The following is a 56,670-nucleotide window of genomic DNA, read 5'->3' on the forward strand; positions in this document are numbered from 1 at the left end:
ACGAAAAGTTTGCTTAAGGGATGGTGCTATGGATGTGCTGCTGCGGCGGTTGGATTTGGAGGGCTGGCGAAGCCACAGTAGGGTGGGGCGGCTCTTGGGCTTGCTTCAAGGGTGGCGGGAGAGGAGTTGGCTGGGGCGATGGCTGCCATCCTTTGGGGGGCTGTTGGTGGGATTGGTGCTGGTACTGGCGCCGCTGATGCCGTCAGGGATGACTGGGATGCTGCTGGCGGCAGGGGGGGGATGTTGGTTGCTGTGGACGCTGGCAGGGGAACGGGAGGGCCGCTGGTCGGGGGTACACTTGCTGGTGCTGCTGTATTGGGGAATTGCGCTGTTGGCAACGGTGTTGTCGCCGGTTCCTCGGGCAGCAATGGTGGGGTTGGGGAAGCTAACGTTGTACCTGCTGTTTTTTGCGCTGGCGGAGCGAGTGATGCGCAATCAGCGGTGGCGATCGTGGGTGGTGACGGTCTATCTGCTGATGGCGTTAATGGTGAGTGTGGAGGGGGTACGGCAGTGGATTTTTGGGGCGGAGCCGTTGGCGACGTGGACGGATCCAGAGTCGGCCTTGGCAAATGTGACACGGGTTTATAGCTTTTTGGGAAATCCAAATTTATTGGCGGGTTATTTGTTGCCGAGTGTGCCGTTGAGTGCGGCGGCGATCGCGGTGTGGCAAGGCTGGCTGCCAAAGCTGTTGGCGGCGGTGATGCTGGGGATGAATACAGCGAGCTTGATTTTGACGTTTAGCCGTGGTGGCTGGCTGGGGTTGGTTGCGGCAACGATCGCTGGGGTGGTGTTGCTGGGGATTTGGTTTTGGCCAAGGTTACCGCTGAAATGGCGTCGTTGGGGAGTGCCGACTATGGGGGGGCTGGCGATCGCCCTCTGTATTGGCACGATTGTGAGTGTGCCGCCGCTGCGGGAGCGTGCCGCGAGTATTTTTGTTGCCAGAGGTGACAGTAGCAATAATTTCCGCATTAACGTTTGGATGGCAGTGCAGCAGATGATTTGGGCACGGCCTTGGCTGGGAATTGGTCCCGGCAATGTGGCGTTCAACCAAATCTATCCCCTGTATCAAGTGAACGTCCGCTTCACAGCCTTGGGAGCCTATTCAATTTTTCTGGAAATTCTTGTGGAAGTTGGTTTCATTGGCTTTGGTGTCTTTCTCTGGTTATTGGCGGTGCTAGGCGATCGCGCCCGCCGTTGCTTTAAGGAGTTACAGGCAACAGCAAGCCCTCAGGGATTCTGGTTGATGGGCGCGATAGCAGCAATGATTGGCATGCTGACCCATGGGCTGGTGGATACGATTTGGTTCCGCCCAGAGGTGGCAACCCTGTGGTGGCTGATGGTGGCGATTGTGGCTAGCTTTACACCCTTAGAGAGCGGTACAGCAAACGGAACTTTTAACAATCGCGATCCTGAGCCATCAAGGTAGGTATGGACTGGCGATCGCTAGGGTGATCCTGCCAGCCACAGTGGGAACAGTAACATTGACCTATCTTGAGCTGGGAGTGATGGATGGGTTGCCGGCAGGCGGGGCAACGGCCGGTGAAGTAGGGGTGGCGCATCAGCATCCGAATCTGCTCAACAGGGGAAAGATGACCAATCAGTTGCTCAAGACTGTTGGCAGGACTCTCTAGGGAAAACATCAGGGAATCCTAAAGAAACGTTCGTGCGGGTTGACAAAATCTCTTTTTTTCCAGTCTGAGGGCGATCGCTGGCAAGGGGAACCGTAGAAATACGGAGATCTCCCCCCTCCAGCCTGTGGAAAACTCCGAAAAGCCTGTGGAAAATTCTGGGGAAAACCTGTGGAAAACCTCGGAAAAACTTTGAGAAACTGTGGAAATCTTTTTATTCTTTTTCCACCAAGATAATAGCCTGTGGAAAAACCCCCTACTTTTTCCACAAGTTTTCCACAGAGGGTAAGTGGCTCAAACCCGCTTGTAGAGAGCATTTCCGAAAAGTTTTCCACATTTCCACAGGCCCTACTACTACTATAAGAATTATTTAAATAATTTAGTAGTAGTAGATCTTAGATCCTAGATCTTAAACGGAATAAAATTTCCACAGAGAAAAATAAAGATGTGATGGAGGTAACTTGGGGTTAGTTTGAAGGCGGGTTAGAGTTTGAGGAAATCATTGGTTGAGAGGATGGGGGGAGACTGAGAAACATGAGAAAACCAAGAGCGAGTAGTTGAGATGGCTAGAGGATCGGAACTTGTCAGCACTTGGGGAAAACGTTGGGGAATTTGGGGAAAACCTCAAAAAACTCTCACTTTAGGTTCAAAACGCCCTAATGAGGATCTGTTTGCGCCGCGAAAAAATTTTTTGGCCTGAGAATGGTCCAGAAGCCCCTAGAAGGGGGGCGATCGCCCCCGTGAGTAGGTTTCATCGTTGAACACATTCGACTGCCCATAGAGGCGATTTTAGGAGGGGTTGTTGAGAAAACCTTGGGGCAGCCGTTTACCGATAGGATAGTCCAAGCAGCTATCGTCCTCAAACTTGCCATGACACGCATTGTTACCCTCCTAGGAGGAACCCCAGAACAACAAACAGCGCTGGGTCTGGCCATTGCCCAGTGGTTTGCTGGTCAACAGCAGCAAACGTTACTAGCGGTGCCGAGTCCAGCCACTTCCTTGCAATTCCTGATCGGCAGTTCAGAGCAGGTAATTGGTTGGCAACCCAAATTGCTATCCGAGAGATTGGCGATCGCGGAGCTGCTGGCCACTGAAAGTCTTAACGCGGCATGGCAAGAACTCAACCGTTTAGTAGAACCCTATTTGCCCCAAGAGCTGGTGGGTAAAGTTTATGCGGCGGAATTGGTGATCTTGCCGGGGATGGACACCTTACTCACATTGAATGCCCTGCGTGTGCACTACAGCAGCGGCGAGTACGATGTGATCGTCTATGCTGGGGGCAACAGTCAGGATACACTGCGGCTGATTGGTTTGCCCCAAGGGTTAGCGTGGTACTATCGACGATTTCAACGTTTGTTGGATCAACTGGATCTGAACGCGATCGCGAACGCTATTGGCGGACCGATCGCCAGCGCAATTATGGCTGCCAACATTGACACGCAAAAAGTTCGAGAGCGCTTTGCTGAGGCGAAAGAGTGGGTCGATCGCGGGGTGAAAATTGCCGCAGATCCTCAGCGCCTATCCGTGTATCTGCTCACGGATACCACAGCGATCTCAACCGCACAAACCCAATGGTTATGGGGCAGTGCCCAACAGGTGAATGTGCCTATTTCTGAGGTCTTTTGCATGGGGGAACCCACACCAGAAGTCAGCCGCACGTTTGCACCGCTACGCATTTCAGCTCTTCCTAAAGACTGGAGCAACTGGCAACGTCTTGTTTCCTATCTTCCGGACTTGAATCAGCTAGGAGTGGCACCGGCTCCCCATGAGTTTGATGAGACGCAGCAACAGGTACGCATTTTCCTACCAGGATTTCGCAAAGAGCAGGTGAAACTTAGCGAGTTTAGTGGGGAACTGACGGTGGAAGCTGGCGATCAGCGACGCCACATTGAACTGCCCCCTAGCCTCAAGGGCAAACCCGTTCGCGGGGGTAAATTTGAAGCCCCCTACTTGATCGTCAGTTTCTAAGGCTTGCTAAGGTTCAAGGCGCAGACGCACGGAGTCGCGGTGGGAAATCAGGCCTTCCGTTTCAGCGAGAGTCATGACTGCTCCCCCCTGTTTGCGTAAGGCAGCAGGGGTGTATTGAATAATACTGGAGTGTTTCAAGAAGGTTTCTACGCCCAAGGCAGAAGCATAGCGGGCAGCACCAGAAGTAGGCAGAGTGTGATTCGGGCCCGCCAGATAGTCGCCAACCGCTTCAGGGGTAGAATAGCCCAGGAAAATGGCACCAGCATGGCGCACCTGATCGACAAGGCTCCAAGGGTCTTCAACTTCCAGTTCTAGATGCTCTGGAGCAAAGCTATTGGACAGCTCGATTGCCTGTTCGAGGGTTTCAACAATACCAATGAGGCCGTAGTGGGCGATCGCCTTCTCAGTGAGGACACGGCGGGGATGGTCAGCCAACTGTTCATTCACGGCTGTTACAACTGCATTGGCAAGGGAAAGACTCGGTGTAAGCAAAATGGCCGCTGCAAGGGGATCATGTTCCGCTTGAGCCAGCAGATCAGCCGCAATCTGAGTAGGATGGGCTGCCTCATCAGCAATGATTAAGACCTCTGAGGGCCCTGCAAGGGAGTCAATGCCAACGCGGCCATAGACCTGCTTTTTGGCAAGCATCACATACAGGTTTCCCGGCCCAGTGATGACGTCCACCCGGGGAATTGTTTCTGTGCCATAGGCAAGGGCGGCAATGGCTTGGGCGCCACCCACGCGATAAATCTCTTGAATTCCGGCTTCTTGGGCGGCAACAAGAACCGCAGGGTTAATGCCTTTGCCTTGACCGGGGGGCGTGACCATGACAATCCGCTGCACACCGGCCACCTGAGCGGGAATGGCATTCATTAAAACCGTACTCGGATAGGCCGCCCGTCCTCCCGGCACATAAAGTCCGGCAGCATCAACGGCAGTGTAGCGTTTGCCTAGGATAACGCCATCCTCGCCAAATTGCACCCAACTTTTAGGCACTCGCTGGCGGTGAAAGGCTTCAATTTGTTGCTTGGCGAGGCGAATTGCATCTAGGAGTTCTTTGGACACCTGTTGGTAAGCGGCATCCAGTTCATCCCCTTTCACCCGTAATGTTTCGGGGGTGAGGTCAATGTGATCAAACTGGGCGGTGTACTCAATCAGGGCGCGATCGCCTTCCTTGGCCACACGGCGCAAAATTGCCTCAACGGTAGCCTGTTGTTCGCTCATCTCCCCGCTATCGGTGCGATCGCAAATGCGGCGTAGTTCAGCGCGTAGGTCTGTTAACTGGGTAATGATCCGCAACATGGTCGTTCACGTAGGCGAGGCAGAGAGTAGGGTCAAGGTTAAAAAACCTTAATCAACCCTATCAATAGCTTACAGTGATTTTCCAATTACGGGGGCGGGCTTAGGCTGACCAACAACGGCTGCTTGGAGCAAGATCACGATTCACAATACTGCCCCTTCAGAGTTCGCACCAGGTGGCCGAGGCAGCTAATTCTCATCCAGGGCTTGTTCAAGGGTAAATTCGGGGGCTTCAGGAATCGAATGGGGATTCATCCCAGGGGTGCTGAGAAAGAGTTTTCTGCCATTGCGATATTGTTTGATGAAAACTTCCGGCAAAAAAGATATCAGGATAGAGCTGGCTTTGAGTATTTCCTGAATGAGCAATCCAAAATTCAATTCGTCTCAATTCGTCACTTCTGGTTGCCAACCTCGCAGCCAGTATTCCCGTTTTGTATCCCAGTATAGAATTTTGAGGGGTGCTCACAAAGTTGCATGAAATAGCTAGCGTCGCCGATTTTGCACTGCCTAAGCTCTCAATCTCTTCAATTCAATTTTCCACATCATATCTCTTTTCTTTAGTTGATTAGTTTTTAGTTGATTAGTTCAGCAACGGTTTCATTGAGCCCAAGACAATCGTCGGTCCCATAAAGAAGTTGAGTCTTAAGACGAGGTGTCATAGGGACTAGATAACAATGGCAACTGGTTTTCTGGTGCAGTATAGCCTAGATGTTGCCAAGCGCGGGGAGTGGCGACTCGACCTCGGGGTGTCCGCTGCAGATAGCCCATCTGGAGAAGGTAGGGTTCGTAGACCTCTTCGATGGTTTGCACATCCTCGCCTGTGGTGGCGGCAAGGGTTTCAATTCCCACTGGCCCCCCTTGATAGGACTCAATCATCACCCTGAGGAGGCGGCGATCGCTCCCATCCAACCCTGCTGGATCCACATGCAGCAGTTCCAGGGCAGCCCTAGCCACATCCAGCGTAATCCTGCCATCGTGCTTCACAGCCGCATAGTCCCGTACCCGCTTGAGAAGCCGCAGGGCAATGCGGGGCGTACCGCGACTGCGCCGGCCAATTTCTAGAGCCGCTTCAGGAGTAATGGGGGTTTGCAAGAGGCCTGCCCCCCGCTGGACAATCTGCTGGAGTTCTTCGGGATAATAAAAGCGTAACCGCTGCACCAAGCCAAAGCGATCGCGCAAGGGCGAGGTCAAAGCCCCAGCACGGGTGGTTGCTCCCACAAGGGTAAAGCGATTGAGTTTGAGTCGTCGTGTGCGTGCCGTTTGCTGTTTTCCCACCGTCAGATCAAGGTAAAAATCTTCCATAGCTGGATAGAGGAGTTCCTCGGTCATGCGGGAGAGGCGGTGAATCTCATCAATAAAGAGGATATCCCCCGCTTGCAGGTTCACCAGCAGACCCACAATGTCGCGGGGGCGTTCCAACGCTGGGGCACTGGTCACTTTACAGTTGACCCCCATTTCTGCCGCCAAGATCAAGGCAATGGTGGTTTTGCCTAAGCCCGGCGGGCCATAAAGCAGCAGGTGATCAAGGGGTTCTTGGCGTGTCTTTGCTGCCTGGACGGCAATGTGCAGGATATCCTTTAGTTCCTGCTGGCCAATGTAGTCCTGTAAAGAGTGAGGACGTAAGGAGTCCTCAGCCAGGGAGTACTGTTCCTCTGGGGTGGGTTGATTGGAGAGCACGGAAGGGGGGCGCGATCGCTCTGGCGGTGAATTTTGCGACGAAATAATCGCCATCGTTGCCCCCCAGGGCAAAGCTTAAGCCCGTTTTAACCAGCTAAACATAGAGCGCAGTTCTTGACCCACCTGCTCAATAGGGTGTTCTGCCTCCCGTCGCCGCATTGCAGTAAAGCCCGGTTTACCCGCCATATTTTCCAGCACAAACTCGCGGGCAAATTGACCCGTTTGAATTTCGTGGAGAATTTTGCGCATTTCTGCGCGGGTTGCATCGGTAATAATCCGTGGGCCACGGGTGAGGTCGCCGTATTCTGCGGTGTTGGAGATGCTGTCGCGCATTTTGGCAAGCCCCCCTTCAACAATCAAATCCACAATCAGCTTCACTTCATGAAGACACTCAAAATAGGCCAGCTCTGGCTGATAGCCCGCCTGCACCAATGTTTCAAAGCCGGCTTTGATCAGGGCACTGAGGCCACCACACAGCACCACTTGCTCACCAAAGAGATCGGTTTCTGTTTCTTCACGGAAGGTGGTTTCAAGAATCCCGGCACGGGTGCCACCAATCCCCTTGGCGTAGGCCATGGCTAAATCGCGGGCTTGACCACTGGCATCTTGATAGACCGCAAACAGGCAGGGGACCCCTTCCCCTTGGGCATAGGTGCGGCGAACAAGATGACCCGGACCTTTCGGAGCCACCATCACCACATCCACATTGGCGGGGGGCACAATCTGGCCAAAGTGAATATTAAAGCCATGGGCAAAGGAGAGGACATTTCCCGGTTGCAGGTGGGGGGCAATCTCCTGTTCATAAACAACCCGCTGAACTTCATCGGGCAAAAGAATCATAATCCAGTCGGCCATTTTCGTAGCTTCCGCCACGGGGTGCACCGCTAGACCATCGGCACGGGCGCGCTCTGCAGAACGACTGCCGGCGTAAAGACCCACCACCACATTGAGACCGCTATCCCGCAGGTTGAGGGCATGGGCGTGGCCTTGGGAGCCATAGCCAATAATGGCGATCGTTTTGTCCTTGAGGAGCTCTAGTTGGGCATCTGCGTCGTAATACATGCGCGCCATAGGGATGATGTTCCTTTCCAATTGCATTCAGCAGGTCGTTATTATTTCTCTACCATATTGGCAGAACAAATAAAGCCCTCCCCACAGGAATAGGGTGGAATAGGCCCTATCAAAGGTTTGTGAAAAGGGCGAAGTACCGCCTCGGGAGTTAGCGATTACGGGAATAACGATTGTTGCCACCGCCCATGGCTTCGCGGGGACGTGCTTTGTTGACTTTGAGTTGCCGTCCCATCCACTCGGCACCGTCGAGATCGGCGATCGCCGCGTCTTCTTCAGCATCGCTGGACATTTCTACAAAACCAAACCCCCGCTTACGGCCTGTTTCCCGATCTACGGGTAAATAGACTTGTTTGACGGAACCGTACTCGGCAAAAACGGCCTCTAGGTCTTCCTGGGTAGCCGTGTAGGAAAGGTTGCCGACATAAATAGACATAATCTGATCTGCTCCAAAGCAAAAATTGAACCCTGTGTTGACGTTGACTTCGGAGAGACGACTGTCACGTAACCAACCTTCCCTAAAACCGAACTCAAGAATCGCTCTACTTAAGAAACTCAAGCGGCGATTACTCGCCAACCTTGTCTCCTGATTATAGCTGATTGCGATGGCCTGTGTTGCGAAAGTAGGAATGCTACCCTAAAAGAGGTGGATTTTTTGTGAATCTTAACAATGTCCGACTTACCGGCGGTTGTTGTCGGCCTTTCCGGCGGTGTGGATAGTTCCGTTGCCATTGCCAGCCTCAAAGCGCAAGGGTACCCCGTTGTGGGTCTGACGCTCTGGCTGATGAAGGGGAAGGGGCAGTGCTGCTCTGAGGGGCTAGTGGATGCGGCGCGCCTTTGTGAGGAGCTGGGAGTCCCTCACCACATCGTGGATAGCCGCGAACTTTTTGAGAAATATATTGTGAACTATCTGATCAGTGGTTATGCCAGTGGGGTTACACCGCTACCCTGTTCCCAATGCAACCGTTTGGTGAAGTTTGGACCGATGCTGGCCTATAGCCGGGAGCAACTGGGGATTGACTACATTGCTACGGGTCACTATGCCCAAGTGAAATACAATCCCACCAGCGATCGCTATGAACTGTGGCGAGCTGTGGATCGTCATAAGGATCAAAGTTACTTTCTCTATGATCTGCCCCAAGAGATTCTAGCTCATGTGCTTTTCCCCCTCGGTCAGCAAACCAAGGCCGAGACCCGTTCCCTTGCGGCGCAGTATGGTCTGCACACGGCCAGTAAGCCGGAAAGCCAAGATCTCTGCCTGATTGAAGCCCATGGATCCATGCGCCAATTCTTGGATCGGTATCTGCCCAGTCAGCGGGGGGAGATTGTGGATGTCCATGGACGGGTGCTGGGGTACCATCAGGGGATTCACCACTATACGATTGGCCAGCGCAAAGGCTTGGGAATCGCCGCACCTGAGCCCCTGTATGTGGTGGCTGTGGATCGGGAACACAATCGTGTTATTGTGGGCGATCGCACCACCGCCGTCCGGCGTGAGTGTACCGTGGCACAGGTGAACTGGGTCTCGATACCACCTCCTAAAGAACCGATGACAGCCACAGTGCAAATTCGCTATCGCACCCCCCCTGTGCCGGTGACTATCATTCCCGACGCCAATGCTGAACAGGTACAATTGGAGTTTGCTGAACCGCAATTTGGGGTAACGCCGGGGCAAGCGGCGGTTTGGTATGCGGGCGATCGCCTGTTGGGGGGCGGTATTATCCAGCCCTTTGCAACACCGACACCGCACCCCCTAGAAGCAACAGCCACCCACGTTTGAGGAAAGGACCAACCATGCAAAAGCGCCTTCATTACTCCTCTTTGGAAATTAACCGTCGGGCGGAAGAGTTGATTAAGCACTCCGCCAATCGCTATCGGATTACCGTGCAAATTGCCAACCGGGCTAAACAGCGGCGGGGGCTAGAGGCCAGTGAAGATTTGGATGATCTGCCCCTAAAGCCGGTGATCCGTGCCATTATTGAAATGTCTGATGAAATTGCCCAGCCGGAGTTGCTGGCAGATTCCTAGCCATGGGCAGACGACGAGGTTGGACGTTTTTGGGCTGGGTGATGTGGGGGTGCTTGCTGGCACTCCTATGGTTACCCCTGAGTAGTGCTTGGAGCGTGGGGCGATCGCAGTCTGACCCCAATTTGCCCAATGCTACGGGTCAAATTCTCATTAATCCCCGTTTGGTGGCAGAAACCCTCTATCCGAAGTTACCCGGTTTCCCGAAGGAAAACCACTACATCCGCCAAGAAAATCGCCAGCCAGCCCCGGAGAGTACACTCCTAGAGCGATTCATTGTCTATCACACTACTGTCAAAGGGCGATCGCCCCTCTACCGTTTTGACTGGAAAATTTCCCTGGCCGACTATTTGGGACTGAATGAATTCCTGCGTCCAGAAACCTATCCGGGACGTTCTTACCTAACAGTGAACCCAATGGAAGGGGATATGGCCGCCATTCGCCAACTTAATCGTCAACAACGGGACGCCTTGGTCAGCACACTGGCCACCTTCTACGCCCAACAGGCGGGGTTGCCCCCTACCCCACCCCAACCCCAGACAACGCTGCCAGAACCGACACCAAGACCCCCCCTCCCCCCGATTCCCCAACCCGGCAGTGCAGGTCTTTTGGCGCCTCCCAAACCCCCACGACCAATGCCCACGGGGGAATCTCGCTTTTTACTGCCCTAAATGTTTGCAATTGAGTTCAATTGAGTTCCTGGGCCATGGCTGTTCCGATTACTGAGTTGCTCACCCCTGAGATCCTCAAACCCGCTCGCTATTTGGGCAATGAGCGCGGTGCGGTTCATAAACCCTGGGAAGCTGCAACGGTGCGCTGGGTGCTCAGCTATCCAGAAATCTATGAGGTGGGTGCTTCAAACTTGGGGCACATTATTCTCTACAACATTCTCAATACCCTCCCCGCTCAGCTGTGCGATCGCGCCTACCTACCGGCAGCGGATTTAGCCGCCAAATTGCGAGCCACCCAAACGCCTCTCTTTGCTGTGGAATCGCGCCGTGCCCTACGGGAGTTTGACATCATCGGCTTTAGCCTCAGCTATGAGCTGGGTGCTACCAACATTCTGGAAATGCTCGACTTGGCGGGGCTACCCCTGACTTGGCGGGAGCGACAACAGGCATCCCTAGAAGATATTCCCCTCATCTTTGCCGGAGGACAGACAGCGACATCGAACCCTGAACCTTACGCTGACTTCTTTGACTTTTTTGCCCTTGGGGATGGCGAAGAACTCTTGCCTGAAATTGGCCTTGTGGTGGCGGAAGGCAAACGAGCCGGCTTGAGTCGTCAAGATTTGCTATTGGATTTGGCACAGGTGCCGGGGGTCTATGTGCCCCAGTTTTATGATCGCCAGGGAGATGGCTCTGTTAAGCCCAACCGCCCCGCCGTGCCGGAGCGAATTTTGCGGCGGGTGGCTACTCCAATGCCCCACTATGCTATTGGCTTGGTGCCCTATGTGGAAACCGTTCACGATCGCCTGACGGTGGAAATTCGGCGCGGCTGTACGCGCGGCTGTCGCTTTTGCCAACCGGGGATGCTGACTCGCCCTGCCCGTGATGTTGCCCCTGAGGAGGTGATTGCTGCCATTGAAACGGGGATGCGTGCCACCGGCTATAACGAGTTTTCCCTACTCTCTCTGAGTTGCTCCGACTATTTGGCTTTGCCCGCTGTGGGGGTGGAAATTAAAAACCGTCTCCAAAACGAGAATATCTCTCTGTCGCTCCCCAGTCAGCGGGTGGATCGCTTTGATGAAAACATTGCCCACATTGTGGGTGGTACTCGCCAAGGAGGGCTCACCTTTGCCCCGGAAGCGGGAACGCAACGACTGCGGGACATTATCAACAAGGGTTTAACCAATGAGGAACTGCTGCGGGGAGTAAAAACGGCCTATGAGCAGGGCTGGGATAAGATCAAGCTCTACTTTATGATTGGCCTGCCGGGGGAAACTGATGCCGATGTCTTGGGGATTGCGGAAACCATCCGTTGGCTGAGGCGGGAGTGCTGGATCAAAGGACGCAAACCCCTGAGCTTTAACCTGACCATCTCCAACTTTACCCCCAAGCCCCACACCCCCTTCCAGTGGCATGCTGTCTCCACCAGTGAGTTTCTGCGCAAACAGGAGCTGCTCAAGGCAGAATTTCGGACTATTAAGGGTCTGAAGGCCAACTTTACCGATGTGCGCATCTCGGCAATGGAGGACTTTGTGGGTCGGGGCGATCGCCAACTCGGCCCTGTCATCCGCCGCGCTTGGGAATTGGGAGCCCGCGAAGACTCTTGGTGGGAAAACCTGGATCGCGCCTATGCCGCCTGGACTCAGGCGATTCAAGAAGCGGGTTTGGACTGGAAATACCGCCAACTGGAAGCGGGCGAGTGGAATGTCTTTAGCGGTGGCAGCCACAACCTCGATGCCCCCCTACCCTGGGATCACATTGATACGGGCGTTAGTAAAGCCTGGCTCAAGGAAGACTTACACCGCGCCCTGGCAGCGGTTGTGGTGCCCGACTGTTCCTTTGACGGTTGTTCCCACTGCGGCGTCTGTGGTATTGATTTTGGCCATAACGTGGTCGTGCCGCCCCCGCCGATTCCGCCCATTCAAGGTCAGCCCCAAGTTCCCCAAGAACGCGTTCAACGTCTGCGGCTCACCTTTGGTAAAACGGGCGAGATGACCCTCCTCAGCCATTTGGACCTGCTGCGCCTCTTTGAGCGGGCCGTCCGCCGTGCCCACTTGCCCATTGCCTTTAGCGGCGGATTTCACCCCTCGCCGCGCATCTCTATCGCCAGTGCCTTGCCCCTTGGCGTGACCAGCTATGGGGAAATTGTGGACCTGGAGTTTTACCGTGAGGTCGATGCGCAGACGGTGCTGGCCCAATTGCGGCAGCAGCTTCCTCAGGAGATACCCCTCTATGGCTGTGAGGTGGTGCCCCTCAGTGAACCTGCTGCTAGTCAAGCCCTGCAAGCCGCCACCTATGAACTGCTCATCCGTGCACCTGAACCCCTAGAGCGGCAGACTTGGGAACAGTGGTTAGGGACCTTGCGAGCCACGCCTGAAATTCTCTATGAGCTAGCCACCAAGTCAGGGAAAACCCAAGTGGTTAATTTGCGCGATCGCCTCCTGGAGATTCGCCTCAATGAGTACCAAGATCACTGGCCAACGGTGAGCCTGATCTACACAGGGGTCTGTCGCAACGATGGCACGTTCCTGCGGCCAGAGCATTGTCTCTACTTGCTAGAGAAAGTCAGTGGCCACTCCTTAGAACTGGGGGCGATCGCCCGTCAGAAACTGCACCTCGAAACACCATGAACCTAGCAACGCAAATTCACGGCGGTCTGATTGTCTCCTGCCAAGCCCCGCCAGATTCCCCTTTGGCCGCACCAGACATCATTGCCGCTATGGCAAGGGCAGCAGTTTTGCGGGGGGCAGTGGCCGTGCGCATCAATACCCCAGCCCATATTCAGGCAGTGCGCCAAGCGGTGAATGTGCCCATCATTGGCCTCTGGAAGCAGACCTTGCCAGCGTACCCTGTGTATATTACGCCTCGCTTTGCCGATGCGGTAGCTGTTGCAACAGCAGGCGCCGATATCATTGCCCTCGATGCCACAGCGCGATCGCGTCCTGAACCTCTACAGGATTTGATTCAGCGAATTCACGATGAACTGGGCAAGCCTGTGATGGCTGATATTGACTCCCTGGAAAATGCCGAAGCCGCGGTTGCTGCCGGAGCTGATTGGGTAGGCACCACCCTCTTTGGCTACACCGAAACCACGGCGCATACCCCGCCCCCCAGTTGGTCGCTTCTGAGTCAGCTTGTCAAGCAGCTCAGCGTACCTATTCTTTGTGAAGGGGGAATTGCCAGTCCAACCATGGCTGCAAAGGCCTTGGGTTTAGGGGCTTGGGCAGTCGTTGTCGGCACCGACATTACCGGTATTGATCTTAAGGTGCAGCGGTATGTCGCGGCTCTCAAGGCTAATACAGCCCTTTCTTAGGGGAGTGGCTGTAACTCTGGCTCCAGCGACTGAGACCTACTCCTGATCTCAATGAAGCTTAGGGAAGGGGAAAGCTTTGTTGAGGGCACTGCGCCATTGAAAACTTTTATTCTAGTTTATTCTAGGCCTGTCGAAGTTGAGGGGTTTGTATATTTTCCTCTCTATTCCGACCGATAAACGAGAGTTTGTGGCAAAATAGAACCTATAGCGACTAATACACCTGTTAGCCTAGGAGCCACTATCTATGAGCCTAAAACTTGGGGATGTCGTACCCAACTTTACCCAAGCCTCCTCCATGGGAGACATCAACTTCTACGAGTGGGCAGGGGATAGTTGGGTTGTCCTGTTCTCCCATCCAGCGGATTACACCCCCGTTTGCACGACAGAACTGGGGGAAGTGGCACGGTTACGCCCAGAATTTGAGAAGCGCAATGTCAAAGTCTTGGCTCTGAGTGTCGATAGTGTGGAGTCCCACCTCGGCTGGATCAAAGACATCGAAGAAGTGAACAACGTCAAGGTGGATTACCCGATTTTGGCCGACGAGGACAAAAAAGTCTCCAACCTCTACGACATGATCCACCCCAACTCCCTGAACAACCTGACAGTGCGCACAGTCTTTATCATTGACCCCCAAAAACGCCTGCGCCTGACCATGACCTATCCTGCCAGCACAGGCCGCAACTTTGCTGAGATTCTGCGGGTCATTGATTCGCTGCAACTGACGGACAACTACAGTGTGGCAACTCCGGCCAACTGGCAAGAGGGTCAAGAGTGCGTGATTGTGCCTTCCCTCAGCGATGAAGAAGCGAAGCAGAAGTTTCCCAAGGGCTTCAATGCTGTTAAACCCTATCTGCGCTTGACACCTCAACCCAACAAATAGCCTAGATTAGCCTAGACAAGTCATGGCCACACCCTGAGCTGTTCGGGGTGTTTTTTTGTGCCTCGGCAGCATCCCAAGATAGGATAATTTTGCATGGCAAAACTCAGGAAAGGAATAGAGGCGCAATGCAGCGTTGGATACTTTGGCTTTTGATACCCCTTTTCGTCTGTTTGAGTGGATGCGTCCAAGCAGATATGGTCATCCAGCATCAGGGACAAACGGGGGGGAGCCTAACCTACAGGCTAACGCTGCCTCAGCCCGATCCTCTTTTTACTGAGCAAGTCATCCAGCAGGCGCACCGCTTGGGGGGAGCGGTCAAGCAGCGCGATAAAACCCATCTTCAGGTGACGATTCCCTTTGACACCAGCCAGCAATTGGCCACCGTCCTCAATCGCATTGGTCGTGTGCCCTATCTTTCCCAAGTCACTGCTAAGGCGGATATTTTTGACCAGAACCTGTTGCTCTTTGTCCGGGAACGCTTTCGCTATGACATTGACCTGCGACCCTTGGGTATTGAGTCCCGTGATCAAGCCGTTCTGGTGGCACCGCGGTCACTGCTGAATTTTCAGCTTGCCCTAGAAACCCCTTGGGGGGGACACCCGATTGAACGCCCAGCCATGGCGAAGGACACAGTTGTGAACCCCCATGTTCAGCGGGGGGGCGATCGCCTGACTTGGACATTGATACCTGGTTATCTCAATCACCTAGAGGCAGTCTATTGGTATCCCAGTCCCTTGGGGTGGGGTACCTTGGTCATTGTTGGCCTACTGATGTTGGGCAGTTGGCTGCGCACCCGTCTTAGCGGTTCTGCCTAAGATTCCCATGCGATGGTCTGGTCCCCCGGGGAGTTGGCAACGGTATCTTGCCTATTTAATTACAGGACCTCTGACTGTCCTCAACCTCTGGGTGGCGGAGCAAGTTTACCTCTATTTTGAATATCCGATTAATATTCTTGTCATTGCCGCCATCTTGGCTTTTTTGCTCAATCAAGTGGTGATTCGTCTTTGTGCTCGCGGTCTGCAGCGACGGCAGGCGATCGCCCTTGTGTTACTGATTACTCTTTTGGTGGTCAGTGTATTGATGCTGTTGCTGCTCCCCCTTGCGATTCAACAGGCGGAAGAACTCCTGAATCAACTGCCAGAGTTGGCAGATACCAGCAATCAAAATTTGCGCCATCTGGATCAACTCCTGCGCCGCTACCAATTCCCCGTGGGGGTGAATGACTTGATGGAAGAGCTGACGATTCAGGTCAAAGGAATTGCTGCCCTGTTACCCAGTGTTGCCATTACAACTGTAACTAGGTTTTTTGATACTCTCTTGGTGTTGATTCTAACAGTGTATATGCTCTTTTATGGGAGTGGGATTTGGCGCGGGCTAATGCAACTGGTACCCAAGCCTTGGCGGCAGGTGGTGGATGACGCTTTGCGCCTGAATATTCGCAGTTTTTTTTCAGCGCAACTGTTTCTGGGGCTGTTTATGTTTCTTGCCCTCATTCCCTTTATGGTTGCCCTGCAGGTTAATTTTGGCTTTCTTTTTGCCCTTATCATTGGAGTTGCCCAGTTAATTCCTGTGGTAGGGGCAACGCTGGGGATTGGCTTTGTCACCCTGCTCATTCTCTTTCAGGATGCGTGGCTGGCTTTGAATATTTTCCTGATTGCCGTGGTTTTGCAACAGATTAAGGACAATGTGCTTGCCCCCAAGTTACTAGGGAATTTGATGGGACTCAACCCTCTCTGGCAGTTTATTGCCCTGCTCATTGGCGCGCGGGTGGCAGGCTTCTTGGGAATTTTGCTGGCGATTCCCCTGGCAGCAACGGTGAAAGTGGTTCTAGAGTCCCCTCCTGCCCCAGAGGGGTAGCTGACGGCGCGGATCGGAAAGTTTTGATCAACGCACACACCCCATGGCCAAAAACAGTCATAGTAATGGCGTTTGTGCCACCACCAATGACCCCACCAATCAAGGGCAGGGCCCGAACCATCACACTTCTGCCAGCAATTCTGCCAACAATTCGTTGAGCCAGGGGCCGCGGTAGCTGTTGGATGACTTTTTGCAGCAATTGGGGTAATTTTTTTTCCACCGACCGTCTGACGACGGTGTTGAAAACTTGCCGACACAATTCGGTGCCAAAGTACTCTGCTAGCTGATTAGCGGTAACTCCAGAAGCAACGGAAATCAGTATCATTAGCACATTTTCATCTTCGACATCTAGGCCATAGATAGTAAAGAGGGCTGCTGTTAGCTTCGTTTGAGAATAGACAAAGGAGCCAATGTCCAGCACCAGGCCAAGCCAACCCATCAGGCCAGTGACTACACCAGTGCCAAAGGACCAGAAAGTGGCCTCGTAAATGGCATGGTTGGCCATGCGATCGCGATCGCCCTGCCACTGAGGATCGCAGAGAAACTGGTGTCCCCATTCTTGCCCCTCCTGTACGGCGCCGAGCAGACCGGCCCAAGAGAAGTCAGCTGGCTGGGGCATAGGCACACTCCTGATGGGGGATGGTTCACTGATTTATCTATTGATTATCCATCGATCAGTTGCTAAGTATGCACGCCAAGCCAATAATTTTCGGAATGACTATTTGGGCACCGCTGCCGTGAGTACCTCGTGTCCGTCAGCCGTGACGAGGACATCGTCTTCAATGCGCACCCCAATGCCGCGCCAGCGATCGCCAATCTCGGGCTGACCCTCGGCGGGGGTTGCTTCAGGATGAATATAAATCCCTGGCTCAACCGTCAACACTTGCCCCGGCTGGAGGGTCACCCATGTCTCCTTGTTGTGCTTGTAAAGACCGACATCGTGGACATCGAGTCCCAGCCAGTGACCGGTGCCATGCATAAAGAAGGTGCGGTACTTCTGGGTCTGATTCTCTTTCCCTTCATTGATGAGGGTCTCAATTTCCCCGCGCAGCAGGCCAAGGTCAACCAAGCCTTCAACAATCACCTGCACCGCTGCATCGTGGATTTGGTTGTAGGTATTCCCCGGTCGCACCTGCTCAATTGCCGCTTTTTGGGCAGCGAGGACAATATCATAAATCGCCTTTTGTTCGCCGGTAAACTGGCCACTTACAGGAAAGGTGCGGGTAATATCGGCGTTGTAGTAACGATAGGCACAGCCCGCATCAATCAGGAGCAAGTCTCCTGCTGCCATTTGCCGTTGGTTTTCGGTGTAGTGGAGCACACAGGCATTCGGACCTGAGGCAACAATTGAAGGATAAGCAGGGCCATCGCCTCCCCGTAGGCGAAACACATGCTCTATCTCTGCTTGGATCTCGTATTCCCAGCGCCCCGGAGCAGCCAGTTCGCGGGCACACTGATGGGCTTCGACAGTGATGGCGATCGCCCGGCGGATCAAGGCCAGTTCCGCTGCTGATTTAATTTGCCGCATGGGTGCCAAGAGAATACTGGGATCCGCGATCGCCCGCGGACCTGTGCCCCGTTTTGGTAGCGTCGCCAGCAGCCGCTGGTAGTGCTTGAGAATCAGTTGATTAAAACGCTCGTTGTGACCAAAGTGGTAGTACAGCGGATCCCCCGTCTCCAAATAGCGGGGCAGGTGCTCCTCTAGCTCACCAATGGGATATACAGCATCGGCGCCTAACTCCTCCTTGGCCGCGTCTACGCCAAGGCGTGCTCCTGTCCAAATTTCTTGGCTGAGATCCTTGGGTTGCACAAAGAGCACATAGCGATGCTCGCTGTGGTTGGGCGCAAAAACAGCAACCGCCTCTGGCTCATTAAAGCCCGTGAGATAGTAAAAATTACTGTCTTGGCGAAAGTTGTAGTCCACATCATTGTGCATGATGGCGCGCGGGGCACTACAGAAAACAGCCACACCTGTGCCCAATTTCTCTAAAAACTGCTGCTGTCGTTGCTGGTACTCTGCTTTCATCGCGCCCTGAAAAACGGGTTAACCCTTGGGAATGATCACCCTGAAATGGTTTGGTGGGGGCGGAGGGACTTGAACCCTCACGACTTGTTTAAGGTCAACGGATTTTCATCCTCCTGCCGCTTTCGCGACCACCCCTTGGGTGTTGAGGATTGGACTCTCCCTTTACCCGCGTAGAGGATCTACGGTAGGGTAGCTCCCGTCGAGTCTCTGCACCTTCCGTTTCCGTGGGTATGCTCCTGGGAAACGGCTTGGCTCAGGATTGCCATATTTGCCCTGGGGACAAACGTAGGTTTCCCTGAATTTGAGAGCATTCACTTAATAGATTTCTCTACTAAGGCTCAATTGCTTAAGTCCGCAGCGTCTACCATTCCGCCACGCCCCCTTAAGTACCGCTACTATACCACCTTGGCTTTGGGGGATGCAATTCCTACTGGCATTGGTAATAAGCCCGCAAAGCCTCCAGAAGACCCTGGTTTTCGCTGTCACGGCGCACCGCTACCCGGAAGTAAGAGGCGCCCAATTCGGGAAAGCTGCAACAATCGCGAATCAAGATGCGATGTTGCTGCAGGAGGTAGGTTTGCAGGGGCAAAATGGAGCCGGTTGCTTGAATGAGTAAAAAGTTTGCCTTGCTCTTGGTCACCACCTTTAGTTTGGGCAAAGCGTTCAGCGCAGCGGCAAAGGCATGGCGTGTGGGTGGCAGCCACTGCCATGTGTGCTCCTGAAAGGGGCGATCCCCTAAAGCCGTAACGCCAGCGATGATGGCCAGACTATTCACACTCCAGGGATCTCGCCATGCTCGCCAGCGCTGCCAACGTTCGGGCGAGGAGAGGGCATACCCTAGACGCAGACCCGCTAGACCATAGAACTTTGTCAGCGATCGCAGAACAATTAAATTGGGGTACTCAGGCACAGCCGCTATTAGAGACTCGTTTGCCGGCGGCGGCAAAAAGTCCATAAAGGCCTCATCCACCACCACTAAGGCACCTGTCTCTAACAGGGGTTGGAGATGATTCCGCGACCAGAGATGCCCACTGGGGTTATGGGGGTTGTTGACAATGATGGCATCTCTCTGTGTCAGTTCTGGTAGGACCTCTGAGAAATTGTTTTGTACCTGTGGCAAAGGAAGGGGAACCAGTGTGCTGTCAAAGGCTGCCACTGCCCGCCGATAGTCGGCAAAGGCAGGAACAACGACAAAGACGCGCTGCCGCTGCCCACATTCACGCCCCACCCATGTCAACAACTCTGCTGCACCATTGCCCACCAAAAAATAATCCTTTGGCAGCCGATGAAGAGTAGTCAGCGCCGCTACCAAGGGACGGCAATCGGGATCGGGATAGTCGCGAATTGTGGCAAGAGACGCCTGCAGGGCAGCAATCACTGACTTTGGAGGACCCCAAGGGTTGAGACTAGCAGAGAAGTCCAAAATCTCATTGGGGGCACACCTAGCGATCGCTGCCGCCCAAGCTAAATTGCCACCGTGGCGCGGGGGATGCAAACTATTTTTTCTTGCCCTTGGCCGCTGGTTCCGCAGCCGCAGGAGGTGCAACTTTTTCTTTGAAGAGTTTCCCTGCTGAAAAGGCGGGCACGGTAGTTGCTGGGATTTGCATTTTTTCCTTGGTTTTGGGGTTGCGCCCTTCACGGGCTTTGCGCTCCCGAGGTTCAAAGGCACCAAAGCCCACCAGTGTTACTTTTTCTCCCTTGGCCACAGCCTCCATGATTTCCTCCACGGTGGCAGAGATAATAGCCTCAACTTGCTTTTTGGTGACGTTGTTGGCGCTATGGGCACGATTAAACACAGCATCCACGAGCTCAGCTTTATTCATGGGGATAACTCCACAGAAACATTAAAGATTGTTTAATTAGAAGATAATGGGTAAAAGGCACGAAACCCTTGCCCCTGCTTGCTTTCAAGCCTCATTCTAGAATAGCCAGACCTCAAGTGTAACCCTGAAACCTTTAAGATAGGTGCTTTTCCAGTACTTTTATCCATCAGAAATCCCTCAAACCCTTGATTTATCAGTCCTTTAGCAGGTTTCCCCTACCTTTGAGACGGGTTTTAGGTCAGTGACAGTTGTTAGAAAAATTAACAAATTGCAGCAACCTGAGATTTGAACATGGCTCCCACAGCACAAAAAAGCCCCCTGAAGGGGGGATGGAAAATTCACAAATTTGATGATTGGATTCAGAAGAGTTGATCAAGGTTGATCGCGAAGAGGATGCCTGATTGACCGCCTAGGCATCATCAAGGGCAGCAATACCCGGCAGTTCTTTGCCTTCGAGGAGTTCGAGGCTTGCCCCGCCACCGGTGGAAATGTGGCTCATGCGATCGGCCAGGCCAACTTTTTCCACAGCAGCCACAGAATCGCCGCCGCCGATAATTGTGGAGACCCCCTGACTGGTGAGCTCAGCCAAACAGCGGGCGATCGCCTCTGTCCCCTTGGCAAATTGATCAAACTCAAACACCCCCATTGGGCCATTCCAGATCACTGTTTTGCAATCTTGGAGTGCCTCTTGGAAGCGCTTGACGGAAGCAGGCCCAATATCTAGCCCCATCCAGTTGTCAGGAATCGCTGCGATACTGACCACTTGGCTATGAGCATCGTTGGCAAAGTTATCCGCCACCACTACATCTGTTGGCAAGAGCAACTCCACCCCTTTTTCTTGGGCCTTGGCTTCCAGGTGCTTGGCTAGCTCCAACTTGTCTTCTTCCACCAGAGACTTGCCAACATTGAGCCCCCGCGCTTTGTAGAAGGTGAAGATCATACCGCCGCCAATGAGCAATTTATCCACTTTTTCTAAAAGGGCTTCAATGACACCAATCTTAGAAGAAACTTTCGATCCCCCCACAATAGCCGCCAGGGGACGGCGGGGATGTTCGATGGCATTTTGCAGATATTCCAATTCTTTCTCCATCAAAAAGCCCGCCACGCAAGGACTGAGGTACTGAGTCACCCCAGCGGTTGAAGCATGGGCGCGGTGCGCAGTGCCAAAGGCATCGTTGACATAGACTTCGGCACAGGCGGCCAGTTGCTTGGCAAATTCGGGATCATTTTTTTCTTCCCCCGGATGGAAGCGCACATTCTCCAGCAGGCAGACATCACCATTAGCCATGGCTTGGGTGTGGGCAACCACGGCATCCCCAATGCAGTCATCGAGCTTGGCCACGGGTTTGTGGAGCAGTTCCGAGAGCCGCTGGGCCACAGGGGTGAGGCGCAACTTCTCATCCACGCCCTTAGGACGGCCAAAGTGGCTGACCAGAATGACTTTTGCACCTTTGCTGATCAGGTCTTGAATGGTGGGCAGGGCTGCACGGATACGAGTATCATCAGTAATGACCCCGTTTTCGTCGACGGGGACGTTAAAATCCACCCGCACGAGGACACGCTTTCCTTCTAAGTCGGCGGCGGATAACTGCGCTACGGATTTTTTAGACACGCTAGAGCCTCCTAAATGCGTTAAAAGATAGATGATAGTACTAGGGGCATAACAATCCCGGCTAGCGATGGAGTGATGCGCTACAAATCCCTCACCTGATTCTACCCAAGGGCGTACCCTTCCACTTGACTCCCATGAGGTGAACTCTATGTTCAAAACCATTCTTTTTCCCATTGACCGTAGCCGTGACACCCAAGAAGCCATGCCCACGGTGGTTGAGATGGTGAAACTGTTCCAGAGCCAGTTGTTTCTGCTGTCGGTGGAGGAAAGCCCAGAACCCGATCCAGAGCTAGAGGCAGCGATCGCTGAGTTTTTGAATCGAGTGAAGGAAGCCTTTGCCCAGCAGGCGATTGTGGCGGAAACCTTGCTACGGCGCGGCAAACCTGCCTTTGTTATCTGTGATGTGGCCGATGAGATCAATGCCAGCTTAATTATTATGGGCTGCCGAGGAACGGGGCTTACCCCAGAGGGGTTCCAAGAAAGTGTTAGCAACCGCGTGATTAATTTGGCGCCCTGTCCGGTCTTGGTCGTGCCCTAGGGTAACTGCATCTTGCGGAGCTTGAAGTTTCGTCACAAAGGGCCTAGCCCCTGGGGCGATCGCCGATGATCAAAGAAAGGAAACGTACCGTCTTGTCCTGTGGTTGATCTGCATGCTGAATTCAACGGATGTGACGCCTACAGCTTCTGTCCCCGCTGCCGATCAACTGCAGGCCCTTGGGGTGTACATCACTATCCATGGCCATTTCTATCAGCCCCCCCGCGAAAACCCCTATCTCAATGCCATTGAACACCAACCCAGTGCCCAGCCATTTCACGATTGGAATGAGCGCATTTACTACGAGTGCTATCGCCCCAATGCCTTTGCGCGGATTCTCAACGATCGCGGTGAGGTCATTGATATTGTCAATAACTTTGAATACCTAAGCTTTAATATTGGCCCAACGCTCTTTAGTTGGCTTGAGCGCTACGATCTCGAGGTCTATCAGCGCATTATTGAGGCCGATCGCCACAGTTGTCAGCGCTTCAATGGCCACGGCAACGCGATCGCCCAAGTCTATAACCACATCATTTTGCCCTTGGCCAACTATCGGGATAAATTGACCCAGATTCGTTGGGGTAAGGCAGACTTTCGGCGGCGGTTTGGCCGCGAACCGGAGGGGATGTGGCTGGCAGAAACGGCCATTGATGATGAAACTGTAGCCGCACTGATTCAGGAGGGGATTCGCTTTACTGTTTTGGCGCCTTCCCAGGCTCAACGCTGTCGGCCGATTCTCCCTGAGGGGGACGCCGAGTGGATCGAGGTCAGCGGCAGCCAAATTGATCCAACGCGTCCCTATCGCTGCTATTTACCGGGGGGCGATCGCCAGCGGGATTACCTAGACATCTTCTTCTACGATGGTCCCATTTCGCGGGATATAGGCTTTAGTGACCTGCTCACTAGCTCTCAATTTCTGGCGGGACGGTTGGGGCAGGCCGTGCGTGGCGATCGTCGCCCCAGTCAAATTATTGCCGTTGCCACCGACGGTGAGACCTTTGGCCATCACAAGTATGGCGGTGAAAAAGCCCTCGCCTATGCTTTTAAGGTGGAATTTCCACAGCGGGGTTGGCAGGTGACCAACTTTGCCTATTACCTCAGCCTCTTTCCCCCTACTTGGGAAGTGGAACTCAAACCAGTCACCGCTTGGAGTTGTGCCCATGGAGTGGATCGCTGGCAGGACAATTGTGGCTGCGGCGGTGGTGGCGAGTGGCATCAGCGGTGGCGACGCCCCTTGCGGGATGCCCTGAACTGGTTGCGGGATGAGCTCATTGATATTTATGAAACCCTGGGCAGTGATTTATTTCAGGAGGTTTGGGCTGCCCGTGATGCCTATATTGAGGTGATTGCCGATCGCTCCCCGGAGACCCTGCACCGCTTTTTGGCCCACCACCAACGTCGCCCCCTGAGTCAAAGGGAGCAAATGGATGCCCTGCGTCTGCTGGAGATGCAGCACCATGCCCTGCTGATGTTTACCAGTTGTGGTTGGTTCTTTGATGAACTCTCGCGGCCGGAGGGGGTGCAAATTCTCCGCTATGCGGCACGGGCAATCGAACTGGCAGGGGATGTCGCCGGTGTACAGTTGGAAACCGAGTTTATTGAGCGGCTGGCAGCGGCCCCCAGCAACGTACCGCAGTTTGGCGATGGGGCAAGGGTCTATCACCAGTTGGTAAAAACAGCTCAAATTAGCTTACAGCAGGTGGCTGCCCACTATGCCATCGGTTCCCTCTTTAACAGTTATTCCCGCCAACACCAACTCTACTGTTATGAGATTGAGCAGGGGGATTACCATCTCCAACGCATGGGTAGCCTGACGCTGGCGATCGGCCAAATTCAACTCACCTCGACGATTACAACCGAGTCACAACTGTTGATCTTTGCTGTCTTGCACCTGGGGGGCTGGGACTTCCACTGTGCCATTCAACCCTTCCAAGGGCGGCGCGAATATAGCCAGATCAAGACCCATCTCCTGCAAGCCTTCCAACAGGGCAGTGCGGCGCGGGTGGTGATGGCGATGACGGAACGCTTTGGGGGGGTGGCCTACAGCTTGGACAATCTCTTTGCTGAAGAACGACACCGCCTCATGGGGGTGCTGGCGCGGGAAACCCTGACCCGCTTGGATCAGCTGTATACCCAAGTCTATCGCGATAACTACGGCATCCTCATGGGGTTTCAGCGGGATGGCCTGAGTGTGCCCCAAGAGTTGCAGGTGGCCGCGGCGGTGGCTTTGACCCATCGTGCCATTAGCCATTTGCGAAGTTTAGAGCAAGACCTCAGCGATCTGGGGGATTTGCCCTTGGCAGATCTGCAAAGCCATTTGGCAGAATTGGCGGCGATCGCCCGCGAGGCGCGGCTGTTGGGCTGTCGGCTGAGTCTGCAAGAGCAACAACGGCTCCTCGAGCAGAACATTACTACGGGATTACGCTATCTGGCTCACCATTTGGAGAGTCATACCCTAGGACAATTGAGCCCCTTGCTGCAGGACTTGATCACAGTCGCGGATGCCTTGGGTTTGAACCTGAATCTGGATCGAGCGCAGGAGCAGCTTTATACCCTCATGGGTCAACTGCGGCAGAAGGGCAGGCACCTCAGTGAGGGCGATCGCCAGCACCTGCAAACCTTAGCCACCCGCCTTAAGGTTGATCCTCACCTATTGGCTTCCCTTGCTTCCTAGGAAAGCATCACCCCTCAGGCTAGAACCAATCCTGGGAGGAGATCTTCCCCAGAGAAGTGCCGCGGGGCGATCGCGACTTCAGGGAATCTTTGGGAGCGGTAGATTGCCACTGCCCCAGTTCTAGCAGGTTAGGAAAGTTGTCTCTGCCACGACCCAACCGATATCTCGTTTCGTTAAAATCAGCAAACTAGCCCCACAAGCCGGCCTAGGTAGGGGGAGTAGATAGAAAAAGTTGTGAGGAGTCGGTATGTCGTCAACGTCGCCAGAAATGGCTGAGGCTTTGGTTGCTTCATCTCCTGTTGCTGAGCGGGGGCTGATTCCACGGGTATTGCGACCGGCACTGCAGTGGTGGTTATCCTCACAGCTAGAGCAGGCAACCGGACTGGAAATTGAGATTCAAGGGGGCGATCGCCAGCTATTGCGGGGGTACTTACCGCACGTGCGCATTGCCGCAGCAACAGCCAGTTATCGCGGGATTCAATTGCGCCAAGCGGCAGTCCAAGCAGAACAGATTCAGATTAATCTAGGGCAGGTGTTGCGGGGCCAACCCCTAAAACTATTGGCACCCGTGCCGCTGCGGGGCGAACTGGTTCTCAGCCAAGCCGATCTGAACGCCTCCTTGCGGGCCCCCCTCCTGCAATCCGGCCTACGGGAACTACTGAAGTTGCTCCATCAGCGGGGCTTGGGCAAGCCGGGAGTGGATCTCCAAGAGTGGCAACTGCTGCATACACAGGGAGAATTGGGGACTGGCTGCCTCAAACTGAGGTTCTCGATGGTGAATGCCCAAGGAGAGCAGGGGGATTGGCATCTCATGACCCATGTGCGCTTGCAGGATGAACGGACGCTCTGCTTAGAAAAGGTGCACTGGCAAGGGGAACGTGAGATTCACCCCACGGTGACCATTGATTTGGGTGATGGGGTCGCTATTCAAGAGTTGCGGCTAGAAGCGGCTGCCCTCAGGGTACAGGGAATGGTTTGCATTTATCCCTAGGTTGCTCAGCAACGCTGCCACGCGCCCTAAATCCTTGACCCCCGGCCGACTTTCCACCCCACTGGCAAGGTCAATTCCTTGGGGCTGGGTTTGAGCGATCGCCTGACGGCAATTTTCGGGTGTAATGCCCCCCGCCAGCCACCAAGGGCAAGGAATGTGTAACTCTTTAAGTAGCGTCCAGTCAAAGGGTTGACCCGTGCCCCCCAACTGCTGTGGATGGTAAGCATCCAAGAGAATGCGATCTACAATCGGGGTGTAGGCGGCAATCTCGGTGAGGGTGGCCGCCGATCGCACCCGCAGGGCTTTGATGAGCACGATATGAGGGAAGGTCTGGCGCACCGATTGGCAAAATTCAGGCGATTCACTGCCATGGAGCTGTAGCGCTTGTACCCCTGTGGTTGTGACTAAATTGGCTAATGCCTCGAAATCAAGATTGGCGACAACAGCTACCGTCAGCACGGAAGGGGGCAACTGCCGACAAATGTCTGCAATGGTTGGGGGGCTGACGTAGCGGGGCGAATGGGGGACACTAATGAAGCCAAGGGCACTGACACCCATTTGGGCGATCGCGATCGCCTGCTCGGGCAGGGTCAAACCACAAATTTTGACGGCAATTTTTACAGGGGTGGTTGCGTTAAGCATTTGTAACAAGATGCACTATTTTGTAAAGAACTGGCGGGGGCAATCCGGTGGTTCCGTATAATTCATGGGCAATTGTACCCATTTAGGAGGAACCATGGTGTTAGCCACGCTCCCCGATACCACTTGGACGCCCTCTGTGGGGCTGGTGGTGATCCTCTGCAACCTGTTTGCGATCGCTATTGGCCGCTATGCCATTCAATCGCGGGGAAAAGGCCCCGGCTTACCCATTGCCTTGCCTGCCCTCTTTGAAGGCTTTGGTCTGCCAGAATTGCTGGCCACCACCAGCTTTGGTCACCTTTTGGCGGCTGGTGTTGTCAGTGGCCTACAGTACTCCGGCGCCCTCTAGGGTGGGAATGCCACTGGCAATCTGACGGGAAATGAAGGGCAGTACCTCTGTATTTTTACTGGCAGTGGAATTTTCCGTAAAGACCACCAAGGTATAGGGGCAGCGATCCGGGAGTTCAATATAGGCCGCATCATGGCGCACCCAACTGGTGAGTCCCGCCTTTGACCACAGCTTTGTCCCTGGAGGTAGCCCTTCCCCCAAAAATCCCTGGACTTGGTTTTCTGGATCCTCAGCCAAAAGCTCTGGATCCAGCGATCGCTCCATCAGTTCCATCATCGCTTGACTGGCGCTGGCAGCAACCGCAACGCCGCCAACAATACTGTGGATTAACTTGGCCGTGGCATTGGTTGTCAGACGATTGGCATTCCGGCGATCGCGCCCGACAAATTCCTGCTCTCGTCCATAGGGGCCATCACACCATGTTTTTTGATTCACGTTGATATGCGTTAGCTCTGGCCACCCCAAGGACTGAAAATAGCGATTGACGATATTGCGCTGGTATTGCCACGTCCGAAAGGGCTCCGGCGGCAGGACTGGGCCACTGGTGGTTCCCGTGAGCATATCCACCACTAAGCTGGTGGCATCGTTGCTGGAATCCACAATCATATCCCGCATGGCGCGTTCCAATTCCGCATCGGGCTGGAGCATGCCACTGTGGAGCCACTCATGGCAAGCCACAAGATAAAACAGTTTCACCACACTAGCCGGGTACATCGGCACATCGCCGCGATAGTGAGCGCCGGGAATCAAGTACTGCCAAAATTCTGTTGCCGTAAGCGCTCCGCCCGTATTCACCGGAATGGGTGGTGGATACACCAGCAAGGTCAGGGCAATGTCCTCTTGGCCTAGCCAAGGAAAGTGTTGCCATGTCGCCTGGAGCGTCCGCATCACCAAATCTGTGAGATAGGTGTTGGCCCGAAAAAAAGTCATTGGCTGCTCCACTCCTACTCGGGCGATCGCTCCCCGCCATTGCGGGCACCGGAATAAACCAAGCCGCGTTCCACATCCATCGTCAGGATAGTGCCCTCACGAATCAGCCGAGTGGCATTTTTGACGCCCACAATCACCGGAATCCCCAGCCGCAACCCCAAGACAGCGGCATGGCTTGTGAGGCTGTCCTCCTCGGTAATAATGCCTGCCGCCTTGCGAATCACTTCCACCAACTCAGCACTGGTGCGCTCCGCCACCAAGATTTCCCCACTATTAAACGTGCGCACCGGCATCCCTTGGCGTACCACCCGCGCAGGGCCACTAACAGATCCATGGCCAATGCCACAACCCCGCCCCATCACTGACGTGACCAGTTCCACCTTGATCATATCCGTGGAGCCAGAAACCCCCTGCAGTGTGCCCGCCGTCATGACCACGAGATCCCCCTCCTCAAGGAAGCCCCGCTCCTGGGCGGCATTAATCGCTGCCTGGAAGGATTCGCGCATCGAGGGATGGTCCAATGTCAGCAGCGGTTCTACGCCCCAGACCAACTGGAGGCGTCGGGCCACTTCGATATGGGGTGTTGCCGCCAAAATAGGAATTTGGGGACGAAACTTGGAGACATTCCGGGCCGTTGCGCCCGTTTTAGTTTGGGTAATGATTGCTTTGGCATGCAGCTGCGCCGCCACCTGTCCCACCGCTTGACTAATGGCATTGGGAATAGAACGCACCGCCGTAGACTCCGCCCCGGGAGGTTGCCGCAGTTGGGGTTGGTTGTCAATGCGGGCAGCAATTGTGGCCATCATCTTCACCGCCTCGACGGGGTATTCCCCCATCGCCGTTTCATTGGAGAGCATCACGGCATCAGTGCCATCGAGAATGGCATTGGCGACATCGGAAATCTCTGCACGGGTAGGACGAGGGCTTTTCACCATGCTGTCGAGCATTTGTGTGGCCGTAATGACCGGGATGCCCAAGCGGTTGGCGGCAGCGATCAGCCGTTTTTGCAGAATCGGCACATCTTCGGCGGGCAATTCAACCCCCAGATCACCCCGGGCCACCATGACGCCATCACAGAGGGAGAGAATGGCATCCATCTGCTCAATCGCCTCGTGCTTTTCGATTTTGGCAATGACTGGCACCTGCTTCCCAGCGTTGGCAATCAGTTCTTTGATCTCCAGTACATCTTGGGGATTGCGAACAAAGCTGAGAGCCACCCAATCTACCCCTTGATTGAGGCCAAACATCAGATCTTCGCGATCTTTCTCTGTCAAGGCTTTAATCGAGAGGTAAACCCCCGGAAAGTTCACACCCTTGGCATTGGAGAGCGTGCCCCCAACAACCACTTGGCAATGGAGCTCACCCGCTTCTTTATCCACTTCTTCCACGAACATTTCCACGCGGCCATCGTCGAGCAAAATCGTGGCACCGGCGGGCACCTCTTGAGCCAAGGGGGGATAGGTAATCGAGCTAATGTGCTGATTGCCCATGATAGGGCGACTCGTGAGGGTAAAGCGATCGCCCCGCTTCAGGGAAATGGAGCCATGCTCAAACCGCCCAAGGCGAATCTTGGGGCCTTGCAAGTCCTGCAAAATGCCCACCGGTTGCCCGAGTTCGTAGGAAATTTGGCGAATTAGGCGAATGCTGCGCTGGTGATCGTCATGGGTACCATGGGAAAAGTTTAGACGCAGGGTGGTTGCTCCCGCTTGAATAATGGCGCGCAATTTGTCGGGGTGACTGACTGCTGGACCAATGGTGGCGACAATTTTGGTGCGGCGTTGCAACGGCTGGTTCGACATAGATGGTTGAATGATGAGGCTCCAACAGGTTACCGTATTTCCTAGAACCCTTGGTAGGGATAGGGGATACATGCAGTGAGTGGCATTGCCCTTTTGGGAATGGCTAAATCTAGGAATCGGCGTAAAGTGGTTGCTTCTAGCCTACAGCACAGCGATCGCCCTTGGCGGTGTTCCCTAGGAAGGATGGGCAAGTTCTTTTTTCGACTTAAAATATGAGAATGATTCTCTTTTTCTTGGGCCATTGACCTATGACAACTACCCTTTCTGATCCCTCTCCCAAAATGCAGGCTGAAAAACACGGTCTGCCTGTCACCATCATCACTGGTTTTTTGGGGAGTGGCAAAACAACCCTCTTAAACCATATTCTCACAAACCAAGAAGGCCTCAAAACCGCTGTACTCGTCAATGAATTTGGCGAGATTGGCATTGATAACCAGCTTTTGGTGTCCCAAGATGAGGGCATGGTGGAGCTCAGCAACGGCTGTATCTGCTGCACTATCAACAACGACTTGGTGAATGCCGTCTATCGGGTTCTTGAGCGGCCCGACAAGGTGGACTATTTGGTGGTGGAAACAACGGGATTGGCGGATCCGTTGCCGGTGGCTCTAACCTTTCTGGGGACCGATCTGCGGGATCTCACCCGCTTGGACTCGATTATTACCGTGGTGGATGCGGAGAACTTTAGTCTGGATCTTTTCAATAGCAGTGCTGCCCAAAGCCAAATTGCCTACGGTGACATTATTCTGCTCAACAAAGCAGATCTAGTCACCGAGGAACGCTTGCAGGAGCTCGAACGGCGAATTCACGAGATGCGGGAGGGGGCACGGATTATTCGCACCGTGAAGGCACAGGTACCGCTGCCCTTGATTTTGAGTGTGGGATTGTTTCAGAGCGATCGCTACTTTCATCCTGAACACGAGCACCCTGAGCGCGACCACGATCATGATCACGATCATGGGTGTGATGAACATTGCGATCATGATCATCATCACCCTCATCACTCCAATCACCTTGAGGAGGATGGCTTTACCTCTGTCTCTTTCCAGAGCGATCGCCCCTTTGAACTGCGAAAATTCCAGTATTTTCTTGACCACCAACTCCCCCAATCCGTCTTTCGCGCCAAGGGCATTCTTTGGTTTAAGGAAAGTCCCCGCCGCCATGTCTTTCACCTCAGTGGTAAGCGCTTTAGCCTCGATGATGAGGAATGGAAGGGCGATCGCAAAAATCAACTGGTTCTCATTGGCCAGAACTTAGATCATGCAACCCTACTGAACCAGTTGGCCGCCTGTGTCACTGATGCATAACTGATGCATAAAAGTCATGGCCAAGCAACGTCGCAAAGCGGACTTTCCTAGCAAAATTTGTATCGTCTGTGGCCGTCCTTTCCAGTGGCGCAAAAAGTGGGCAGCTTGTTGGGAAGAAGTTAAATACTGCTCCGATCGCTGTCGGCGGCGGCGATCGCAAATTCAATCATAATATACACCTCTACGCCTACTTGATCAGAGAAAGAGGCTTGAAAGTTAGCCATTCAGCTGCTGAAAGCGCTTGACTGTTTTAGAGGGCTCCTGTACACTACTGCCATGGGGGAAAGCTTGATAGCCCTATCAATTGCAGACAGCTCAATAATTAGCTTGTCTTGCAAGGTTATCAAGTTATGCAATTTTACGAAAAATTCGGCTTCGCTTAATTCCTTTTAGTTTGTTTTAATTTTTTACATTTGTTTTCAGTCAGGAATCCACTAAAACCATGGTAAGCAAAAATTCCCTTTCCCCCTATCTTGCTGCTGCTGTCGGTCTTTTGGCCACTCCATTCTATGCAGTTCTGCCAGCCCTTGGCCAAACAAGAGACTGCGGAAACCCTATTCCTCCTCTTTTTCCTTTTTTCAACTCCACAGCAGGCACCGCCAATGACAACCTCATTTGTGGTTCCCGGAATTCCCCTTTAGCTGGGTTAATACGCGCAATAGCAGTTGGCATAGAAAACACAGTGCGAAATGCCAATACGGAAATCACTGCAGTTGGTGCTAGGAACACAGTAGAAAGTGTCAATGCACAGAACCACGCACTGGGCTCTAATAATCAAATTGGAACCCCTGGTGGACTTACTCCCGCCAACCAGGACGTTGGAAATAACAACACAGCAGTAGGAGCAGAGAATACCGTTGCCACTACCGGTACACCCTCCGGAATTGGGTCATTCCCTAACGCTGCTCGCAATAACAATACCGCTGTTGGCTACCAAAACATCGCTGACGGCACTGCCTCAACTACTGGGAGTAATAATACAGCCCTTGGTATGCAGAACCAAGCTATAGGCGACAACAATACGGCCGTGGGGATGCAGAACCAAGCCCAAGGGACCAACAGCACAGCCGTGGGGATGCAGAACTCAGCCAATGCTGTCAATGCCACTGCGATGGGGATGCAAAATAACTACAATTCTTTGACAAACACCTAACCTTGCACCCGGTCAGCAGAGCACCGCTGTTGGCTTCCAGAACCAAGCCCAAGGGAACGACAGCACAGCAATGGGGTTTGCTAACCAAGCTGTAGGAGTCAGGAGCACAGCAATGGGGTTTGCTAACTTTGCCCAAACGGACGATAGCAGCGCAATGGGGTTTGCTAACCAAGCTCTAGGAGCCAACAGCACTGCTGTGGGGTTTGCTAACCAAGCTGTAGGAGCCAGGAGCACAGCAATGGGGTTTGTTAACCAAGCTCAAGGCGACAACAGCACTGCTGTGGGGATGCAGAACTCAGCCAATGCTCTCAATGCCACTGCGATGGGGATGCAAAACCAAGCCCTAGGGAACGACAGCACAGCAATGGGACGTAGCAACACGGCACAACTCCGCGGCACCGCTGTTGGCTTCCAGAACCAAGCCCTAGGGGACGATAGCACAGCAATGGGACGTAGCAACACGGCACAACTCCGCGGCACCGCTGTTGGCTTCCAGAACCAAGCCCTAGGGGACGATAGCACAGCAATGGGACGTAGCAACACGGCACAACTCCGCGGCACCGCTGTTGGCTTCCAGAACCAAGCCCTAGGGGACGATAGCACAGCAATGGGGTCTGGTAACCAAGCCCAAGGGAACGACAGCACAGCAATGGGGTCTGGTAACCAAGCCCAAGGGAACGACAGCACAGCAATGGGACGTAGCAACACGGCACAACTCCGCGGCACCGCTGTTGGCTTCCAGAACCAAGCCCAAGGCGACGACAGCACAGCAATGGGGTCTGGTAACCAAGCCCTAGGGGTCGATAGCACAGCAATGGGACGTAGCAACACGGCACCACAATTCCGCGGCACCGCTGTTGGCTTCCAGAACCAAGCCCTAGGGGACGACAGCACAGCAATGGGGTCTGGTAACCAAGCCCTAGGGGACGACAGCACAGCAATGGGACGTAGCAACACGGCACAACTCCGCGGCACCGCTGTTGGCTTCCAGAACCAAGCCCAAGGGAACGACAGCACAGCAATGGGGTCTGGTAACCAAGCCCAAGGGAACGACAGCACAGCAATGGGGCGTAGCAACACGGCACAACTCCGCGGCACCGCTGTTGGCTTCCAGAACCAAGCCCAAGGGAACGACAGCACAGCAATGGGGTCTGGTAACCAGGCGACTGGCACGGCAAGTATTGCAATAGGCAATCAAAGTGTTGCAAATTCCAATAACAGTATCGCTATAGGCTCCACAGCTTCCGCCGGCGCTGTGGATGGAATTGCCATTGGTCGAAATGCCCAAGTCACTGCTCCCAACAGTGTGGCCATTGGTGCCGGTTCAGTGGCCAACGGAGCCAATACAGTTTCTGTTGGTGCTCTTGGCCAAGAGCGAAAAGTAGTTAATGTTGCTCCTGGTATCATTGCACCAACAAGTACTGATGCAATTAATGGCAGCCAGCTTTCTGCGCTCATTAATCAACTATTTGCCACCGGTATTTGCTCGATTACGGGTGCAACGGTAACCTGTGGAAACATTGCCTTGGGAAATGGGGCAAATCCTACTGGCGTGGGCGCGATCGCTATCGGTAATAATGCCGCAACCAATGCTAATAACGCGATCGCCCTCGGCCCATCATCCCAGGCTCTTCATCCTAATAGTGTGGCCATTGGTGCCGGCTCTGTTACCACCGCAGCAAATACCGTTTCGGTGGGTGCCCCTGGTGCTGAACGTCGGATTACCAATGTCGCTACCCCCATTTTACCCACCGATGCCGTCAACAAAGCCTATGTTGATGGTATCGGAGCAGTGGCCCTAGGAGCCGCCAATGCCTATACCGATGCGCAAGTTAATCAATTACGGGGCGAAGCTTTTGCGGGTATTGCTTCTGCGGCTGCCCTATTGCCCATTGTGCCGGCGCGCTCTGGTGAAACAACATTTAACATTGGTTTTGGGTCCTATAGCGGCTATAGTGCTGTAGGGGTGGCCATGGCCCATCAAGCAGGTCCAATTGTCATTGATGCTGGCGCCAGTTTCTCGAGTGCCGGATCGCCACTAGTTCGCCTTGGTCTGGGTTTTCGGTTTTAGGCCCATGCGCGATCGCGCCCACCGTTGCCAGCAGATGGGGGGTCAGCCCTCTTATATTTCTGATAGTTGAGCAGCTCCCTCCCTTGCGGGCACTAAATTTCCAGTTCGATTGCCGTGGGTTGGTTAGGACCAAGGGCCAGCCCATTGCGTACACCCAGAATGCGAAAGACTTTGATTTTGCGCTCTTTTCCCTTGAGTTCCAAAGGTCCCCATGCTTCGACTTCGTAGCGATCGCCGAGGTACTGCAAGGTTTCTTCGGCCACTAAAATCCGACAGGGACTAGGTTGGCGGTGCTTATCCACACTTTCAAGGCGGGAGGCTGTATTCACACTGTCGCCAATAACACCGTACTCTAGGCGATTTTTACTACCGAGACTGCCAACAACAATCGGACCGGTATAAATCCCCGCCCGCATCATCACCTGCGGTAGCCCTTGGGCAGCCCATTCGCGGTTTAGCTCCTCGAGTAGTTGTCCCAAGGCCAAGGCACAATCCACGGCATTGCGGGCATCAATGGCAATTCCTTCACGGCTTGTCCGTTTAATGGGCACGCCAAACACCGCCATAATGCCATCACCGGTGAACTTATTAATCACACCGTGGTAGCTTTGCACCACATCTGCGACTTTTTCCAGATAGGCATTCAGCCAGTTAAAAAGCTCCTCCGGCTCCATTGTTTCAGAAATGGTACTGAAACCCTTTAAGTCGGTAAAAAGGAGCGTGGCAATCAGACGTTGGCCGGGTAACTTGCCGTCCTTAAGGAGTTGATCTCGCTGTTCCCATAGGGTGGCAGCAATTTCGGGGGAGATACTTTGGCCAAGGAGGCGCATCACCATTTGCCGTTGTTGTTGAGCTTGTTGGGCGGTGTAGGTAACAACTCCCCCACTGCTAAGCAGGAGTGTTAATGCCGGCGGCACAAGGGGAACCCAGCCCAACTTAAGAAATAGGCCATAACAGGTGAGCAAAAGCAGCAGTAGAGCTGCTGCCACTGCCGTCGCTAAGGCTAGAGGATGGCGCACTCGCCAAGCAAGGATCCCGCCAATCAATGCCCAAAGCACAATCCAAACATTCTCGATACTGTCGGGCCAAAACCAAATGACGGCGCGATCGCCCAAACCCGCATCAATGAATTGCCCCACCATTTGAGCATGGATAAATACCCCCGCCATGCGCTGATTGTCCCGCAGGCCGGAACTAAAGGGCGTATAGAAAAAATCTTTGCCACTCTCGGCAATGTTGCCAATGAGAACCACGCGATCGCGAATCAATTCTGGTGCCACTCGTTCTGTCAGCACATCTTCAAGGGGCACCCATGTCACCGCCCGCTGATCACCGCGATAGTTTAGCATCACCTGATAGCCCGCCGTGTCCGCTCCTACATAACCGCCATCATTGGGTTGCAGGGGTGTGAAAATGCTCTTCCCCAACTGCATGACATGGGGATCCGCATCACTGCCGCGAGGCTCAATCCCCTCATCCGCTAGATACCGCAGCGCCAGCCGCAATGAGAAGGAGTAGAGCGTATTCCCCTGGTCGTCGGGCAAAAACAACAAACTGCGACGGACAATGCCACCGGCATCAACCGTCACATCATTAAATCCCACCTGATCGGTACTGAGGGCAGCCGGCGGGCGAATGGTCGCGTGGGTGGCATTCCCCAGTTTTGTGACAGCAAAGAGGCGATCGGAACTTAGCCAAAGGCGGTTTAGCGCCTCATGCCCCGGCGGCACGGGAAAATCGCGGTAAATATCCAAGCCAATGGCACGGGGTTGATGTTTGAGGAGTTTTTGTAGGGCTTGAGCATAGAGCTGATCCGGCAACGATAGGGAGCGGTAACGTTGAATATCGGCTTCGGTGACTGCTACCACCAATAGTCGTGGATCCGGGCCCGGCATAGGGCGCAATTGCATCAGGCGATCGTAGGCACCCAATTCCAGCGGTTGTAGCCAACCCATTTGACGAATCCCAATCACAACCGTGCTGGCCAGGGTACTGGCCACGACAATCAGACCCAGATCAGCAAAGGTGCGGCGAAAGTGGGACAATGGGGGCAGCATCGCTTTGCAGGCAAGCAAAAGATTTCCTTCATCCTATCGCTATGAAAAACTACTTGGTAGCGACACTGGGCGATCGCCTCCAGGCCGAGGCCGTTTACACCCAGCTTGAAAAGGACGGTTTCCCCATGGAAAAAGTAGCCCTCTTGGGGCGAGGCTACAAACAGTGGTCAGAGTTGGGACTGACTGATCCATTTCAAGTCGCCCGCCAGCAAATGCAACGGATGTTGACCTGGCTGGTTCCCTTTGGCTTCTTTGCTGGTTTTACCTTTAACCAAGCAACTCAAATTGACATTCTGCCCATGCTGGATCGCCTAAACAATAGTCTTTTGGGGGGCATCTTTGGGGCGATCGCTGGCGCTTTGGGCAGTCTCACCGTAGGCGGCGGCCTCCAAGTGGTAATTACGGGTAAGTCCGGCATCCCCTTTGAAAAGCGATTGCAGCGCGGCAAATACCTGATCTTGATTCAAGGGAATGACAGCGAGATTCGCCGTGCCGAACGCCTCCTCAAAGTACAGCCCCTAGAAACCCTGCAAAGCTACACCCTCGACGAGTAGGGAATTGTTTTCTCAAAAGGGCAATACCAAGCCTTCCCCCTTATGTGATATATTAAAGAATCGCGATGAAAGGGTCGGTGCCCGAGTGGTTAATGGGGGCGGACTGTAAATCCGTTGGCTACGCCTACGCTGGTTCGAATCCAGCCCGGCCCATCTAGGCAAAACCAAGTAGGTCAATTCAGGGACAAGAAAGTCCTTGCCTTCCCGCCAAAGCGGGATTCAGACAAAGGAGCTAAGGAAAATTCAACTGCCTCAGTTTTCTGCCAACTGAGCTCACCAAGGGTGCAATTGCCAAAGCAGTCGTCTCCGAAAGCGGCCTGGTGACAGACTTGGCGCAGCCAAGATCAACACCGCTGGCGATCGCAAGCAGCCTCTGGCTCAGTTTCCTTCCCAAACTGCGCTACGATTGTAACAGTTTGTCACACTCCTCAATTTTGTCAATTTTGTCAATTTTGTATTACGAAACTTTCAAGAAGAACCTATGAGTCTGCCGATTCGTAATGTTGCCATTATCGCCCACGTTGACCACGGCAAAACCACCCTCGTGGATGCCCTACTGCGCCAGTCGGGTACCTTTCGCGAAGGGGAAGATATTCCCGAGTGCGTCATGGACTCCAATGATCTGGAGCGCGAGCGCGGCATTACGATTCTGGCCAAAAATACTGCGGTTCGCTACAAAGAATTGACGATTAACATTGTCGATACCCCCGGCCACGCCGATTTTGGTGGTGAAGTGGAGCGTGTCCTCGGCATGGTGGAAGGTTGTCTGCTGATTGTGGATGCGAACGAAGGGCCGATGCCCCAAACGCGGTTTGTTCTAAAAAAAGCCCTTGAGAAAGGTCTGCGACCCATTGTGGTTGTGAATAAAATTGACCGGCCCCAGGCGGAACCCTACAAAGCCATCGATAAGGTGTTGGACCTATTCATTGAGCTGGGGGCAGATGACGATCAGTGTGAGTTTCCTTATCTTTTTGCTTCGGGCTTGGCGGGCTACGCAAAAACAGATCTAGACGAAGAGGGCAAGGATATGCAGCCCCTCTTTGAAGCCATTGTCCGCCATATTCCACCGCCAGTGGGCAACCCCGATGCGCCGCTGCAACTTCAGGTGACAACCTTGGATTATTCCGAGTACCTAGGGCGGATTGTTATTGGCAAGATTCACAATGGCACCATCCAAGTGGGGCAGCAGGCCGCCTTAGTCAAGGATAATGGCCAAATTGTCAAGGCAAAGATTACCAAACTCTTGGGCTTTGAGGGACTCAAGCGAATTGAATTAGACACAGCCAGTGCCGGCAATATTGTGGCGATCGCGGGCTTTAGTGATGCCAACATTGGCGAAACCGTTACCGACCCCAACAACCCCCAAGCCCTACCCCTGATCAAGGTGGATGAACCGACCTTGCAAATGACCTTTGCTGTCAACGACTCCCCCTTTGCCGGTCAGGAGGGAACCTTTGTGACCTCGCGGCAATTGCGCGATCGCCTCTTTCGGGAACTGGAAACCAATGTGGCTCTACGGGTCGAAGAAACCGACTCCCCCGATCGCTTTGCCGTTTCTGGTCGGGGTGAATTGCACCTTGGCATTCTCATTGAAACCATGCGCCGCGAAGGCTATGAATTCCAAGTTTCCCAGCCACAGGTGATCTACCGCGAAGTCAATGGTCAGCCTTGCGAACCCTATGAATGCTTAGTGCTCGACGTTCCCGATGAAGCCGTTGGCGGCTGTATTGAGCGCCTTGGCCAGCGACGCGGTGAAATGCAGGATATGCAGGTGGGAGGTAATGGTCGGACTCAACTGGAGTTTGTGATCCCAGCGCGGGGTCTCATTGGTTTCCGGGGCGAGTTTATGCGCCTAACGCGCGGCGAAGGGATTATGAACCACAGCTTTTTGGACTATCGTCCTTTGGCAGGGGAGATCAGCACCCGACGCAATGGCGTCTTAATTGCCTTTGAGGAGGGCACAGCCACCTTCTATGCCCTAAAAAATGCCGAAGATCGCGGTGTCTTTTTCATTACCCCTGGCACCAAAGTCTATAGGGGTATGATTGTCGGTGAGCACAACCGTCCCCAAGACCTTGAAATTAATGTCTGCAAAACCAAACAACTCACCAACTTCCGCTCCTCAACGGGGGATGAACTGGTGCAACTGCAAGCACCCGTGGAAATGAGCCTAGAGCGGGCCCTAGAGTACATTGGCCCCGATGAACTGGTGGAGGTAACGCCCCAATCGATTCGACTGCGGAAAATGAGCAAGAAGCTGGTACGCCGCTGATGCTCACGAATGCCTGTTTTGCCCTCTCACTGTTTCCCTATTTGGGGTTTTTGTACTTCATGACCCGCAACCCCCACACACCCCGTTTAGCCCTTATTGGCTTTTATGGGACACTGGTCTTTGTCGCCGTCACCATTCCAGCGGGCCTCTATGCCCAAAGCGTCTATGGCACAACCCTAGCCAATGTAGATGGGCTGCACGGGGGGGCAGAATTTTTTCTGACATTAGCTAATATCCTGATTGCCTTGGGTTTTCGCCGCGCCCTCAAGGAATCATCGTAGTTCACTGTCGTGCACCTATTGCCAGCGGCATAACCAGAGAAAGCGAAGCCAACTGCGCACCAGCGCCAAGCCTGCCAGTGCGGCTACTGTAAAGAGGGCGATCGCTCCCCCCGGGGCCTTGGCGGACCACAACATTGCCCCCGCCAAGAGGGTAAAACCAGCCAACCCCAGATAAACCAAACAGATCAACAAACTCTCTATCCGCCGCAGTTGCCGCTCCATCGTCGGATGACGCACAGAGATTTGGAGTTCGCCGCGAGCCAGGCGATCCTCTAACTGTTGCAGCCGCACTTCAACCCGACTGGGCTGCTGTAGTCGCTGGTTGATTAGGGTTTGGGTTTGATGAATCAATTCTCGCCAGCCCGGCCGTGAATGACGCATCAATTCCTTAACAAAGGGCTGGGCAGCAGCACTTAGGTTGTACTCAGGGTCTAAACTGCGGGCAATTCCATCGAGGGTTGTGAGGGACTTGAGAATGTAGGTCATCTTTGCCGGTAGGCGAAAGGGTTGCTGCTCAAACAGGGCATAGACTTCCTGTTGCAGTTCTCTGAAGGCGGCTAAATCCACCGGGCGTTCGGTAAATCGATCTAGAATCAATTGCATAATCCGTTGTAGGGGAACTCTATCAGTGACAGGCATCAACAGACCTAGTTCCATCAAGGCAGCAATCACGCGATCGCTATCCTTTTGTAGCACGGCAAAAAATGTTTGCACCATCTGCTGCTGATTCAGGGCCGGCACTTCCGTCATCATGCCGTAGTCATAGAAGATCAGATCACCCTCTTTGGTCACGGCCAAGTTCCCCGGATGCGGATCAGCGTGGAAGAAGCCATCAATCAATAACTGCTTGAGATAGCAACAAATTCCCCGCTGGTTAATCATCTGGGGATTTAAGCCAAAGGCTTCGATCGCGGCTCGATTGTCAATGCGAATGCCGGGGAGATACTCCATCGTCAAGACATGGTGGCAGGTATGGGTCCAATAGACTTTAGGAACACGGATATAGGGGTCTTGAGCAAAGTTGGCACGAAAGCGATCGGCATTTTGCCCCTCTTGAATGTAATCAATTTCCCGCAGCAGAATACTAAAAAACTCCTCATAGATCTCTTGGAGGGCATAGGGACGAAGAAAGGGCAGCCAGCGATCGGCCCAGCGAATGAGTTCACCAATGGCCAGATAGTCCAGATACAGTTGCGCCTCCAGTTGTGGGCGTTGCACCTTCACAACCACCTCTTCACCACTATGGAGCCTTGCCCGATGGACTTGGCCGAGACTGGCCGCTGCAAGGGGTTTTGGATCAAATGTGGCGTAGAGATCCCCAAGGGATTGCCCCAAATGCTGCTCAATCAGGGCGATCGCCCGCCGCGAGTCAAAGGGAGGCACCTGATCCTGTAGTTTCCTCAGGGCCTCAATATAGGCGGGGGGCAACAGATCAAATCGCGTCGAGAGAAATTGACCAATTTTAATAAACGTCGGTCCCAAGACCAATAATTGCTGTACGAGCCAACGGGCCCGTTGGGATTGAGTGCGATGACTCCGCCGCCGCCAAGTATAGTCCCACAGCAGTTGACTACCAAATTGCCCCAGTACTCCCACAATTTGGCTAATACGGCGAAAGAGCAGCCAGCGACTGGGACGAGAGGTAGAAGCAGTAACGAGCATCCAGCAGCAATCACAACAGAGCGCTCAACCTCAACAATAGCGCCTTTTTCCCGGCTATTCAGACTGGGGCAGCCATCCTTTCGCCAGTTTTTCTGCCCTGTGTCTATGATGAGGGTAGAGTCTTGATCGGAATTGACTATGGCAACCACACGTCAATTTAGTAGCTTTAGCGATCTCCTAGCCACAACGGATAAGCCCCTCTTGGTTGACTTTTATGCCGACTGGTGTGGCCCTTGCCGAATGATGGCTCCTATCTTAGAGCAGGTCAAGAAACATTTGAAATCCGAGGTCGAGGTGGTCAAAATTGATTCTGAGCGCTATCCTCAACTGTCGAGCCAATACCACGTTCAGGCCCTGCCCACATTGATTCTTTTCCACCGAGGCCGTGAAGTACAGCGCTGGGAAGGAGTGCAACCGCCAGAAGTTCTGATTGATGCCATTCGTCGGCTGTAAACTTTTAAGGGCTTAAGGGCGTATGACCAAGATGACCAACAGCGGTGATAGCCACAGCCCCTTAGGAAAAGGCGGGGATAATCCGGCGCCAAGATGGCTGGGGCTATTTTGCGCCTGTGCATTGCCTAGAAAAAAGTCAGCAAACAGAGGAGGCGAAGGCCAGCATTGGCAGAGATTAGCTATTGGACATTGCTTGTACCACCGTTGGCGGGGGGGGTCATCGGCTACTTTACGAATGATTTAGCAATTACAATGCTCTTTCGCCCCTACAAGCCAGTTTATGTAGGCGGCAAGCAACTCCCCTTTACTCCTGGTCTCATCCCCCGCAATCAGGAGCGGCTGGCCCGTCGAATTGCCGATGCCATTCTGGGTTCCCTCTTAACGCCGGAGGAGCTGCAAAACTTAGCGCGGCGGCTGTTGCAAGTGCAACGGGTGAAGGCGGTCATCCATTGGCTCCTCCAAACAAGTCTTAGCCAAATTCAGGCTCAAAGTGAACAGCGATCGGCCCAAGTTTTGGCGAATATTCTGCGGGATTTTTTTGGCAGTGCCTTGCCCCGTTTGATTAAGGTGTGGTCGCGGCGGGAAGATTTTTTGGAGCCGCAACTCAATCAATTGTTTGATCAGGTATTGGTGGAGCTGCAACTGAATGATGAACAGGCGGAGAAACTAGCGGATTGGCTGCTGTCGGTCATGCTGCCCCCCGATCGCCTACGACTGGCGATAATTGACTTTCTCACCGATCGCACGATTAATGTCCTCGATCAAGAACTACGGCAAAATACCAGTGGCACCTATTGGGTCGTGGCTAATCTTGTGGGAGTGCGCAATACTTTGATTCGTCTGCGGGAGTATTGTCTCAATGAGCGGGAAGCCTGTAACCGCCGCCTCGGAGAATTGATTACGGCATTGGCACTGCGGCAACGCTTGGTGGAAGCCCTGCAAAATATTACCCTGCAAAGTTTGCCCCTCGGCACGGTGCGGGAGCTACGGCAACTGTTTCGGCAGACGGTGCGCAGTTATATCCAAGAGCAGGGCTCTAGCGTCATTGAAACGGTCAGTCAAACGGTGGAGTGGGAAACGATTTCCCTGAGTATTTTGCGGCGACTGCGAGATTCGGCGAGTCTGGGTGCCTCCTTGGAAGTGGTCAGCGATGAATTGGCTTTGGTGCTCGATCGCTATCTGGAACGGGATATGGAACTGATCATTGAGCGGGCGATTCCGATTTTGGATTTAGATCGGGTGATTGTGGATCGGGTCAAGGCCACCTCACCAGAAAATCTCGAACTAGCAATTCAGGGCATTGTTCGCAGTGAGTTGCAAGCTATTGTCCGCTTGGGGGGCATTCTTGGCTTTTTAATTGGGGTGGTACAGGCAGGCTTTTTGTACTGGCAAAGTCTGCAAGTGCCCTAAACGGGAACTTTGACTTCAGACTCACCCGCCAACTGGCGCAGGTTTTGGCAGCGAATCAGTTCAGTGACATCAAGAACGGGACGGCGTTCCAACTCTGCTACCCGAGAGATACCTGAAAGGAGCGCTTTGGCAGCCTCTTGTTCACTGTAGCCGCGCCGTTGAGCCAAGAGCAGGGCCTGGCGATCGGCCGCCACCGCCACGGGAATTCCCCGCGTATTTTGCCACACTTGCAGCCCCGCAAAGGTGGTTAGCCCCCCCGCCACCAAAATACCAATGGGGTCTGCTTGGATTGCCTGGAAGAGGGTACCCAGTAAGCCGGCCACCGTTAGTCCTTGGTAGAGGTCAAGTTTGATCAAACCCGTGGTGTTAAACCAAGCCACTGCCCGCAGCAGTAACAGATCGCGCTCTGGGGGATCGAGATGCTGCCACAGGCGAAAGTTAATTTCAATTGGGCGATCGCCCCAAGGAAGAGGGGGCTGATAGCGCAGGACTTGGCTTTGTTGCGGTCGAGAAACCAACTTACAGCGCATCCGTGCCGACGCCGGCATGAGATCAAGCAGACGATGAATCTCAGCTTCTGGGGTCATAGGAATAGTGATGCAATTGCTCTGCCCCTAGTCTGCCATTGCTGTACATTTCCGGCAATCTTGCAGATTTCTTAGAATAAAGGGGCATGTGTTTTTGTGCCCAAATCAAAATGGTGATGACATCGGCCTTTGCCCCCTCAGAACCGTCCCTGGTCGCTTCTGCTCAAGAGCTGCCCGCCGTGGATGTGGCGATTGTTGGTGCCGGGATTGTGGGTCTAAGTCTGGCCTGTGCGCTACGCAACAGTGGTCTAGCGATCGCCCTCATTGAGGCAACTCCCTACAGGCGGGAAAACACCAAGGGTCAAGCCTACGCCCTCCACCAAGTGTCTCGTTACTTCTTTGAGGAAATAGGGGTGTGGGATAAGCTCATGCCCCATGTGCAGCCCTTTGAGGTGGTGCAACTCTCCGATGAACGGTTCCCCTTGATGGTTAACTTTTCCCCAGCGGATCTGGGCACGGAAGCCATTGGTTATGTGGGTGAGCACGCAGCGATCGCCGAGACCCTTCAGAGCGTTGTACAGTCTGCCAGCAATGTCACGTTCTACTGCCCGTGGCGGGTAGTGACCAACGAAGTGCAGGGCGATCGCGCTCAGTTGACCCTGATTTCTGGTGACCCTACCCAACCCAAGGTGGCTCACTTGGCAGCCCGTTTAGTGGTCGCCGCAGAGGGTGGCAAGTCTCCCCTACGGCAGCAGATGGGCATTGAACCCAAGGGATGGAAATATCCTCAGTCCTGTGTGGTTGCCACCCTCGAGGTTGCCCATCCCCAACCTGTGATTGCCTACGAGCGCTTTTGGCCAACAGGACCAATGGGAGTGCTACCCCTACCGCAGAATCGCTATCGAGTGGTTTGGACACTGCCCCACCCAGAGGCGGAAGCCGTTGCGGCCCTCGACGATCGCAGCTTTTTAGCAACACTTCAGCCCTATCTTGATCCCCAGATGGCGGAGATTACGGCTGTGAGCGATCGCTTTGTCTTTCCAGCCCAATTCATGCAAGTCAACTCCTACGCGGCGGATCGCTTTGTGGTCATTGGCGATGCAGCCCACCGCTGCCATCCCGTGGGGGGACAAGGACTCAATTTGGGACTGCGGGATGTGTGGAATCTGGCACAGCAGATTTTGGCTACCCCCCTTGAGGAAATTGGCGATCGCCGACACCTCATGCAATTTCACCGCCAACGCTGGTGGCAAAATGTCTTGACCCTTGCCTTTACCGACTTCCTTAACCGTCTGTTTTCCAATACATGGTGGCCTTTGGTGGCGGTGCGCCGCTGCGGGCTGTGGCTGTTGCGAACCGTTTCCCCCCTCAAGCGTCTGGTGCTACGGTTTATGGCAGGTCTCCTCCTCCCCCTGCCGACCGATTGTCAATTCCCCAGAGGGCGTTAAAACTTTCTACGCACCTATCTCCAGTGCCAGCACTCTTGTAGTATCAATTTGACAGAGAAACCAACTGCTTGGGAGAGAGGGATGGCTGCTACGGATGGTCTAGAGAAAATTCGCCGCCAGTTTGACTATGGTCCCTATCCCCGTGTGGCCATTGACAAAACTCCCAAGGATGACCCGAACGTTCTTTTTGTCCACGATTTAGTGACCCCCTTTTATGTGCGAGATCATCGGGTGCCACAGACCAAGGGTAAGCGGATTCTCGATGCCGGCTGTGGCACGGGCTATAAGTCCTTAGTCCTGGCGATCGCCAACCCCGGCGCGGAAATTGTGGGTATTGATCTATCCCCTGAATCTGTGAAGTTGGCGGCGGAGCGGCTCAAGTTCCATCACTTTGATAACGTTTACTTTGAGGTGCGCTCGATTTTGGATTTGCCCAGTTGGGGCGAGCAGTTTGACTACATCAATTGCGATGAAGTGTTATATTTGCTGCCTGACCCTGTTGAAGGCCTCAATGCCCTCAAAAGTGTCCTTAAGCCCGATGGCATTCTCCGCAGTAATCTCCACAGTGCGCTGCAGCGCTTCCCCTTCTTTCGTGCCCAAAATCTCTTTAAGCTGATGGGCTTGATGGACGAGAATCCCGAAGAAATGGAAATGGACATTGTCCGCGACATCATGAAAGAACTCAAGGATGGTGTGGATCTCAAAGCCCGAACCTGGAACCCCCACTACGAACAGCAAGAGAGCAATGAGACCCTCTTGGCAAATCATCTACTGGTGGCAGATAAAGGCAGCACCATTCCCCAGCTGTTTCAATACCTAGAAGCAGCGGGTCTAGAATTTATTTCCATGGTCAACTGGCGCCACTGGAATCTGGTGGATCTCTTCAAAGACCCAGAAAACCTGCCCACCTTTTTGGCCTTGAGCCTACCCGATGTGCCGCAGTCCGTGCAGTTGGAGATGTACGAGCTTCTGCATCCGGTGCATCGCCTCTTGGATTTTTGGTGTAGTCCGCAACCCCGCGCCACCGTAGCCGACTTGGGGGAATGGTCGGAGGCGCAGTGGGATCAAAGTACGGTTCATCTACATCCGCAACTGTGTACGGAGGCAATCAAGGAAAAATGGCTAGGGTACCTCAATGATCGGATGATTGTTGATCTGGGTACGTTTATGTCCTTTTCTAGTCCCACCCCTGTCTATGTGGATCCCCTCGGCCTGGCAACCCTATTGCCCCTGTTTGATCACCCCTTGGCTTTTCCGGACTTGTGCGATCGCTATCAATGCTTGGCACCCCTTGACCCCGTCACACTCGAACCCATTGAACCAAGGGTGGCACGGCAGCAACTGCAAGCCCTCTTGACCCGCTTGGAACTCAGTTTGTTTGTTCTTGTCAGCTTACCCTAGGCCAATCCAGCCCAGAACTTGGGCAAGCGCCAATCCCAAATAGTTGGCGATCGCGTATCCCAGCAATCCCAACGTAATCCCTACACCCAGCAGTTGGGGCCGATGCCGACCAGTGGCTTGGGCAACGGCAGTGGTAGGCCCGCCAACAGCCGCTTGGGAGGCAAGAGCCAACAGTTCTACATCCAACTTCAGGAGGACCCCAAGGCCAAAGGTGACGAGACCATGGGTAAAAACAATCACAGTGGTAAAGAGAATCATTTCCATTCCCACCGGAATTAGGGATGGCACATGGGTACCAGCACCAATCACCGTAAAAAAAGATTCAGGCCAAACATCCCCAAAGCCCCCATCCCCCGCAGATAGCGGATCCACTGAAATTGCGCCAATGCCAAGCTGAGGGTGGTGAGCCAGACAAGGGTGGGAATGAGCGGCCAAAACCGATGCAGTGCCCTTGACAGTGCCAAGACAGCCACGGCCAAGCTGAGGAGAATCCCTAAATCTAGGGGAGCGATCGCTGAGGCGGTGGGCAGGGAGGTTACGGTAACCGCTTCCCCCTCCTCCTGGGGGGGATAAAAGCGTGCCAACAGCGAAGGCAGACTCAGCGTGGTTGCCAGCCAAATGGCTGTGAGCAAGTTATCTGCCGTCGTGGCCGCACTAAAGAGCAAATCCGAAAGGTTAAGGGCACGCCCAACCCCCACAAAGTTAAGGCTGCCGCCAATATAGCTGGCTGCCAAACTTCCCGCCAAGCGGGGGGTATCCCCCAGAAACCGACTATGGAACAGGACACTGGCAAGGAGCGCACCCACCAAGGTTCCAAAACTGGCAAGGCCAAAGGCCAACAGGGCCGATCGCCCCAGGCGCCCCACATCCTGTAAATTCACCAGCAGCAGTAGCCAGACGATCGCCAACGAGGTAATGGTGTCGTAGATTGTGTCATAGACCGCAGATTGCTGGGGAAGAATACCAACATTGGCGCAGACGGCCGCCAAAATCAGAATGATCAGCGAAGACCCCAACCGTGCTGCCCAGCGAAAGCGATGCTCTAGCCATAGCCCTAGAGCCGTCAGCGTCAATAGGATGCCCCAAAGGATCAAGGATTCATCCATGGGGCGTCCATTCTGGTAGTCGCTGTCCCAACCGGGTGGGTTGCTCATAGACCCGCCGCAGGGTATTCACATCCCGCTGCGAAATCGGAGGCGGGTCTGCTACCTGGGCAAAATAGAGGGCATCAGTGGGTAGGGGGCTATGTCCCCAAATGCCAAGGGCATGACCCAGTTCATGGCGCAGCGCCCCAAGAACAAACTTAGCAGCTTGGGTAGGGCGCACCACGACACGGCAGCGATGGCGCAGCACCCCTTGGCTATCCACAAAGAGTTCATAGCTGGTTTCAGCAAAGCGGGCGCGGCGGTTATTTTGATCTGTGGGTCGCTGCGAGAGGAGGCGAATATTGGCAGGGCGGCTGGGATCAACAATTTCTAAGGGCAAATAGGTTGACCACTCCGCTACTGCCTGGGCCGCGGCTGCTTGCCACACATGGTTTGGATCCCGCCGGGGGGGTTCAATGGCAACGGTGACTGGGAACTGAGTCCACAGTAAATAGCCCACTTCCACCGGTTGGACTTCATCAAAATAATCTTCGCCTTTCCTAGGAATCTCAGCTAGGGACGGAGGCAACGGATAGTAAACCGCTGGTGGTAATTGGATATTCTGGCGCGTCAGGTTTGGGGTGCCCGCCAAGGACTCCCAATTCCCTGGGGTATCGCCCAACATCAGTCCTAGGGCAACCATGCACACCAAGAACCACCACCAACGCTTCATACTGGCGCCTCCTTGCTCCTCAACAGGTTTGCACAAAGGGCCAGCCCGGAAATCGCCAGAGAATCATGGGAATCGCCACAGTCCAGAAAAGGGCATTGAGCAAGGCAATTTGACCCGCCCGATTCATGGGTAAATGCAACCACCCCTGCAACACCCAGCGATCCAAGGGCAAGACCAAGAGCCACATGAAACAGACGATGGCCATTCCACCCCAAAAGATTGGCCAGCGGGTGTTGCGATTGAAGCTTTCAAAAAAGGTTTGACCCACCAGTTCCTCAAGAAGGGCAACAGGGGCAGAGCGGTATTGCCCACCCGTGGCTTCGGTGGCTGCAGCCAGTTGCGGCGCATGATCACCCACGACAATGGCATTGATTTTCACCCGTTGCTGACGGGCATTGGCAACCACACCCGCGTCCACAGGGGCTGCACCATCAGTAATGAGGAGCACTTCGCGGCAGCGATTGGGAATCCGTTGCAGTTGTTGGGTGGCGATGGCGATCGCCCCCGAAAGATTTTTGGCCGTCGGATCCACCTGCGCTAACAAATCACTGCGATTGAGGGCTTGATCTAGTTGGGTGAGTAGCAGATCACTATGGGTCTCAAACCGGGGCGTAAGAAACACCACATTGCGGCCAAAGCCGTGGATCATGACTTCATTGGGGGTGGTGAGATGCCGTTGGTTGCGTTGTATGTAGAGCTTGGCAGCGAGCACCTGTTGGGCCATGACGGTTTGTGGTTGATTAAATTGCAATGGACTATTGCCAAACGTACTGCCGCTGAGATCAAGGGAGAGAACAACGGCGACACTGGGGCGTCCCCAATTCAACAGCGAGAAGAGTAGCGCCAGGAGGACACAGCCTATTAAGAGAATGAGGGGAATCTGAAAAAGAGGGTAATACCACAGTTGCCGCCGACGGGTCATAGCTCACCTAGGGCAAGGTACCGCTAAAGACTGCAAGGGCAGGCCCGGTCATATACAGATGTTGGCTAGGCAAATCCCAGCGAATCTGGAGATTGCCCCCTGGCAGTTCAACCGTGGCTTGGGCTTGATCGCCCCCAGGACTCAGGCAACCAGTCAAAACAGCAGCGACTAGGGTGGCACAGGCTCCCGTTCCACAGGCAAGGGTCATACCGGCTCCCCGTTCCCAGACGCGCATCCGCAGGCGATCGCTCCCTAGGACTTGCACAAACTCAGTATTGGTGCGCTGGGGAAAAGCGGGGTGATGCTCAAACTGGGGACCAATCACAGCTAAATCCAGGGCAGCTACATCCTCCACAAAGGTGACGCAGTGGGGATTGCCCATACTCACGCATGTCACCAACCACTGGCGATCGCCCACCGTGAGGGGAACATCAATCACTTTTTGATCTGCGGCTGCCAAGGTGGTGGGAATCTGCTGCGCCAAAAGTTGGGGTTTGCCCATATCCACGGTGACCTGACCATCCGCTTGTACCTCCGGCACAATGAGACCGGCAAGGGTGTCAATGCGGTAGCGCACAATTTCACCGCCGGAGCGACCCTCAAGGGCAAAAATGAACTTGGCCAAACAGCGAATGCCATTGCCGCACATTTCCGCCACTGAGCCATCAGCGTTGTACATCCGCATGCGGTAATCACTTTCTCCAGTTCCCCGCAGTAAAAAACTGACCCCATCCGCACCCACGCCGAAGTGGCGATCGCACCAGTATTGGGCTTGTTCCGGACTTAAAAGCAGCTCTTCCTGATGGCGATTATCAATGAGGAGGAAATCGTTACCTAACCCTTGGTACTTCTGAAAAGATAGGCTCATAGAATTGAAAAAGTAAGAGAGGGGAAACCAATGACGGATGAATTTAACACGGCACTGCCTAGCATTCGCCAAGTACAGACCTTCATTAAAGATAGCACCGAGGTTGAAGTCAAGCTCAGCACCAGCGATCTTGTGGTTGGCAAAGTGCGCTGGCAGGATACGAATTGCCTCTGCGTTGTCGATCACTATGATCAACCCACAATTATTTGGAAGCAGGCCATTGTCTTTATTAAACCGAAGCTAGCCTAAGGGCCACAGTTGCAGTGCCACTGCCAAAGCCTCTTGATAGACCATCTGCCAAGGTTGCTGATGTTGACGAGCAAGGGCGGCACAGTCTTCGTATTCCGGCTGGACATTGATCCGCTGTCCTTGGTGCGCCGCTACTTTCACCCGCACTTTTCCAAAGGAGGTTGGGATTTCCTGTATTTGCCGCTCTAGAACATAGCGCTCCTGTACTTGACGCCGTAGCCCCAGGGTTGTGGTTTCACGGAAGAGCGTCTGCACACAGGCGGCCTCTGCACTGGGGGGACACAGTAACGTAACCAACACTCCCAAGCGCGATTTTTTCATCGTTATCGGCTGACAAAAGACCTCAATGGCACCGACGGCATAGAGTTGTTCACAGGCATAGCTAAGGGCTTGGGGGGGCATGTCATCCAGTTGGGTTTGCAGTTCCACAATCGTTTTTGCGGTGCCTGTTTCTGCTGAATTCGGCGGCGTTCCCAACCAGAGGCGCAATAGATTGGGTAGGGGCAGCTCTTGAGTGCCGGCGCCTAAGCCCACCCGTTTCAATGTCATTGCTGGCGGCGCACCAAATCCCTCACTGAGGGCACAAACAAGAGCAGCTCCCGTAGGCGTGACTAGTTCTTTTTCAATGCCATTGCTGTAGAGGGGCACTTGATAGGTTTGGCACAGTTGCAGAACAGCAGGCACAGGAACTGGCAGCTGACCATGGGCCGCTTTGACCATTCCGCCCCCAGTGGGTAGAGCCGAGCAGTAAATGTGACTCACATCGAGGTAATCCAACCCCAAGCAGGTGCCGACAATATCCACAAGGGCATCCACGGCCCCCACTTCATGGAAATGCACTTTTTCTGGCTCAATGCCATGCACGGCACCCTCAGCAATGGCCAAGGCTTCAAAAACCTTAAGGCTCCAGTCGCGGGCGCGATCGGGGAGATGGGCAGCCCGGATTTGGTCGGCAATCTCCGGCCAATGGCGATAGTGGTGGGAGGGGCGATCGCGCAGATGTACCTGTGCCTTTAGGCCCCGCTGTCCTTTGCGCTGTACCGTTTCCGTAGTCAACTCAAACTCATCGGCAATCCCTAACTTCGCTAATTGGCTTTGAAGATAGTCAAGGGGAACCCCCAGATCAAGGAGGGCACCCAAGCACATATCCCCAGCCACACCAGTAGGGCAGTCAAAATAGGCAACCGTCATGGCAGATTACAGGCGCAGCACTAAGGGATATGGTAACAAGGGACAATTGATAGACTGCTGATATACTGCCTATTCTTATCCCGCTTTTGCAGAGTCTGTTGCTGCCCCCTCTGACCAAATCAACGGTTGATACACCGGTTGATACACCATTGTGGGGGGCTGCCATTGGTAGCGCCGCAAGTTAATGCGATCGCCCCCCTCAAAAACAATCCCCTCTACCTCTAGGCGCCAGCGCTGCAATTCATCCGTGCCGCGGCGTTGGGGCGCATAGGAAATTTTGCCTTGAGCATTGACCACGCGGTGCCATGGAATGTCAGAATTGGGTGCCAGCCGATAGAGGGCATAGCCCACATAGCGCCCATGGCGAGGCCAGCCACACAGGGCGGCAATTTGGCCATAGGTAGCCACACGCCCTAGGGGAATTTGCTTCACTAGCCAATAAATTTTTTGTTGAAACGTTAGTGCCCCTATGTTCATCTTCATAAGACTTTATACTTTTTTATAGTTGTAGGTCAGATTCAACCCCTCTAAATCCGTATTTCTACGGAAGCAAGCCTCAAAACGACCCACCTAGATTAAACATTAAGGGTGGTAACGGAATTACTAAATTCAATTAAGAACAACTGCCCACAAAAAGATAGATCGGTCATGATTTAAGCAGCAGCAATGCTGGGGTAGGGGAGGGTGGAATTCGGTGCCTTATTTTGAATCATTACGTATTTCTCATCTAAGTTGCTTTTTGCTCAATGATTGCTTCTATGTCTTTTTGACTTGAGTTTTCCAGTGTCTTTGTGATATTCCTGACGCTATTTGATGGAGTCCCCTATGACCATGACCAGTTCCCCACCCCAAGCCGCCGCCGGCGATCGCTACGGTGTTGACCATCTCCTGCGCAAAAAATACCCGAAACGCCACCATCACTACGCTTTTTGGGACTTCTTTCACTTCGATAGCGATCGCGGTACCTACACGGATTGGAACAATGCCCGCAACCTCCTGGTGACCGAAGATTTTATCATTGGTCTCATTGAAGGTCTGGAAGAGGAAGTGGGACCTGCTTCCAGTGTCGTTATGTACAAAATTGGCGAAGAATGGGGCCGGCGCGATGCTCAGTTTTTTGCAGAGTGGTTTCCCAGGGAATATGGCTATGAGCAGGGGATCAAGCAAATGCGGCTTCCCTATGTCCTCGAAGCGTGGTGGTGGCCCTGCACGACCCAAGGCTGGGGGAACTGGGAAGTGGATCTCAGCGAGCAAAAACACGGCTTCATGTTCATCAATATCTTTGATTCGGCAGTGGCCCGCACCCTAGGAGATGTGGGACGGCCAGTTTGCCACCTCTATGCAGGACTATTTGCTGGTTTCTTTAGCGGCTTGGTTCAAAAAGAACTCGGTTGTATTGAAATCCAGTGCTACGCCATGGGTGAAACCTACTGCAAATTTGTCTTAGGCAAGCAGGATCGCATTGACGCGGTTGCCTTCTGGCAGAACGAAGGAGCCTCTGCCAAAGATATTGAAAAACGGCTCCGCAGTGGAGAATTGGTTTATGAGAAGCCTAAACGGTAGTTGGCAGCAGCAAGCCGTTGCTGAATTCTTTGAGGAGCTGAACTGGCTCGGCTTGATCCGCCAGCAGCCGGTGACAGAAACAGTGGTTCTCAACTGGCAATCACTGAAAGTGGCAGAATTTTGGCAGCGCGTCAATTGGCTAGGTCTTGAGGTCAAAGGGGCGATCGCCCCCACTAGCCCTGGGGAATGGCCCAGCTACCGCGTCAGGGACTTCTTTGGGCGCCTGAACTGGGAAGGGGTAGGCGTGATCTTGCCCATCGGCTTGCCGGCCCTAGCCGCGGAAATCACACCACCGGCTACCCTAGCCAGCTCTTGGGCTGCTTGGTCAGTCGAAACCTTCTTCCGCCAACTCAACTGGGAGGGCCATCGCGGTCAAACCATCTTCCTAGAGCCGAGTTTGTCCCTGTGGCGCCTATCAGTCAAAGACTTCTGTGCCAGTCTTCCTTGGGCAGGCCAACCCCTGATCGCCCAAGTGAGTAACGTGGCAGCCCCGCCCCCTGTCCCCGTAGAGCCCGAAGTCACCCTCTCAGACTTATCAGACCTGTTTTAGGAGACCCCTATGCACACCGAGTTAATGAATCTCTACTACAAAGCTGAAGAAAACTACCTCAGCAATGTGGACATCAAAGTCTTTCGCCACCACATCGAGTCGCTTCAGCAGCGGTTGAGCACCTATGAATTTCTGCGGGATCATGAAATTGAAATCTTCCAGCCGGTAGCTGACGCCCTGCAAAAGCAATATCCCACCGAACCCCCCCAAACCCTTGAGCAGGTCTTGCGTCAGGCGATCGCCCTCCTGCGCTATGCCGCCATGGCCATGCTCTTAAATAATCCGGAGTTTTTGCAGCATCGACTCCTAGAGTGGCTCACGGAAGTGGTCAAGGCCCACCAAACCCAAACCCTATGGAGCAGTTGCCATGAGCTTCTCAGTGACCGCCTCAAGGAAATGCTCACTGACGCTCAGCAGGACTTGATGTTGCCGCTATTGGATCAGGCGCAAGTGACCCTTGTGGGCTTGCCAGCCGTGGTCTCTGTCCACGCCTAGGTGACTGTTGAAATTGCGTGTCATGCCTACGAATGAGGATGTCCTATGATCTCCGTTGCTGATTTGGTCAAAGAGCCCGTCATCCCCGGCAATTACTACGCTGCCGATGCCTATGTGCAAGGGGATTTTGAAACCGGTCTCATTGAAAACCGCAAAGGTGCCCGTCTGATTGCCCTGCCGGATATTTTCCTCCAAGCCATCTATGCGGGCCTCGATCAAGAAGTAGGACAGGCCACTGGGGTGGTGCTATTCAACTGTGGTCGCTGGTGGGGCAAGAACTTTTACCGCCGTTTTGTGGCCGAGGTGAGCGAGTACTATGGCCGTCCCCTTGCGGAGATGGAAATGGTGGAGTTTCTCCAATGCCTCAAGGAATGCTGGAAGACCCACGGTTGGGGCAGGATTGATCTCGATGTGAGCTTCTACCAGCAGGGCTTTTTGGTGGTGACAACGTGGGATTCTCCCTTTGCGGCGGCGGCTCCCAAAAATACGGGTCAGCCCCAATGCGCTGCGGAAGCAGGGATTTTAGAATCCTTCTTTAGCCAATTGACCGGTCGCGATCTCCTCTGTGTGCAAACCGCCTGTGAAACCCTAGGGGCAACCAATAATTACTTTGTTTTGGGGTTGCGCGAGCGCGTTGAACCGGCCAAGGCTTGGCTGCAAGAGGGGCAGAATCATAACACGATTATGGAGCGACTCTGTCGCGCTCAGGCCGCTTGAGTATGATCCTAAAGTAACCCTCTATGCGTCATTAACCATTTTAATAAGGAGCAAAGAGCAGTGGCCAAAGTTGTCAAGCTTGAACCCATCTCGCGCGAAGCGACAATTAACACCAACGACAATTTGCTCTCTGCTATCCTGGACTCTGAACTCCATGTGCTCAAGGAGTGTGGTGGGCGCGGGTTGTGTGCCACTTGCCATGTCTATATCAACGAGGGGATGGAGAGTCTTTCCCCCATCAATAAGCGGGAGCAACGCACCCTTGAGGTGATTACGACGGCAAATGCAACTTCCCGCCTCGCCTGTCAGGCACGGGTTCTGGGGCCGGGGGTAGTGGTAGAGCTTCCCTCAGGGATGTATATCAATGCAGTAGAAGATATTGAGTCTTTGATTGGGCGGCGGGCTGAGCAGGATATTTTGCACCCCCTCGATGGCCGCGTCTTGGTGGAGGCAGGTAAGCTGATTACGCGCACGATGATTACCCAGTTGAAAGATACCCAAGTTAAGGTGAGTGAATACCTCGCCAATACGTCGGATGCCTAAGGCGCTACGTCACTTTTATCCTCAAGAGGGCACTATTATGGAAGACCGTCATCGCAATTCCCAAGCTGCTAGTAGGGGTCTAGGCCCCCTTGAATGGGGAGCAACGGGGTTAGCAGTTGTCTTATCTGTGGCTGCTGCTGCGACGCAACAGACAATTTTGAGCGCGATCGCCCCCTTGCCCCTTTCGTTGGCGGTGGGTTTAAACTTAGTGAGCCGTAAAAAACTGGCTGACCAGTTCCAAGTCTTTGGCCAACAACAGGAGGCCAAAATGGCTGAACTGGTGGCGTCCCAAGGGCAGCAGCAGTCAGAGTTGGGTCACCTCGCCCTTGCCCTTGCTCAGGTGCGCGATCGCCTTGAGGATGTGCAAAAACAGGTGATGCAACTCAACCAAGGGGCACAGCATCTCCATGACTACACGCGCATTCTCGACACGGAGCAAAAAGAAATTGAACAGGTTCTTGACTGCCTGCGGGAAATTGAGAAAAATACCCAAGTTATCCAAGTGAATCCCAGCCATGCCAAGGCCTACTACAACCGCGGTCTGACCCATCAGCGTCTAGGGGATGTCGAAGCAGCCATTCTCGATTACACAGAAGCGATTCGCCTCAACGATACCTATGCCAAGGCCTATCATAATCGCGGTGTGGCCCGCTCAACGGTGGGCGATCGCAAGGGAGCAGTAGAGGATCTGCGTACAGCAGCGAAGCTGTTCTTTGAACAGGGGGATATTAGCAGTTATCAGCGAGCACGGGATCTGGCCAAGCGCATCCATGAAGTGGGGAGTATTGAACAGGACAATAAAGAACTACCCTTAGAAATCCTCTTCTCCTAGGGGGCAGTTATTTTGCGCCTGAGCCTGCATTGACAGGCCCGCGATCGCGAATCATATTGAGAGCTGTTTTTTGACGAACGAGTTGAGGCTGGTGATTGGCCACAGCGCATGCTGCCTTAAGTTCGCGTTACCGGCTGGTGGATCTTGCAGGTCAGGGCCAGTACGGACAGGTCTACTTGGCAGTTCATCGCCAGTCGGGGGCACTGGTCGCAATTAAGGTACTCAATGAGCAGCAATTGTTGACCCGTGGCTTTTTACGGGAGTTGAATTTTCTCCTGACGCTGCAGCATCCCCATGTGGTTGGCTGTCAAGCAATTGACTATATTCGCCTGCACCATAGCCCCCAAGTGAGACGCAGTTTGGTGATGGACTATTGTGCTGGGGGGACATTGCGATCGCTCTTAGAACAAGAACAGGCCTTACCCCTGACGACCGCCTTGCGCCTCACACTGGATGTTCTCGCAGCCTTGGCCTATGCCCATCATCGCGGCATTCTCCACTGCGATCTCAAACCGGAAAATATCCTGCTGGAGGTAACTGCTACGGGTTGGCAGGCAAAAGTATCCGA

57 protein-coding genes, 1 tRNA gene and 1 pseudogene (1 of these 59 cut by a window edge) are annotated in these 56,670 nt (G+C 53.8%); 35 read left to right on the plus strand and 24 right to left on the minus strand.

Translation table 11 applies throughout. The features are described 5' to 3' along the window. Positions 1-28: 28 nt before the first annotated feature. Entirely contained in the window at positions 29-1,426 is a 1,398-nt protein-coding gene (locus NK55_RS07970) for an IctB family putative bicarbonate transporter (protein WP_024125239.1), read from the plus strand. Here NK55_RS07970 and NK55_RS13225 read toward each other — a convergent pair. Next, the gene (locus NK55_RS13225; RefSeq protein ID WP_024125240.1) at positions 1,395-1,640 is read right to left on the minus strand and encodes a hypothetical protein; all 246 of its coding nucleotides are present in this window, start codon (positions 1,638-1,640) and stop codon (positions 1,395-1,397) included. The genes NK55_RS07970 and NK55_RS13225 overlap by 32 nt on opposite strands. Positions 1,641-2,498: 858 nt before the next feature. Between NK55_RS13225 and NK55_RS07975 the strand changes: the two genes are divergently transcribed. Continuing rightward, a complete protein-coding gene (locus NK55_RS07975; protein WP_024125241.1) occupies positions 2,499-3,596 on the plus strand; it encodes an ArsA-related P-loop ATPase in 1,098 nt (365 codons plus the stop codon). A 6-nt stretch (positions 3,597-3,602) separates the two neighbouring features. Here the strand turns inward: NK55_RS07975 and hisD are convergent, their stop codons facing one another. From hisD to NK55_RS08000, 5 genes are all read right to left on the minus strand, one after another. Then, entirely contained in the window at positions 3,603-4,898 is a 1,296-nt protein-coding gene (gene hisD, locus NK55_RS07980; protein WP_024125242.1) for a histidinol dehydrogenase, read from the minus strand. 186 nt (positions 4,899-5,084) lie between these two features. Further along, positions 5,085-5,273 carry a DUF29 family protein gene (locus NK55_RS14295; RefSeq protein WP_157869697.1) on the minus strand — a complete coding sequence of 63 codons (189 nt, stop codon included), beginning with the start codon at positions 5,271-5,273 and terminating at the stop codon, positions 5,085-5,087. A 264-nt stretch (positions 5,274-5,537) separates the two neighbouring features. Next, a complete protein-coding gene (gene ruvB / locus NK55_RS07990; RefSeq protein WP_024125243.1) occupies positions 5,538-6,626 on the minus strand; it encodes a Holliday junction branch migration DNA helicase RuvB in 1,089 nt (362 codons plus the stop codon). A gap of 21 nt (positions 6,627-6,647) precedes the next feature. Further along, complete coding sequence (gene ilvC, locus NK55_RS07995; RefSeq protein WP_024125244.1) at positions 6,648-7,643, minus strand: ketol-acid reductoisomerase; 996 nt, start codon at positions 7,641-7,643, stop codon at positions 6,648-6,650. 148 nt (positions 7,644-7,791) lie between these two features. Then, positions 7,792-8,076: an RNA-binding protein RbpB gene (locus tag NK55_RS08000; RefSeq protein WP_024125245.1), complete on the minus strand. Its 285-nt coding sequence runs from the start codon at positions 8,074-8,076 to the stop codon at positions 7,792-7,794. Between the two features lie 234 nt (positions 8,077-8,310). On the opposite strand from NK55_RS08000, the gene mnmA reads away from it, so the two are divergent. The 8 genes from mnmA to NK55_RS08040 all read left to right on the plus strand — a co-directional run bounded on the left by mnmA (position 8,311) and on the right by NK55_RS08040 (position 16,383). Then, positions 8,311-9,420, plus strand: a complete 1,110-nt coding sequence (mnmA, locus tag NK55_RS08005) for a tRNA 2-thiouridine(34) synthase MnmA (RefSeq protein ID WP_024125246.1) — start codon at positions 8,311-8,313, stop codon at positions 9,418-9,420. A 14-nt stretch (positions 9,421-9,434) separates the two neighbouring features. Next, positions 9,435-9,668, plus strand: a complete 234-nt coding sequence (locus tag NK55_RS08010; protein ID WP_024125247.1) for a DNA-directed RNA polymerase subunit omega — start codon at positions 9,435-9,437, stop codon at positions 9,666-9,668. A gap of 2 nt (positions 9,669-9,670) precedes the next feature. Beyond that, positions 9,671-10,336, plus strand: coding sequence for a hypothetical protein (locus tag NK55_RS08015; RefSeq protein WP_024125248.1), 666 nt, complete (start codon positions 9,671-9,673; stop codon positions 10,334-10,336). Between the two features lie 35 nt (positions 10,337-10,371). Then, positions 10,372-12,963 (plus strand): TIGR03960 family B12-binding radical SAM protein, encoded by a 2,592-nt coding sequence (locus NK55_RS08020; protein ID WP_024125249.1) that lies wholly within the window; start codon positions 10,372-10,374, stop codon positions 12,961-12,963. Then, the gene (locus NK55_RS08025) at positions 12,960-13,646 is read left to right on the plus strand and encodes an N-acetylmannosamine-6-phosphate 2-epimerase (RefSeq protein ID WP_024125250.1); all 687 of its coding nucleotides are present in this window, start codon (positions 12,960-12,962) and stop codon (positions 13,644-13,646) included. Before NK55_RS08020 ends, NK55_RS08025 begins: the two co-directional genes overlap by 4 nt. A 244-nt stretch (positions 13,647-13,890) precedes the next feature. Further along, entirely contained in the window at positions 13,891-14,526 is a 636-nt protein-coding gene (locus NK55_RS08030) for a peroxiredoxin (RefSeq protein ID WP_024125251.1), read from the plus strand. Between the two features lie 194 nt (positions 14,527-14,720). Then, complete coding sequence (locus NK55_RS08035) at positions 14,721-15,341, plus strand: DUF3153 domain-containing protein (protein WP_041429155.1); 621 nt, start codon at positions 14,721-14,723, stop codon at positions 15,339-15,341. Positions 15,342-15,348: 7 nt separating this feature from the next. Further along, positions 15,349-16,383 carry an AI-2E family transporter gene (locus NK55_RS08040; protein WP_024125253.1) on the plus strand — a complete coding sequence of 345 codons (1,035 nt, stop codon included), beginning with the start codon at positions 15,349-15,351 and terminating at the stop codon, positions 16,381-16,383. On the opposite strand, the gene NK55_RS12760 is transcribed toward NK55_RS08040, so the two are convergent. From NK55_RS12760 to NK55_RS08065, 5 genes are all read right to left on the minus strand, one after another. Beyond that, positions 16,280-17,002 (minus strand): EcsC family protein, encoded by a 723-nt coding sequence (locus NK55_RS12760; RefSeq protein WP_024125254.1) that lies wholly within the window; start codon positions 17,000-17,002, stop codon positions 16,280-16,282. The two genes, NK55_RS08040 and NK55_RS12760, sit on opposite strands and share 104 nt — an antisense overlap. 99 nt (positions 17,003-17,101) lie before the next feature. Beyond that, positions 17,102-18,409 (minus strand): aminopeptidase P N-terminal domain-containing protein, encoded by a 1,308-nt coding sequence (locus tag NK55_RS08050; RefSeq protein ID WP_024125255.1) that lies wholly within the window; start codon positions 18,407-18,409, stop codon positions 17,102-17,104. Positions 18,410-18,836: 427 nt separating this feature from the next. After that, positions 18,837-19,904, minus strand: a complete 1,068-nt coding sequence (gene cobD / locus NK55_RS08055; protein WP_024125256.1) for a threonine-phosphate decarboxylase CobD — start codon at positions 19,902-19,904, stop codon at positions 18,837-18,839. 1 nt (position 19,905) lies between these two features. After that, positions 19,906-20,232 (minus strand): HU family DNA-binding protein, encoded by a 327-nt coding sequence (locus NK55_RS08060; RefSeq protein WP_024125257.1) that lies wholly within the window; start codon positions 20,230-20,232, stop codon positions 19,906-19,908. Positions 20,233-20,641: 409 nt separating this feature from the next. Beyond that, entirely contained in the window at positions 20,642-21,844 is a 1,203-nt protein-coding gene (locus NK55_RS08065; protein ID WP_024125258.1) for a phosphoglycerate kinase, read from the minus strand. A gap of 148 nt (positions 21,845-21,992) precedes the next feature. On the opposite strand from NK55_RS08065, the gene NK55_RS08070 reads away from it, so the two are divergent. From NK55_RS08070 to NK55_RS08080, 3 genes are all read left to right on the plus strand, one after another. Further along, complete coding sequence (locus NK55_RS08070) at positions 21,993-22,382, plus strand: universal stress protein (protein WP_024125259.1); 390 nt, start codon at positions 21,993-21,995, stop codon at positions 22,380-22,382. A 112-nt stretch (positions 22,383-22,494) separates the two neighbouring features. Then, entirely contained in the window at positions 22,495-25,053 is a 2,559-nt protein-coding gene (locus tag NK55_RS08075; protein WP_024125260.1) for a DUF3536 domain-containing protein, read from the plus strand. 247 nt (positions 25,054-25,300) lie between these two features. After that, positions 25,301-26,044: a DUF2993 domain-containing protein gene (locus tag NK55_RS08080; RefSeq protein ID WP_024125261.1), complete on the plus strand. Its 744-nt coding sequence runs from the start codon at positions 25,301-25,303 to the stop codon at positions 26,042-26,044. Here NK55_RS08080 and NK55_RS08085 read toward each other — a convergent pair. Continuing rightward, entirely contained in the window at positions 25,994-26,686 is a 693-nt protein-coding gene (locus NK55_RS08085; protein ID WP_024125262.1) for a phosphoribosylanthranilate isomerase, read from the minus strand. The two genes, NK55_RS08080 and NK55_RS08085, sit on opposite strands and share 51 nt — an antisense overlap. Positions 26,687-26,780: 94 nt before the next feature. On the opposite strand from NK55_RS08085, the gene psaK reads away from it, so the two are divergent. Beyond that, positions 26,781-27,032 carry a photosystem I reaction center subunit PsaK gene (psaK, locus tag NK55_RS08090; protein WP_024125263.1) on the plus strand — a complete coding sequence of 84 codons (252 nt, stop codon included), beginning with the start codon at positions 26,781-26,783 and terminating at the stop codon, positions 27,030-27,032. Here the strand turns inward: psaK and NK55_RS08095 are convergent. Beyond that, complete coding sequence (locus tag NK55_RS08095; RefSeq protein ID WP_024125264.1) at positions 27,009-27,962, minus strand: serine hydrolase; 954 nt, start codon at positions 27,960-27,962, stop codon at positions 27,009-27,011. The genes psaK and NK55_RS08095 overlap by 24 nt on opposite strands. A 14-nt stretch (positions 27,963-27,976) precedes the next feature. Next, entirely contained in the window at positions 27,977-29,761 is a 1,785-nt protein-coding gene (pyk, locus tag NK55_RS08100; RefSeq protein WP_024125265.1) for a pyruvate kinase, read from the minus strand. Between the two features lie 248 nt (positions 29,762-30,009). On the opposite strand from pyk, the gene NK55_RS08105 reads away from it, so the two are divergent. The 5 genes and pseudogenes from NK55_RS08105 (at position 30,010) to NK55_RS12460 (ending at position 34,289) form a co-directional block, all read left to right on the plus strand. Beyond that, positions 30,010-31,065, plus strand: a complete 1,056-nt coding sequence (locus NK55_RS08105) for a GTP-binding protein (protein ID WP_024125266.1) — start codon at positions 30,010-30,012, stop codon at positions 31,063-31,065. A 16-nt stretch (positions 31,066-31,081) separates the two neighbouring features. Next, on the plus strand, positions 31,082-31,237 hold the full coding sequence (locus tag NK55_RS08110; RefSeq protein ID WP_024125267.1) for a DUF2256 domain-containing protein: 156 nt from the start codon (positions 31,082-31,084) through the stop codon (positions 31,235-31,237). 270 nt (positions 31,238-31,507) lie between these two features. Continuing rightward, positions 31,508-32,218, plus strand: a complete 711-nt coding sequence (locus tag NK55_RS08115; RefSeq protein WP_024125268.1) for a two partner secretion system extracellular component — start codon at positions 31,508-31,510, stop codon at positions 32,216-32,218. Between the two features lie 37 nt (positions 32,219-32,255). Then, positions 32,256-32,303 (plus strand): annotated as a pseudogene (locus NK55_RS14300) (hypothetical protein); the annotation flags it as partial. Positions 32,304-32,330: 27 nt separating this feature from the next. Further along, on the plus strand, positions 32,331-34,289 hold the full coding sequence (locus tag NK55_RS12460) for a YadA-like family protein (protein ID WP_051372827.1): 1,959 nt from the start codon (positions 32,331-32,333) through the stop codon (positions 34,287-34,289). 92 nt (positions 34,290-34,381) lie between these two features. On the opposite strand, the gene NK55_RS08125 is transcribed toward NK55_RS12460, so the two are convergent. Continuing rightward, the gene (locus tag NK55_RS08125; RefSeq protein ID WP_024125270.1) at positions 34,382-36,364 is read right to left on the minus strand and encodes a CHASE2 domain-containing protein; all 1,983 of its coding nucleotides are present in this window, start codon (positions 36,362-36,364) and stop codon (positions 34,382-34,384) included. A gap of 23 nt (positions 36,365-36,387) precedes the next feature. Between NK55_RS08125 and NK55_RS08130 the strand changes: the two genes are divergently transcribed. The 4 genes from NK55_RS08130 (at position 36,388) to NK55_RS08145 (ending at position 39,453) form a co-directional block, all read left to right on the plus strand. Next, positions 36,388-36,900, plus strand: coding sequence for a hypothetical protein (locus tag NK55_RS08130; RefSeq protein WP_024125271.1), 513 nt, complete (start codon positions 36,388-36,390; stop codon positions 36,898-36,900). A 71-nt stretch (positions 36,901-36,971) separates the two neighbouring features. Further along, positions 36,972-37,053 (plus strand) — tRNA-Tyr (locus tag NK55_RS08135). Between the two features lie 328 nt (positions 37,054-37,381). Then, entirely contained in the window at positions 37,382-39,172 is a 1,791-nt protein-coding gene (gene typA, locus NK55_RS08140) for a translational GTPase TypA (RefSeq protein WP_024125272.1), read from the plus strand. Then, positions 39,172-39,453, plus strand: a complete 282-nt coding sequence (locus NK55_RS08145) for a DUF3593 domain-containing protein (protein WP_024125273.1) — start codon at positions 39,172-39,174, stop codon at positions 39,451-39,453. Before typA ends, NK55_RS08145 begins: the two co-directional genes overlap by 1 nt. A gap of 15 nt (positions 39,454-39,468) precedes the next feature. Here NK55_RS08145 and NK55_RS08150 read toward each other — a convergent pair whose 3' ends face one another. Then, positions 39,469-41,115 carry an AarF/ABC1/UbiB kinase family protein gene (locus tag NK55_RS08150; protein WP_024125274.1) on the minus strand — a complete coding sequence of 549 codons (1,647 nt, stop codon included), beginning with the start codon at positions 41,113-41,115 and terminating at the stop codon, positions 39,469-39,471. A gap of 138 nt (positions 41,116-41,253) precedes the next feature. Here NK55_RS08150 and trxA point away from each other — a divergent pair, with 138 nt between their 5' ends. Both trxA and NK55_RS08160 read left to right on the plus strand, forming a co-directional pair. Beyond that, entirely contained in the window at positions 41,254-41,568 is a 315-nt protein-coding gene (gene trxA, locus NK55_RS08155; protein ID WP_024125275.1) for a thioredoxin, read from the plus strand. A 252-nt stretch (positions 41,569-41,820) separates the two neighbouring features. Further along, positions 41,821-42,978, plus strand: a complete 1,158-nt coding sequence (locus NK55_RS08160) for a DUF445 family protein (RefSeq protein WP_255325345.1) — start codon at positions 41,821-41,823, stop codon at positions 42,976-42,978. On the opposite strand, the gene NK55_RS08165 is transcribed toward NK55_RS08160, so the two are convergent. Further along, positions 42,975-43,565, minus strand: coding sequence for a DUF3318 domain-containing protein (locus NK55_RS08165; RefSeq protein ID WP_024125277.1), 591 nt, complete (start codon positions 43,563-43,565; stop codon positions 42,975-42,977). The two genes, NK55_RS08160 and NK55_RS08165, sit on opposite strands and share 4 nt — an antisense overlap. 86 nt (positions 43,566-43,651) lie before the next feature. On the opposite strand from NK55_RS08165, the gene NK55_RS08170 reads away from it, so the two are divergent. Together NK55_RS08170 and NK55_RS08175 are read left to right on the plus strand one after the other, a co-directional pair. After that, on the plus strand, positions 43,652-44,953 hold the full coding sequence (locus NK55_RS08170; RefSeq protein ID WP_024125278.1) for an FAD-dependent hydroxylase: 1,302 nt from the start codon (positions 43,652-43,654) through the stop codon (positions 44,951-44,953). A gap of 81 nt (positions 44,954-45,034) precedes the next feature. Continuing rightward, the gene (locus tag NK55_RS08175; RefSeq protein ID WP_024125279.1) at positions 45,035-46,354 is read left to right on the plus strand and encodes a class I SAM-dependent methyltransferase; all 1,320 of its coding nucleotides are present in this window, start codon (positions 45,035-45,037) and stop codon (positions 46,352-46,354) included. Here the strand turns inward: NK55_RS08175 and NK55_RS13540 are convergent. Genes NK55_RS13540 through dapF form a run of 5 tightly spaced genes read right to left on the minus strand, consistent with a single transcriptional unit; the run spans position 46,346 to position 49,962 of the window. Then, positions 46,346-46,726 (minus strand): DUF819 family protein, encoded by a 381-nt coding sequence (locus NK55_RS13540; protein ID WP_162147181.1) that lies wholly within the window; start codon positions 46,724-46,726, stop codon positions 46,346-46,348. The genes NK55_RS08175 and NK55_RS13540 overlap by 9 nt on opposite strands. Then, positions 46,660-47,460, minus strand: coding sequence for a DUF819 family protein (locus tag NK55_RS13235; RefSeq protein ID WP_041429161.1), 801 nt, complete (start codon positions 47,458-47,460; stop codon positions 46,660-46,662). The genes NK55_RS13540 and NK55_RS13235 overlap by 67 nt, the downstream gene beginning before the upstream one ends. After that, positions 47,453-48,172 carry a Zn-dependent protease gene (locus tag NK55_RS08190; RefSeq protein ID WP_024125280.1) on the minus strand — a complete coding sequence of 240 codons (720 nt, stop codon included), beginning with the start codon at positions 48,170-48,172 and terminating at the stop codon, positions 47,453-47,455. The genes NK55_RS13235 and NK55_RS08190 overlap by 8 nt, the downstream gene beginning before the upstream one ends. A gap of 19 nt (positions 48,173-48,191) precedes the next feature. Further along, complete coding sequence (locus NK55_RS08195) at positions 48,192-49,094, minus strand: hypothetical protein (protein WP_024125281.1); 903 nt, start codon at positions 49,092-49,094, stop codon at positions 48,192-48,194. A 7-nt stretch (positions 49,095-49,101) separates the two neighbouring features. Beyond that, positions 49,102-49,962: a diaminopimelate epimerase gene (gene dapF, locus NK55_RS08200; RefSeq protein WP_024125282.1), complete on the minus strand. Its 861-nt coding sequence runs from the start codon at positions 49,960-49,962 to the stop codon at positions 49,102-49,104. Between the two features lie 30 nt (positions 49,963-49,992). Here dapF and NK55_RS08205 point away from each other — a divergent pair, with 30 nt between their 5' ends. After that, positions 49,993-50,211, plus strand: a complete 219-nt coding sequence (locus NK55_RS08205) for an Hfq-related RNA-binding protein (protein ID WP_024125283.1) — start codon at positions 49,993-49,995, stop codon at positions 50,209-50,211. On the opposite strand, the gene larC is transcribed toward NK55_RS08205, so the two are convergent. Beyond that, positions 50,203-51,402 carry a nickel pincer cofactor biosynthesis protein LarC gene (gene larC, locus NK55_RS08210; protein ID WP_024125284.1) on the minus strand — a complete coding sequence of 400 codons (1,200 nt, stop codon included), beginning with the start codon at positions 51,400-51,402 and terminating at the stop codon, positions 50,203-50,205. The genes NK55_RS08205 and larC overlap by 9 nt on opposite strands. A 75-nt stretch (positions 51,403-51,477) precedes the next feature. Next, complete coding sequence (locus NK55_RS08215) at positions 51,478-51,885, minus strand: MGMT family protein (protein ID WP_024125285.1); 408 nt, start codon at positions 51,883-51,885, stop codon at positions 51,478-51,480. Positions 51,886-52,227: 342 nt separating this feature from the next. Here NK55_RS08215 and NK55_RS08220 point away from each other — a divergent pair, with 342 nt between their 5' ends. The 7 genes from NK55_RS08220 to NK55_RS12765 all read left to right on the plus strand — a co-directional run. Next, complete coding sequence (locus tag NK55_RS08220; RefSeq protein ID WP_024125286.1) at positions 52,228-52,965, plus strand: V4R domain-containing protein; 738 nt, start codon at positions 52,228-52,230, stop codon at positions 52,963-52,965. Next, a complete protein-coding gene (locus NK55_RS08225; RefSeq protein WP_024125287.1) occupies positions 52,946-53,515 on the plus strand; it encodes a hypothetical protein in 570 nt (189 codons plus the stop codon). Before NK55_RS08220 ends, NK55_RS08225 begins: the two co-directional genes overlap by 20 nt. Before the next feature lie 9 nt (positions 53,516-53,524). Continuing rightward, positions 53,525-54,010: a hypothetical protein gene (locus NK55_RS08230; protein WP_024125288.1), complete on the plus strand. Its 486-nt coding sequence runs from the start codon at positions 53,525-53,527 to the stop codon at positions 54,008-54,010. 45 nt (positions 54,011-54,055) lie between these two features. Beyond that, the gene (locus NK55_RS08235) at positions 54,056-54,727 is read left to right on the plus strand and encodes a V4R domain-containing protein (RefSeq protein ID WP_024125289.1); all 672 of its coding nucleotides are present in this window, start codon (positions 54,056-54,058) and stop codon (positions 54,725-54,727) included. Between the two features lie 60 nt (positions 54,728-54,787). Beyond that, a complete protein-coding gene (locus NK55_RS08240; protein WP_024125290.1) occupies positions 54,788-55,270 on the plus strand; it encodes a 2Fe-2S iron-sulfur cluster-binding protein in 483 nt (160 codons plus the stop codon). A 37-nt stretch (positions 55,271-55,307) separates the two neighbouring features. Continuing rightward, complete coding sequence (locus tag NK55_RS08245; protein ID WP_024125291.1) at positions 55,308-56,102, plus strand: tetratricopeptide repeat protein; 795 nt, start codon at positions 55,308-55,310, stop codon at positions 56,100-56,102. Between the two features lie 95 nt (positions 56,103-56,197). Continuing rightward, a protein-coding gene (locus NK55_RS12765) for a serine/threonine-protein kinase (RefSeq protein ID WP_024125292.1) crosses the window boundary here: on the plus strand, positions 56,198-56,670 show its beginning. 1,318 nt of this gene lie beyond the right edge of the window; only the first 473 of its 1,791 coding nucleotides appear in the window; it begins with the start codon at positions 56,198-56,200; its stop codon lies off the right edge, out of view.

The sequence above is a fragment of the Thermosynechococcus sp. NK55a genome (assembly GCF_000505665.1).
In the GTDB taxonomy this organism is placed as follows: Bacteria; Cyanobacteriota; Cyanobacteriia; order Thermosynechococcales; family Thermosynechococcaceae; genus Thermosynechococcus.

Coding starts and splice junctions, on each gene's coding strand:
- NK55_RS07970 (WP_024125239.1), top strand. CDS start 29: ATGGATGTGCTGCTGCGGCGGTTGGATTTGGAGGGCTGGCGAAGCCAC.
- NK55_RS13225 (WP_024125240.1), bottom strand. CDS start 1,640: ATGTTTTCCCTAGAGAGTCCTGCCAACAGTCTTGAGCAACTGATTGGT.
- NK55_RS07975 (WP_024125241.1), top strand. CDS start 2,499: ATGACACGCATTGTTACCCTCCTAGGAGGAACCCCAGAACAACAAACA.
- hisD (WP_024125242.1), bottom strand. CDS start 4,898: ATGTTGCGGATCATTACCCAGTTAACAGACCTACGCGCTGAACTACGC.
- ruvB (WP_024125243.1), bottom strand. CDS start 6,626: ATGGCGATTATTTCGTCGCAAAATTCACCGCCAGAGCGATCGCGCCCC.
- ilvC (WP_024125244.1), bottom strand. CDS start 7,643: ATGGCGCGCATGTATTACGACGCAGATGCCCAACTAGAGCTCCTCAAG.
- NK55_RS08000 (WP_024125245.1), bottom strand. CDS start 8,076: ATGTCTATTTATGTCGGCAACCTTTCCTACACGGCTACCCAGGAAGAC.
- mnmA (WP_024125246.1), top strand. CDS start 8,311: ATGTCCGACTTACCGGCGGTTGTTGTCGGCCTTTCCGGCGGTGTGGAT.
- NK55_RS08010 (WP_024125247.1), top strand. CDS start 9,435: ATGCAAAAGCGCCTTCATTACTCCTCTTTGGAAATTAACCGTCGGGCG.
- NK55_RS08015 (WP_024125248.1), top strand. CDS start 9,671: ATGGGCAGACGACGAGGTTGGACGTTTTTGGGCTGGGTGATGTGGGGG.
- NK55_RS08020 (WP_024125249.1), top strand. CDS start 10,372: ATGGCTGTTCCGATTACTGAGTTGCTCACCCCTGAGATCCTCAAACCC.
- NK55_RS08025 (WP_024125250.1), top strand. CDS start 12,960: ATGAACCTAGCAACGCAAATTCACGGCGGTCTGATTGTCTCCTGCCAA.
- NK55_RS08030 (WP_024125251.1), top strand. CDS start 13,891: ATGAGCCTAAAACTTGGGGATGTCGTACCCAACTTTACCCAAGCCTCC.
- NK55_RS08035 (WP_041429155.1), top strand. CDS start 14,721: ATGGTCATCCAGCATCAGGGACAAACGGGGGGGAGCCTAACCTACAGG.
- NK55_RS08040 (WP_024125253.1), top strand. CDS start 15,349: ATGCGATGGTCTGGTCCCCCGGGGAGTTGGCAACGGTATCTTGCCTAT.
- NK55_RS12760 (WP_024125254.1), bottom strand. CDS start 17,002: ATGCCCCAGCCAGCTGACTTCTCTTGGGCCGGTCTGCTCGGCGCCGTA.
- NK55_RS08050 (WP_024125255.1), bottom strand. CDS start 18,409: ATGAAAGCAGAGTACCAGCAACGACAGCAGCAGTTTTTAGAGAAATTG.
- NK55_RS08060 (WP_024125257.1), bottom strand. CDS start 20,232: ATGAATAAAGCTGAGCTCGTGGATGCTGTGTTTAATCGTGCCCATAGC.
- NK55_RS08070 (WP_024125259.1), top strand. CDS start 21,993: ATGTTCAAAACCATTCTTTTTCCCATTGACCGTAGCCGTGACACCCAA.
- NK55_RS08075 (WP_024125260.1), top strand. CDS start 22,495: ATGCTGAATTCAACGGATGTGACGCCTACAGCTTCTGTCCCCGCTGCC.
- NK55_RS08080 (WP_024125261.1), top strand. CDS start 25,301: ATGTCGTCAACGTCGCCAGAAATGGCTGAGGCTTTGGTTGCTTCATCT.
- NK55_RS08085 (WP_024125262.1), bottom strand. CDS start 26,686: ATGCTTAACGCAACCACCCCTGTAAAAATTGCCGTCAAAATTTGTGGT.
- psaK (WP_024125263.1), top strand. CDS start 26,781: ATGGTGTTAGCCACGCTCCCCGATACCACTTGGACGCCCTCTGTGGGG.
- NK55_RS08095 (WP_024125264.1), bottom strand. CDS start 27,962: ATGACTTTTTTTCGGGCCAACACCTATCTCACAGATTTGGTGATGCGG.
- pyk (WP_024125265.1), bottom strand. CDS start 29,761: ATGTCGAACCAGCCGTTGCAACGCCGCACCAAAATTGTCGCCACCATT.
- NK55_RS08105 (WP_024125266.1), top strand. CDS start 30,010: ATGACAACTACCCTTTCTGATCCCTCTCCCAAAATGCAGGCTGAAAAA.
- NK55_RS08110 (WP_024125267.1), top strand. CDS start 31,082: ATGGCCAAGCAACGTCGCAAAGCGGACTTTCCTAGCAAAATTTGTATC.
- NK55_RS08115 (WP_024125268.1), top strand. CDS start 31,508: ATGGTAAGCAAAAATTCCCTTTCCCCCTATCTTGCTGCTGCTGTCGGT.
- NK55_RS12460 (WP_051372827.1), top strand. CDS start 32,331: ATGGGGTTTGCTAACTTTGCCCAAACGGACGATAGCAGCGCAATGGGG.
- NK55_RS08130 (WP_024125271.1), top strand. CDS start 36,388: ATGAAAAACTACTTGGTAGCGACACTGGGCGATCGCCTCCAGGCCGAG.
- typA (WP_024125272.1), top strand. CDS start 37,382: ATGAGTCTGCCGATTCGTAATGTTGCCATTATCGCCCACGTTGACCAC.
- NK55_RS08145 (WP_024125273.1), top strand. CDS start 39,172: ATGCTCACGAATGCCTGTTTTGCCCTCTCACTGTTTCCCTATTTGGGG.
- NK55_RS08150 (WP_024125274.1), bottom strand. CDS start 41,115: ATGCTCGTTACTGCTTCTACCTCTCGTCCCAGTCGCTGGCTGCTCTTT.
- trxA (WP_024125275.1), top strand. CDS start 41,254: ATGGCAACCACACGTCAATTTAGTAGCTTTAGCGATCTCCTAGCCACA.
- NK55_RS08160 (WP_255325345.1), top strand. CDS start 41,821: ATGCTCTTTCGCCCCTACAAGCCAGTTTATGTAGGCGGCAAGCAACTC.
- NK55_RS08165 (WP_024125277.1), bottom strand. CDS start 43,565: ATGACCCCAGAAGCTGAGATTCATCGTCTGCTTGATCTCATGCCGGCG.
- NK55_RS08170 (WP_024125278.1), top strand. CDS start 43,652: ATGTGTTTTTGTGCCCAAATCAAAATGGTGATGACATCGGCCTTTGCC.
- NK55_RS08175 (WP_024125279.1), top strand. CDS start 45,035: ATGGCTGCTACGGATGGTCTAGAGAAAATTCGCCGCCAGTTTGACTAT.
- NK55_RS13235 (WP_041429161.1), bottom strand. CDS start 47,460: ATGGATGAATCCTTGATCCTTTGGGGCATCCTATTGACGCTGACGGCT.
- NK55_RS08190 (WP_024125280.1), bottom strand. CDS start 48,172: ATGAAGCGTTGGTGGTGGTTCTTGGTGTGCATGGTTGCCCTAGGACTG.
- NK55_RS08195 (WP_024125281.1), bottom strand. CDS start 49,094: ATGACCCGTCGGCGGCAACTGTGGTATTACCCTCTTTTTCAGATTCCC.
- dapF (WP_024125282.1), bottom strand. CDS start 49,962: ATGAGCCTATCTTTTCAGAAGTACCAAGGGTTAGGTAACGATTTCCTC.
- NK55_RS08205 (WP_024125283.1), top strand. CDS start 49,993: ATGACGGATGAATTTAACACGGCACTGCCTAGCATTCGCCAAGTACAG.
- larC (WP_024125284.1), bottom strand. CDS start 51,402: ATGACGGTTGCCTATTTTGACTGCCCTACTGGTGTGGCTGGGGATATG.
- NK55_RS08215 (WP_024125285.1), bottom strand. CDS start 51,885: ATGAAGATGAACATAGGGGCACTAACGTTTCAACAAAAAATTTATTGG.
- NK55_RS08220 (WP_024125286.1), top strand. CDS start 52,228: ATGACCATGACCAGTTCCCCACCCCAAGCCGCCGCCGGCGATCGCTAC.
- NK55_RS08225 (WP_024125287.1), top strand. CDS start 52,946: ATGAGAAGCCTAAACGGTAGTTGGCAGCAGCAAGCCGTTGCTGAATTC.
- NK55_RS08230 (WP_024125288.1), top strand. CDS start 53,525: ATGCACACCGAGTTAATGAATCTCTACTACAAAGCTGAAGAAAACTAC.
- NK55_RS08235 (WP_024125289.1), top strand. CDS start 54,056: ATGATCTCCGTTGCTGATTTGGTCAAAGAGCCCGTCATCCCCGGCAAT.
- NK55_RS08245 (WP_024125291.1), top strand. CDS start 55,308: ATGGAAGACCGTCATCGCAATTCCCAAGCTGCTAGTAGGGGTCTAGGC.